The sequence below is a fragment of the Salsipaludibacter albus genome (assembly GCF_019798055.1).
Classification (GTDB): Bacteria; Actinomycetota; Nitriliruptoria; order Nitriliruptorales; family Nitriliruptoraceae; genus Salsipaludibacter; species Salsipaludibacter albus.
This window is the reverse complement of the sequence record NZ_JAHOPH010000001.1, coordinates 57,672-113,883: the sequence shown is the minus strand read 5'-3', so window position 1 is coordinate 113,883 and position 56,212 is coordinate 57,672. Positions and strand designations below refer to the sequence as shown.

The following is a 56,212-nucleotide window of genomic DNA, read 5'->3' as shown; positions in this document are numbered from 1 at the left end:
GCTTCCGCAACGAGGGGATGAGCCCCCGGCACAACCCCGAGTTCACGATGCTGGAGTCCTACCAGGCCTACGGCGACCACGAGGACGGGATGGAGCTGGCCGAGGGCCTGGTCCGGCGTGCTGCCGAGGCAGTGGGGACCCTGGCGATCACCTACCCCGACCGGTTCGCGGACCCGGTGGTGGTCGAGGAATCCGACGCGGCCACCGACGAGCAGTCCCCGCTCCGCGACGTGTCGTTGGAGCGTCCCTTCGCCCGCGTGACGATGCTCGACCTGGTGCGCACCGCGACCGGGCTGGACGTGTCCTACGACGACGTCGAGGAGCTGCGGGGTGTGTGCAACCTCAACGAGGTCGCCTGGGAACCCGACTGGGGGGCGGGCCGGCTCGTCAACGGGCTGTTCGAGGAACTGGTGGAGGAGACCCTGTGGGATCCGGTCTTCGTCACCGAGTACCCGGTCGAGATCTCGCCGCTGGCACGTCGCCACCGCAGCAAGGACCACGTGACCGAGCGCTTCGAGCTGTTCGTGGTCGGTCGCGAGTTCGCCAACGGGTTCTCCGAGCTGACCGACCCCGACGACCAGCGAGACCGCTTCGAGGCCCAGGCCGCGGCGCGCGAGGCCGGGGACGACGAGGCGATGTTCGTCGACGAGCCGTACCTGCGTGCCATGGAGCACGGCATGCCCCCGACGGTCGGACTGGGCCTGGGCGTCGACCGCCTGGTCATGCTCCTGACCGGTGCCACGTCCATCCGCGACGTCATCCTCTTCCCCACCCTCCGCCCGGAGACCCCCACCTCCTGACCTGCCCGGGCGATCCGTGGGGTGGGGAGGTGGGCGGTCGGGAGTAGGTTCGGTGCGCGGGGCACGACGACCGACAGGAATGGACCATGGCCGAGCTTCCGGCGGACTACGACGACCTGACCGCGATGTACGTCAACTGCACGCTGACCCGCTCCCCGGGGACGTCGCACACCCAGACGTTGATGGACAAGTCCATCGCGATCATGGAGGCCGCAGGGGTCACCGTCGACCAGTTCCGGGCGGTCGACGAGGACATCCCGCCGGGTGTCCAGCCGGACATGACCGAGCAGGGCTTCGCCAGCGACGCATGGCCCGACCTGCTCGACCGTGTCCTGGCGGCCGACATCCTGGTGCTGGGGACGCCGATCTGGCTGGGCGAGCGGTCCTCGATCGCGACCCGGGTGGTCGAGCGGCTCTACAGCGCTTCCGGGCAGACCAACGACGCGGGCCAGTACGTCTACTACGGCCGCGCTGGCGGGGTGCTGGTCACCGGCAACGAGGACGGGGTCAAGCACGTGTCGATGGGGCTGCTGTACGCGTTGCAGCACCTGGGCTACACCATCCCGCCCCAGGCCGACGCGGGGTGGATCGGCGAGGTCGGGCCGGGTCCGAGCTACGGCGACGACCCCGAGGAGGGTGACGTGCCGATCGGGTTCGACAACGACTTCACCAATCGCAACCTGACCTTCATGACCTGGAACCTGCTCCACACCGCCCGGATGCTGGTGGACAACGGTGGCATCCCGGCGTTCGGCAACGTGGGCGAGGACTGGGACGCCGGGACGGTGCCCCACGCCCCGAACCCGGAGTACCGATGAGCGACCCGGTGGCGGACCCCGGCGTGGTGGCCGCCGGCCTGGCCACGACCGCCACCGCCGCCGACGGCGACCCCGTCGTGGCCGTGTTCGCGTCGTCGGCTGCCGACGTGGATCCGCACTACCGCGAGCTGGCCGACGAGCTGGGCACGCGCATCGGGACCGGGGGCTGGACCCTGGTGTACGGCGGCACCCTCACCGGGATGATGCGGTCGCTGGCGGACTCCTGCCGTGCGGCCGGAGGGCGGGTCGTCGCGGTCACCCTGCAGCAGTTCGTCGACGTGGGCATCCACGACGTGGACGCCGACGAACTGGTCGTCACGTCCGACCTGGCGGAGCGCAAGGCCGTCCTGTTGGGCAGCGCCGACGCCTTCGTGGTGTTGCCGGGCGGCTTCGGGACCCTCGACGAGGCCATCGAGGTGCTGGCCTGGCGCCGGGTCGCCGGGCTGGAGCGGCCGCTGGTCTTCCTCGACCACGGGGGCTTCTGGTCACCGTTCCTGGGACAGGTCGAGGTCATGGCCCGCGAGGGCATGCTCGCCCGCGGCGACGCCCGCGCACCCTCCCATCTCGGCTACGAGGTCGCCGCCGACCCCGCCGCCGTCACCACCTTCCTCCGCCACCACTTCGCCGGAGAGTGACTTCTAGGCTCCCGCAAGTTCGCTGGTCGCCGGGGGGGTGGCGGCGAGCTTGCGCTGGGCGCGGGCCATGTGGGCGTCGATGCGTTCCAGCGCCTCCTCGCGACGACCGGCCTCGATCGCGGCGTACATCGCCCGGTGCTCGTCGACGATGTCGTGCGGCCGGGGGTAGGCCGGCTCCAGCGCCGCGAGGCACATCCGGGTCTCGGCCATCAGCGTGTGGAACATCCGGCCCAGTCGGATGCTGTGCGAGGCCATCACGATCGTCTCGTGGAAGCGCAGGTCGAGGTCCGACAGCCGGCCCCAGTCCTTGGCGTCGGCTGCCTGCTCCATCCGGTCCAGCAGCGTCGCGAGGGTGTCCAGCGCCTCCTGGTCGTGGCGCTGCATCAACGCCTCGGCCGCGGCCCGCTCGAGGAAGCTTCGCGCCGAGTAGATGTCGGCGATGTCGTCCGGACCGAGCTCGATGACGAACACCCCGCGGTGCCGGATGTTCTCCAGCAGGCCCTCCTGGATGAGTCGCTGCATGGCCTCGCGGATGGGTCCGCGGCTGACCTCCATGCTCCGGGCCAGGGCCGCCTCGCCCAGCTGGGTCCCGGGTTCGAGCGTCCCGTCGAGGATGCGCTCGCGCAGCTGGTCCGCGATGATCTCCGGCGTGGATCGACGGGCGACCGGCTCGAACTCCGACATCGGGCTTCCTTCATCCAGCCGACCCCCACAGGAGAGCACCTCTTTGTAGGATCGTCAACAAACTGGAGGAAAGCACATGACATCCACTCCCGACACCGTCCGTCGGATCACCTACGGTACGGCGCCCGACCAGGTCGCGGACCTGCGCCTGCCGACCGGCGTCCAGGGTCTGGCCCCGGTCGCGATCGTGGTGCACGGGGGCTTCTGGCGGGCCCACCGGACCCTGGAGATGGTGGCGCCCCTGGCCGAGGACCTCACCGCGCGGGGCTGGGCGACGTGGAACCTCGAGTACGGCCGCGTCGGCGGTCGTGGTGGCTGGCCGACCACGCTGACCGACGTCGCCGCGGGCGTGGACGCGCTGGCCGAGGTGGCCGCCGAGGAACCGCTCGACCTGGACCGGGTGGTGGCCATCGGCCACTCCGCCGGCGGCCACCTCGCGCTGTGGACGGCCGCGCGACCCCACCTGCCGGACGGCGCCCCGGGTGCGCGGCCCACGGTCGTGCCGGCCGCGGTCGTCAGCCTCGCCGGCGTGGCGGACCTGCGTGCGGCCGCCGACGACAGCCTGGGGGAGGGGGCGGCCGTGGAGTTCCTCGGTGGCACCCCCGACGAGGTGGGCGACCGCTACGACGTCGCGTCGCCGGCCGAGCACCTGCCACTGGGGGTCCCGCAACTGCTCGCGCACGGGGACGCCGACCAGCACGTCCCCCTGCGCCACGCCCGCGCCCACCGGGACGCGGCCCGCGCCGCCGGCGACGACGTCACCCTCCTGGAGTTCTCCGGCGCCGACCACTTTCCCGTCATCGAGCCCGATTCGGCCGTCTGGCAGGACATCGTCGCCCAGTTCCCCGAGGTGTGAACGCCGCCACGTGGTGGTGATCTCGACGAAACTTGGTCGAAACCCTTGACAGGGTCCGCGTTCTTTCTATGATTGTCGACAATCTTCCGGTCGAAGGCCGGGAGCCAGCCTTCTAGAACGAGGAGACGCCATGGACCGCGTGCTCGTCCTCACCGGGGACGCCTGCGAAGACCTCGACGCGATGTACCCGATCTACCGGCTCCGCGAAGCGGGCTACCAGGTCGACGTCGCCGCGCCCACCCGCAAGATCGTCAAGTTGGTCGTGCACGACTTCGAGGAGGGCTGGGACGCCTACACCGAGCGCCCCGGCCGTCACCTGCCCGTGGACCTGGCCTTCTCCGAGGTCGAGGAGGGCGACTACCTCGGCCTGGTCATCCCCGGTGGTCGTGCCCCGGAGTACATCCGCATGGATCCCGACGTCGGCCGGATCACGACCCACTTCTTCGAGCAGGACCTGCCGGTCGGGCTGATCTGCCACGGCACCCAGGTGCCCGCCGCTCTCGGGCTGCTCGACGGTCGCACCGTGTCGGGCTTCCCGCCCCTGGAGATGGACTTCGTCAACGCCGGCGCGACCTTCGACGCGGGCAAGGACGTCGTCGACGGCAACGTCGTGTCCTGCACCGGCTGGCCGGACCTGCCCGAGTGGTCGCGCGCCTTCATGGACGTCCTCGCCAAGGCAGGCAACGCCTGATGACGGGTCGGTTGGAGGGCAAGGTCGCGATCATCACGGGGTCCGGCGCCGGGTTCGGCGCCGGGGCGGCCCGGTTGTTCGCGGAGCAGGGCGCCACCGTCGTGGTGGCCGACATCGACGGCGACAGCGCCAAGGCCGTCGCGGACGAGATCACCGGTGTGGGTGGACGGGCGCGACCCGAGATCGTCGACGTCACGCGCACCGCGGACCTCGAGGCGATGGTGGCACGCACCGTCGACGAGTACGGCCAGCTGGACATCATGTTCAACAACGCCGGCATCCCCATGTCGCCGACGCCGATCGAGGAAACGACCGACGAGCTGTACGAGCGGATCGCCCGCATCAACATGTACGGCGTGTTCGCCGGCTGCCGCGCCGTCGTGCCCGCGATGAAGCGCCAGGGCGGCGGGGTGATCCTCAACACGGCGTCGACCGCCGCGGTCCGGCCACGTCCCGGACTGGGCATCTACAACGCCTCCAAGAGCTTCGCACTCAACCTCACCAAGACCCTCGCACTCGAACTCGCGCCCCACAACATCCGCGTGAACGCCATCAATCCCGTGATGGGTGACACCGGCATGCTGGGCGCCTTCTCCGGGGACCGCGACCCCGTGGAGGCGCGCAAGGCCTTCGAGGCGACCATCCCCCTCGGACGACTCTCCACCCCCCAGGACATCGCCTGGGCGGCGGTCTACCTGGCCTCTGACGAGGCCGCCATGGTCACGGGAATCGGCCTCGATGTCGATGGAGGCCGGGACGTCTGACCGCGCCTGCGCTCGCACATGCGAGCTCGGGGGAGCCAAGAAACGACAGAGCTCGCAGGAGCTGACCACACAAGGAGCACGGGTATGCGCAGGACACCAACACTACGGCGATGGGGGGTCGTGTTGACGGCCATGCTCGTCGTGCTCGCCGGATGCAGTTCCGGCGACGACGACGCCAGCGGCGATCCCACCAGCGGCGACGCGACCGGGACCGAGGCCGAGACCACGGCCGGCACGGACGACGCCACGGAACCGGCCGACGAGGGCACCGGTGAGACCGAGACCGCCGCCGCCGGCGACGGTGAGCCGGTCGAGCTGAGCGTCGTCTGGTTCGAGTGGGCGCCCGCCCAGCTGCTGGAGGACTTCGCCAACCAGGAGTACTCGAAGGTCAACCCGAACGTGACCATCTCGATGGACGCGGTTCCCAACCCCCAGTGGCACGACGCGATCTTCACCCAGTTCGCGGCACGCCAGACCGACTTCGACATCGCGATCCTGGACTCGCAGTGGATCGGTGAGGCGGTCGAGGGCGGCCACGTGCTCGACCTGACCGAGTTCGCGGCCGAGTCGATCAACCCCGACGACTACCCGCAGAACCTGCTGTCCGCCTACGGCCAGTACCCGCGTGCCGAGGACGGCCTGTACGACCCGGCCGGCAACCTGTACGGACTTCCGGCGCTGGCCGACTCCTACGTGCTGGTCTACCGCAAGGACCTGATCGGCGAGCCGCCCGCCACGTGGGACGAGATGATCGACAAGGCCGCGGCGTGCCAGGAGGAGAACGAGGGCATGTACGGCCTCGCCTTCCACGGCTCCGGTGGCTCCGACGAGGCTGCGGTCATGCTCAACACGCAGCTGTGGACCCACGGCGGCGAGATCTGGGACCCCCAGGAGCTCCAGGTCGAGGGGATCCTCAACTCCCCCGAGAACATCGAGGCGGCCACGCAGCTGACCGACGAGATGCTCCCGCTGACCCCGCCCGGGTTCGTCGGCACCGCGTTCATCTCCGAGGTCAACGCCGCGATGGCCCAGGGCCAGACCTGCATGGGCTTCAACTGGGTCGCCGGTCTCGAGGGTCTCCAGACCCCCGAGGTGTCGGGTGCGCTCGGTGAGACCGAGGAGGAGATCCTCGAGAAGCTCGGCTTCGCCCGCGTCCCGACCGACGAGACCGAGATCGTCTCGCTGGGCGGCATGGGCATGTCGGTCTCGGCCTACACCGAGAACGAGCAGGAGGTCCTCGACTTCCTGGCCTGGTTCCAGCAGCCGGAGGTCCAGGTGGCCTGGGGTGCCTTCGGTGGCGTTCCTGCCCAGACCGCGGCCCTGGAGTCCGACGAGTTCCTCAGCGCACGTCCCTGGAACCCGGCGTTCGTCGAGTCGGTCGAGGATCTGAAGGACTTCTGGAACATGCCCGAGTACTTCCGCCTCCTCGACATCCACAACAGCGAGGCCAACGCCATGCTGTCCGGGACGCAGTCCGCCGAGGACACGCTCAACAACATCGCCTCCCAGCAACAAGAGGTGATGGACGAGATCCGCGAGGGTGGCCTGTAGCTGCCGGGCCCACCGGGGTCGTGTCCGTCCACGGGCGGACACGACCCCTCCCCCCGACGAGGCCTCCGCTGTCCGGTGATCCGGGCAGCGGGCGCCGTTGCACCCCCCTTCCCGAGTTCCACCGCCGGAGTCCCCGAACCCCCCAGGAGTCGACGAACGCATGGCACAGACCACCTCGGTGGCCACGTCGGCCGAGCCCTCTGACGAGGGCCCCGACTTCGAGCCCCCGCCCGTCGCCCGCCGCTCGGGCCGCCTGACCGACCGGTGGATCGCCCGCCTGTCGGTGGCACCCGCCATGCTCTTCCTGGTCGGGCTGTTCCTGTTCCCGTTGCTGTGGGCCGTGGTGCTGTCGTTCTCGACGTACTCGGCCACCCGCAACCAGCCGATCGAGTGGGTCTGGTTCGGCAACTACGTCGACGTGCTGACCTCCGACCAGGTCTGGGAGCGCGCGATCACCACCCTGATCTTCGTGGTCGCGGCGGTCGGACTGCAGACCCTGGTCGGGTTCGGCATCGCCTGGCTGCTGTCACGCCAGCAGCGTGGCCGAGGTGCCCTGACCGTGCTCCTGCTGCTGCCGATGATGTTGTCGCCGGTCGTCGTCGGGGCCTTCTGGAAGCTGATGCTCGACTCGCAGTTCGGGGTCGTGAATCGCTTCCTCGAGGCGGTCGGGGTCGGCCAGGTGCTGTGGCTGACCCAGCCACGCCTCGCGTTGTTCTCCCTGGTCGTGGTCGACTCGTGGCAGTGGACGCCGTTCATCATGGTGATCGCGCTCGCGGGGCTGACCGCGGTGCCCGACTACCTGTTCGAGGCCGCCGAGATCGACCGGGCCTCGGAGTGGTTCAAGTTCCGCCACATCACCCTGCCACTCGTGTGGCCCCTGCTGTTGATCGCGATCATGTTCCGCGCGATCGACGCGTTCCGACTGTTCGACATCGTCTACGTGGTCACCGGCGGCGGGCCGGGATCGTCCACCGAGACGTTGTCCTACCACCTGTACAAGATCGCGTTCCAGAACTCCGACACCGCGGTCGCATCCGCCTACGGAATCCTCATGGTGATCGTCGTGACCATCGCGACCCAGTTCTACGTCAAGTACCTGACCCGGGTGCAGGCCAAGTGAGGCCGGCCCGCGCGCTCCGAGGTGGCCTGCTCCTGCTGGCCGTCGTCCTCATGCTGTTCCCGGCGGTGTGGATGCTCATCACGTCGCTCAAGGACATCCAGGACGTCTACGCCGCCACCGTCTTCGACTTCACGCCGACCCTGGACAACTACCGGGACGTGTTCGTCTCGACGTCGGCCGCCGGTGGTGCCTCCGACCTGGTCACCAACTTCTCCAACTCGGTGATCATCACCGCCCTGGCGACCCTGCTGGCGACCCTGATCGGCGTCCCCGCGGCATGGGGGTTCTCGCGCTTCGACCTCAAGGGCGCCAAGGACCAGCTGTTCTTCATCCTGTCGACCCGCTTCATGCCGCCCGTCGTGGTCGTCATCCCGCTGTTCGTGATGTACCGGTGGGCCGGGCTGTACGACACCCGGACCGGGCTGGTCCTGCTCTACACGGCCTTCAACCTGCCGTTCACCATCTGGATGATGAAGGGCTTCGTCGACGAGATCCCGGGCGAGTACGAGGACGCCCTCATGATGGACGGCTACTCGCGCCTGCAGGCCTTCCGCCAGGGGTCGCTGCCGCTGCTCGTGCCGGGCATCCTGGCCACGGCGGTGTTCAGCATGATCTTCACCTGGAACGAGTTCACGTTCGCGGTGTTCCTGACCGGCTCGACGGCACGTACCGTGCCCCCGGCGATCGCCGGGTTGCTCGGCGGCCAGTCGACACCGTGGGGCCTGGTGGCGGCCGCCGCCATGGTCTTCGCCCTGCCGGTGCTGGCCTTCGGGTTCCTGGTCCGCAAGCACCTCGTCGCCGGCATGACCTTCGGCGCCGTGCGCCGCTAGAGGAGATCCCGCATGGCAGGCATCCACATCGAGGGGCTGCGCAAGCAGTTCCCGGACGGCACGGTCGCCGTCGAGCATCTCGACCTCGAGATCGCCGACGGTGAGTTGTTCGTGCTGCTCGGCCCCTCCGGGTGCGGCAAGACCACGACGCTGCGCTGCATCGCCGGGCTGGAGCACCAGACCAGCGGCGACATCCGCATCGGCGACCAGCTGGTCAACGGCCGTCGCGCCGGCGAGAGGGACATCGCGATGGTGTTCCAGTTCTACGCGCTGTACCCCCACCTCTCGGCGCGCGACAACATCGCCTTCCCGCTCCGGGCCCAGAGCGTCGCCGCCAGCGAGGTGGAGCGCCGCGTGGCCGCGTCGGCCGAGATGCTCAAGATCACCGACCTGCTCGACCGCAAGCCCTCGCGTCTGTCCGGAGGTGAGCAGCAGCGCATCGCCCTGGCGCGGGCGCTGGTGCGGGCCCCGCAGGCCTTCCTGATGGACGAGCCACTGACCAACCTCGACGCCGAGCTGCGCATCGACATGCGCACCGAGATCAAGCACCTGCAGGCCGAGCTGGGCACCACGATGGTCTACGTCACCCACGACCAGGTCGAGGCGATGAGCCTGGGTGACCGGATCGGGATCGTCAACAACGGCCGGCTCGAGCAGGTCGGTGCACCACTGGACGTCTATCGCAACCCGGCCACGCTGTTCGCGGCCGGCTTCATCGGGACGCCCCCGATGAACCTGTTCGACGTCCGGGTCGACGGCCAGGCCCTGGTGGGTCCGGCCGGACTGCGCCTGCCCCGTCCCGCCGCCGCGACCGGCACAGGGCTGGTCGCCGGGGTGCGGGCCGAGTGGCTCGGACTGGTCGGCCCGGACGACGACGGCGCGCCGGGCCAGGTGGTCGCGACCGAGTCGCTGGGCGACGAGACGATCTACGTCGTGGACGTCGAGGGCGAGCTGCTGTCGGTGCGCGAACCCCCCACCGCACCGTGGCGTGACGGCGACGCGGTCACCGTGCACCACCATGCCCGCTTCGAGCCGCGGGTGTACGACAGCGAGAGTGGGCGGGCCCTGGGAACCGAGCCGCCCGAGGATCCGGCCGAGGCGTCGACGCCAGACGCCACCGACCGGTCCGTCAGCACCGACCCGGCGCACTCCGGCGCCGACGCGGGGACGCCATGAGTGCCATCGACCTCGACGCCGTGTCCAAGGCCTTCGGTGACACCCAGGCCGTCGACGACCTGTCACTGCACGTGGAGGACGGCGCGTTCTTCGTCCTGCTCGGGCCGTCGGGTGCCGGCAAGACCACGACCCTGCGGCTGATCGCCGGGCTCGAGACGCCCGACGAGGGGTCGGTCTCGTTCGACGGTCAGCCGGCCCAGGGCGCCGCGCCGTCCGCGCGCGACCTCGCGATGGTGTTCCAGAGCTACGCCCTGTACCCCAAGCAGACCGCGCGCGAGAACATCGCCTCGCCGCTGCGTGCCCGGCGGATCGACGCCGACACCGCGGACAGCCGGATCCGGGAAGTCGCCTCGCTGCTCCACATCGACCACCTGCTGGACCGCCAGCCCCAGCAGCTGTCCGGCGGCGAGCAGCAGCGGGTCGCCCTCGGCCGGGCCCTGGTGCGCGAGCCCAGGGCGTTCCTGATGGACGAGCCGCTGACCAACCTCGACGTGAAGCTGCGGGTCGAGATGCGCGCCGAGCTGACGCGCCTGCACCGCACGCTGGGCGCGACCTTCCTCTACGTGACCAACGACCAGGCCGAGGCCATGAGCATGGCCGACCAGGTCGCGGTCATCGACCACGGTCGCCTGCAGCAGGTCGGGACCCCGGCCGACATCTACGACCGACCGGCGAACCGCTTCGTGGCGACCTTCATCGGTGCCCAGAGGATGAACCTGGTCGACTGCACGCTGGAGGACGGGGTGCTGCGCGGCGAGACCGGATGGCAGGTGCCGGCACCGCCGACCGCGCCCGCCGGCTCCGGGCGCTTCCAGCTGGGCGTGCGGCCGGAGGACATGTCGCTGACCGCCGAGCACGGTGACGCCACCCTGGCCGGCACGGTCTACGCGGTCGAGCCGCTGGGTGACCGCTGCCTGGTCGACGTCCAGGTGGGCGACGACCTGGTGCGCGTGAAGGCGGCCCCGGACGCCGACCCGGCGCTGGACTCGGCCGTGCGACTGGCCGTCGACGTGGACCGCGTCCACCTGTTCGACCACGACTCCGGCCTGGCCGTCCGCGACCAGGAGCACGCCCCCGTCACCACCTGACCCCGCTCTGGGATCACGCTGGACGTTCCGAGCGGAGCGAGGAACTCCAACCTGGCCGGACGTCGTGTCCACCGCAGGTGTGCGGTTCTGACGGTCAGGCAGCCCCAACCGAGGAGGCGGCGTCGGGGAGGTCCCACGCCACGCCGGTGAGGTGCTCGGACAGCTCCCACAACCGCCGTCCGTCCGCGCGGTCGCGTGCGGCCGGGACGACGTCGACCTCGGTCGGGGTGCCGCGCTGCTCGAAGGCGCCGTCGGGGCCGTAGTAGTGGCCGGACGCGGCCGTCGGGGCCGTCCCGGCGAACAACTGGGGCAGCGCCCCCATGTCGGCGTTCTGTGCGAACAGCGCGTTACCGGCCCGCATGAGCGGAGTGGTCAACCGGGCACGAACGCCCCCACGCATCCTCGGACCGCGCTCCTGCAGGTCGGTCGCCGCGAACCCCGGGTGGGCGGCCAGCGACGCGATCGGGGAGCGGGCGGCCCGCAGCCGACGGTGCAGCTCGAGGGCGAACAGCTGGTTGGCCAGCTTGGACTGTGCGTAGGCCGGCCAGGACCAGTAGCGCCCGGACTCCCAGTTGGGATCGTCCCATCGGATCCGACCGATCCGGGCGGCGCCCGACGACACGGTCACGACCCGCGGGTCTGCCGCATCGGCCAGCAGGTCGACGACCAGGCCGGTCAGGGCGAAGTGGCCGAGGTGGTTGACGCCGAACTGCAACTCGAAGCCGTCGGCGGTCCGCTGCAGGGGCGTGTTCATGACGCCGGCGTTGTTGACGAGCAGGTCGAGACGTTCGAACCGGTCGTGGAGGTCGTCCGCGGCGGTCCGGACGGACGACAGGTCGGCGAGGTCGAGGTGGACGTGGTGGAGGTCGGCACGGCGGATCCCGGCGCGCACCTCGGCCATGACCGACGCGGTCTTGTCGGGGTCGCGGGTGGCCAGCACGACGGTGGCCCCGGCCCGGGCGAGTGCGACCACGGTGGAGCGGCCGAGTCCCGACGTGGCACCGGTGACGACGGCCGTCCGCCCACGCTGCGCCGGCATGTCGCCGGTCGTCCAGCCCATCTCGGCCTCCTCGGAAGTCACCCCTGCATGCCGCCTGCACGACGGTCGACCCGATCGCGACGTCCCCCACGGCGGCCGGACCGGCATGCTCGTACCGTACGGCCGGCCGCGACAGGGCGGGTGGTGGCGGCCCGGACGTTCGGATGGTGGACGCCGGCGGATCCGTGGCCCTGCGCGGCGGGCCACCAGGTCACCTGCGCGCCTGCGGCGCAGGCGGCTGGCGGTGCGGAATGGGCAGTCCGTACGGTCCGTTGAACCGAATGACTGACAGGGGCAGCGCCGCCCTCCCACTCGGCGTCGCCCCCGCGACGTGCCGCCATCGGCATCCCCCGTTCGGTGACCGGATGGGACAGGTGCCGCCACCGCCGTTTACGATGCACGTGGGTCCACCGATCGACCGGGTCTGCGAGGCAGGAGCATGGACATGTTCGAGCGTTTCACCGACCGCGCCCGACGGGTGGTCGTCCTCGCCCAGGAAGAGGCGCGGATGCTCAACCACAACTACATCGGGACCGAGCACATCCTGCTGGGCCTGATCCACGAGGGTGAGGGGGTCGCCGCGAAGGCGCTCGAGTCCCTCAACATCTCGCTCGAGGACGTGCGTGAGCAGGTCAGCGAGATCATCGGGAAGGGCCAGACCTCCCCGGCCGGCCACATCCCGTTCACCCCGCGTGCCAAGAAGGTGCTCGAGCTGTCCCTGCGCGAGGCGCTGCAGCTCGGCCACAACTACATCGGCACCGAGCACATCCTGCTCGGGCTGATCCGCGAGGGCGAGGGCGTCGCTGCCCAGGTCCTGCAGAAGCTCGGCGCCGACCTCAACCGCGTGCGCCAGCAGACGATCCAGCTGTTGTCCGGCGGGGCCAGCGAGGGTGGCGACAAGGCGGGTGCGGGTGTCGGTCCGTCGTCCGGGGCCTCCAAGGAGGGCTCGACCGTCCTCGACCAGTTCGGCCGCAACCTGACCCAGGCCGCGCGTGATGGTGAGCTGGACCCGTTGATCGGGCGCCACCGCGAGATCGAGCGGGTCATGCAGGTCCTCTCGCGTCGCACCAAGAACAACCCGGTGCTGATCGGCGAGCCCGGCGTCGGCAAGACCGCGATCGTCGAGGGGCTGGCCCAGTTCGTGGCCGCCGACGACGTCCCCGACACGTTGGCCGACAAGCACCTGTACACGCTCGACCTCGGTGCCCTCGTGGCCGGCAGCCGCTACCGCGGTGACTTCGAGGAGCGTCTCAAGAAGGTGCTCAAGGAGATCACCTCCCGAGGCGACATCATCCTGTTCATCGACGAGATCCACACGCTGGTCGGTGCCGGCGCCGCCGAGGGCGCGATCGACGCCGCGTCGATCCTCAAGCCCATGCTGGCCCGTGGCGAGCTGCAGACCATCGGGGCCACCACCCTCGACGAGTACCGCAAGCACCTCGAGAAGGACGCGGCCCTGGAGCGGCGCTTCCAGCCGGTCAAGGTCGAGGAACCCTCGATGGAGCACACCATCCAGATCCTCAAGGGCCTGCGTGACCGCTACGAGGCCCACCACCGCGTCACCATCACCGACGAGGCGCTGGTCGCCGCCGCCGAGTACGCCGATCGCTACATCTCCGACCGGTTCCTGCCCGACAAGGCGATCGACCTGATCGACGAGGCCGGTTCGCGTCTGCGCATCAAGAAGATGACCAAGTCCCCGGACCTGGTCGAGCTCGACGCCGAGATCGAGGCCGCACGCGTGGCCAAGGAGGAGGCGATCGACGACCAGGACTTCGAGAAGGCCGCCTCCCTGCGCGACGAGGAGAAGACGCTCACCGAGCGCAAGGCCATGCGCGAGTCCGAGTGGCGCTCCGAGGGCATGGACACCGTCCTGACCGTCGAGGAGGAGACCATCGCCGAGGTGCTCTCGGTGTGGACTGGCATCCCGGTGGTCAAGCTGACCCAGGAGGAGACCGAGAAGCTGCGCAACATGGAGGACGAGCTCCACAAGCGCGTGATCGGCCAGGAGCAGGCGATCGAGGCGGTCTCCAAGGCGATCCGGCGCACCCGCGCCGGCCTGAAGGACCCCAAGCGCCCGGGTGGCTCGTTCATCTTCCTCGGCCCGTCCGGGGTCGGCAAGACCGAGACCGCCAAGACGCTGGCCGAGTTCCTGTTCGGCGAGGAGGACTCGCTGATCCACCTCGACATGTCCGAGTACATGGAGAAGCACACGGTCAGCCGCCTGATCGGCTCGCCGCCCGGCTACGTCGGCTACGACGAGGGCGGCCAGCTGACCGAGGCCGTGCGACGCAAGCCGTTCTCGGTCGTGCTGTTCGACGAGGTCGAGAAGGCCCACCCGGACGTGTTCAACACGTTGCTGCAGATCCTCGAGGACGGTCGCCTGACCGATGCCCAGGGTCGCACGGTGGACTTCAAGAACACCATCCTGATCATGACCTCGAACCTCGGCACCAAGAACCTCACGTCGCCGTCCGTGGGCTTCGCGGCCAACAACGACGACTCGATGTTCGAGAAGATGAAGCGCCAGGTCGACGACGAGCTGAAGAAGCACTTCCGGCCCGAGTTCATCAACCGCATCGACGAGGTCATCACCTTCCACCCGCTGTCGCGGGCCGAGGTCAAGTCGATCGTCGACCTGATGATCCGCCGGGTCAAGACCCAGCTCGCCGCCAAGGGGCTGGACCTGGAGCTGACCGACAACCTGAAGGGGTGGCTGGCCGACAAGGGCTTCGACCCGCAGCTGGGTGCCCGGCCCCTGCGTCGCACGATCCAGCGCGAGCTGGAGGACAAGCTGTCCGAGCAGATCCTGTTCGGCGACTTCACGCCGGGCGAGCTGATCGTGGCCGACGTCGACCCCGACACCGACAGCGTGACCTTCCGCTCGGTGGAGGCCGTCGAGGCGCCCGACGTCCCCCCGGTCGAGCTGGCCGGCGGTGGCGGCGACGACTCGGACAGTGGCGAGGAAGCCGTCTAGCAGTTCCTGACCACCACACCACGACCCCGGCCCCCATGGCCGGGGTCGTCGCGTGCCTGGTCGGTCGATGGGGTCGCCGTTGTCGAAGTGGCGATACACCTTGGGGAAACGACGCGAAGGAGTGACCGATGGCACGCATCGCCGTGGTGGGGGATGGCCCCGCCGGACTGAGCGCCGCCCTGTTCCTGGCCAAGAACGGCCACGACACGACCGTGTACGGCGACGACGACTCCCTGGTGGAGTTCGCCGAGCTGCACAACTACCTCGGCCGACCGGACGCCGACGGCACGGCGTTCATGGACACGGCCCGCCAGCAGGCCACGGACGCCGGCGCCACGCTGGTGTCGTCGACGGTGGTCGCCGTGGACGAGGACGACGAGGGCTTCGCCGTCACCCCCGACGAGGACGCCGCGCCGGTCCAGGTGGACTACGTCGTCATCGCCGGTGGCAAGGAGAGCCAGTCGCTGGCCGCCCGTGCCGGTGCCGAGGTCGCCGACGGGGCGGTCGTGGTGGACGGCGACGCGCAGACCACGGTCGACGGGCTCTACGCCGCCGGCCACCTGGTCCGCCCCGAGCGCAGCCAGGCGATCATCTCCGCGGGGTGGGGTGCCGCCGCCGCGATCGACATCATCTCGCGCGAGGCGGGCCGCGACGTCCACGACTGGGACAGCCCATCGGACTGAGCGGGGCGAGTTGGCACGACCGGGGAGCCGAGACTAAGGTTAGGCCAACCTAACTTACCCACGCCAGCCCCGGAGTCTCCACGATGTCGTCCACGCGCCACCTGACCCTGCTCGTCGGAGTCCTCGCGACCACCCTGGTCCTCGCCGGCTGTGGAGGTGAGGCCGAGGTCACCTCGCTCGGATCCGAAGGTTCGGTCTCCGGGTCGGGGTCGGGCAGTGGGTCCGGCTCGGGTTCGGGCAGCGGATCCGGCTCGGCGGTGGCCGCCGCCGAGCAGGAGTGCGCACCGGTGGGCGAGGACCTCGAGGGCGAGGCCGACGAGACCGTCGAGGTCTCCCTGGCCGACTACGCCTTCGACCCGTCCGACCTCGAGGTCGAGGCCGGGATCGTGACCTTCGCCACGAGCAACGACGGGGGCGAGGCCCACGAGTTCGCCGTGCTCCCGGGTGGCGGCGACGTGCCGCTGACCGACGACGGCGCGCCCGACGAGGACGCCCTGGCCGCGGCTGGTGCCTTCGAACTGGAGGCCTACGGCCCTGGCCGGACGTGCAACGCGACCTGGGAGCTCGAGGAGGGCGACTACACGCTGTTCTGCATCGTCGAGGCCGCCGACGGCGAGACCCACGCCGCCAAGGGGATGCTCGGCACGCTCACCGTGGACTGAGCCGCGGCTCGCCCGCCATGCGGTGGGCGGACACCAGCGACCCTCGCGGCAGCACCGGGGCCGGTCGGGCGTTGCACGATTACGCTCGACCCAGGCACCGGCGACCGGGAGTGGTGATGTCCGAGGGACTCATCGATTCACAGGAGATGTACCTGCGGACCGTCCTCGAACTGGAGGAGGAGGGCATCCCGGCCCTGCGCGCCCGACTCGTCGAGCGGCTGGGGCTGAGCGCCCCGAGCGTCTCCGAGGGGGTGCGCCGGATGATCGACGAGGGCCAACTGACCATGGAGGACGATCGCACCGTCGGGCTGACCGACGAGGGACGCGACCTCGCCATGCGGGTCATGCGCAAGCACCGACTGGCGGAGCGCCTGCTGGTCGACGTCCTGGGCGTCGAGCACGAGCACGTCCACGAGGAGGCGTGTCGCTGGGAGCACGTGATCTCGGATCGGGTCGAGGCCCGGTTGGTCGAGTTCCTCGGCAACCCGACGACCTCGCCGTACGGCAATCCCATCCCGGGTGGGCCGGCCGACGACTACACGGTCCTCCCGTTGTCGAAGTCGGACGCGCCGCGAGTCCGACTCGAGCGGATCTCCGAGCGCATCCAGTCCGAGCACGGCCTGATGGCGGCGCTGGCCGACGCGATGATCGCCCCGGGCACCGAGGTCGACGTGCGGCGCGACGCCGAGGTGGTGCTGGTGGGCCCGGAGGGCGAGGTGGAGATCTTCGACGAGTCCGCCCCCTTCCTCTACGTGACCGAGATCGGGTAGCGGGGTGGTGGCGTTCGTCGACGCCGTCCTCGCCCTGTCGGAGGACCTGCGGGACTTCCCGTGGCGCCGGACCCGTGACGGGTGGGCCGTGCTGGTCAGCGAGACGATGCTCCAGCAGACCCAGACCACCCGGGTCGTGCCCCGCTTCCACCAGTTCCTCGCACGGTTCCCGACGCCGGCCGACTGTGCCGACGCCTCGGTCGGTGAGGTCATCGCCCTGTGGCAGGGCCTGGGCTACAACCGCCGGGCCGTCAACCTGCACCGTGCCGCCACCGCGATCGTGGCCGACCACGACGGCGAGGTCCCCGACGACCTCGACGACCTGCTGGCGCTGCCGGGCGTCGGGCCGTACACGGCCCGGGCGGTGGCGGTCTTCGCCCACGAGCAGCACCACGGGGTCGTGGACACCAACGTCGCACGCGTGCTCGCGCGCGCCGTGGCCGGGCGCTCGCTCGGGGCACGCGAGGTCCAGGCGCTGGCCGACGACCTGGTGCCCGACGGCCGGTCGTGGGCCTACAACCAGGCGGTCATGGAGCACGGTGCGACGACCTGCACGAAGCGGTCGCCCGACTGCGGCTCCTGCCGGGTCGCGGTGACGTGCGCCTGGCGGGAACGGGGCGGACCGGACCCGGTGACCGGGACGGCCTTCACCACCACGCCACAGTCGACCTTCGAGGGCTCGGACCGCCAGGGGCGTGGCCGGCTGGTCGCTGCGCTCGCCTCCGGCCCCGTGGCACGCGAGGCGGTCGCGGACGTGGTCGACTGGGACGATCCCGACCGCGTGGCGGCCATGCTGGCCGGTGTCGTGGCGGACGGCCTGGCCGTGGTCGACGACGACCTGGTCCGCCTGCCCGGCTGATCCCTGCCGGGTCGTCTCGGGGTCGTCTCGGGGTGGCAGGCGGGAGATCCCGTGGGCCGTCCCCGGGACGCGATCGCTACCGTCCGCCCGGACGGTGATCGACCCCGCCACCCCGCTCGACCACCCGCACCGACTCGCCACCGACCCGACGAGTGTCGCCATGTCGCAGACCGAGATCGCCCAACCGGACCCCGAGACCGCCGGGTACGCCGCGCGCGCCTACGACCTCACCAAGGTCTACGGCACGGGCGACAGCGCGGTGACGGCCGTCGACGACGTGACGATCGGGCTCGAGCGTGGCGTGTTCACCGCCATCATGGGACCGTCCGGGTCGGGCAAGTCCACCCTGATGCACTGCATCGCGGGCCTCGACACCCCGACCACCGGTCGCGTGTTCATCGGCGACGTCGAGATCACCGGGCTGGCGGACAAGGCCCTCACGCGGCTGCGTCGTGACCGGCTGGGGTTCGTCTTCCAGGCGTTCAACCTCGTCCCCGTGCTGACCGCCCGGGAGAACCTGGTCCTGCCGGCCCGGCTGGCCGGGACCGAGCCGGACCAGGCCTGGGTCGACGAGCTGGTCGACGTCCTGGGCATGGGGGACCGGCTCGACCACCGACCGACCGAGCTGTCGGGTGGACAGCAGCAGCGGGTCGCCGTCGGGCGAGCACTGATGACCCGGCCCGACCTCGTCCTGGCCGACGAGCCGACCGGCAACCTGGACTCGGCCTCGTCCGAGTCGATCATGGGCTTCCTGTCCGACGCGGTCAGTCGCCTCGGACAGTCGGTGGCGATGGTCACCCACGATCCGTGGGCCGCCTCGTACGCGTCCCGGGTGGTCTTCCTGCGCGACGGTGCGGTCGTCGGCGAGCTGGCCGACCCGACCACCGAGACGGTCCTGGACCGGATGAAGCAGCTGGGGGCGGGCTGATGACGCTGGCCACGATCGCCTGGCGGACCGTCCGGGCCAACCCGGCGCGGTTCCTGGGGACCCTGCTCGCAGTGGTCGTCGCGACCACCTTCCTGTCCTCGGCGCTGGTCCTGCGGGACTCGTTGGCCAACGCCCTGACCAGCAACGCCGTCGCGGCGCTGGGGGACGTGGACGTCGCGGTCGAGCCCGCCGTGGACCCCGACGACCCATCCGCCGAGTTCGGACTCGAGGCGAGCTCGGGGCTGGACCTCGGGATCGTCGACGAGATCGCGGCCGTGGACGGGATCAGCTCGGCCATCGGCGAGTCGTCGTCCAGTGTCGAGCTGTCGGTGCCAGACGTGGACGATCCGATCGGGGGCACGGCCTGGGTGGTCGTCGATGACCCCCTCACCCCGTGGGACCTCGAGTCGGGACGCCTGCCGACCGCGGCGGGCGAGATCGCCTTGGACGTCGACACGGCTGCCGCCGTCGGCATCGACGTGGGCGACGCCACCACCGTGACGTCGCGCACCGGCCCGGCCGAGGTGACGGTGGTCGGCCTGTCCACGTTCGGCCAGCAGTCCGCCCGCGGCGAGGCCGACGTGCTGGTCTCCCGGGCTGACGGCCAGCGCTTCACCGGGCTCGAGGACCGGGGTTGGTCGACCGTGCTGGGCGGCATCGAGGAAGGGGCGGACCCGGCCGTGGTCCGCAGCGCGGTCGCCGACGTCGCCGGACCGGAGGCACAGGTGCTGTCGGGCGACGACCTGCGCGATCGCGAGGCCGGTGCCGCCGCCGGGATCGCCGACGCCCTGGGCATCGGACTGCAGGCGTTCGCCTACCTGGCGCTGGTGGTCGGGGCACTGATCATCTTCAACACCTTCACCACGATCGTCGCCCAGCGCACCCGCGAGTTCGCCCTGCTGCGGGCACTGGGCACCTCGTCGCGGCAGGTCCGACGCGCCGTGCGGGTCGAGGCGCTCGTGGTGTCCCTGGTCGCATCGCTGGCCGGGGCCCTCCTGGGCGTGGTGCTGGTCGGCCTGGCGATCCTGCTGATCCCGGCGCTGGCAGGGTTGGCCACGCTGACGGTGCGACCCCTGGCGATGCTGCAGGTCGTCCTGTCCGGCGTCGTGGTGACCGTGGTCAGCGCGTTCATCCCCGCCTGGCGGGCGTCGCGCACCCGGCCGGTCGAGGCGATGCGCGACGCCGACCCCACCATCAAGCCGATCTCGCTGGGACGCTCGATCACCGGTGTGGCGCTGCTGGCGCTGGGCGTGGTCGCCCTGGTCGCGGGCTCGATCGGCTCGATCGCCCTGCTGCTGGGCGGTGGTGCCACGCTGCTGCTCGTCGGCGTCATCGTGGGCGGCCCGACCGTCGTGTCGTGGGTGGCCCGACGCCTGCGCGGCCCGCTGGGACGCCTGTCGGCGGCCGACGAGATCGCCGTGGCCGAGGTCGACCGCAACGCCCGTCGCACGGCGGCCACGGCCAACGCCCTGGTCATCGGCGTGTTCCTGGTCGTGTTCGTCACCGCGGCCGGTGGCGCGATCCGCGACTTCGCCATCGGCCAGCTCGAGCAGCTGTCGGGCGCCGACGTGTCGGTCAGCTCGGGCAGCGAGCAGGGCCTGCCACCGGAGTTCCTCGCCGACCTCCGGGCGGTCGACGGCGTCGACGAGGTCGCCGAGGTCAACACGATCGTGGGCAGCCTCGAGCTCGAGATGGGCGGACCCCAGTTCGGGGGTGGCGGCCTGCCGGTCGCCGCCGCCGACGTGTCGCAGCTGACCGACGTGCTGGGCCTCGAGGTCACCCAGGGCGAGGTCGACCCGGACGGGATGGTGCTGGCCGGCGAGATCGCGACGGCGGCCGGGGTGGGGATCGGCGACGAGGTGGCGGTGGTGCTGGTCGACGGGACCCCGCTGGACGTCGAGGTCACCGCCCTGTCGGGCTTCAGCTTCGAGATCCCGCCGGCCGTGCTGTCACGCACGGTCGTGGAGGACACCATCGGCCCACAGCCGGTCCTGTCCGCCTCGGTCCGCTACGACGACGGCGCCAACATCGAGACCGCCCGGACCGGCGTCGAGGCCGTGGCCGACGACTATGCCGGGGTCGACGTCATCGACGCCAACCAGATCGTCTCGGTGGTCCGGACCTTCTTCAACTTCCTGCTGTCCGCGGTCGGCGCGCTGCTGGGCGTCGCCGTGGTGATCGCCCTGTTCGGGATCCTCAACACGCTGGTGCTGGCGATCGCCGAGCGGACCCGCGAGCTGGGGCTGATGCGTTCGGTCGGCATGACGCGGTCCCAGCTGCGCCGCATGATCCGCACCGAGGCGTTGCTGACATCGATCGTGGGGACCGTGACGGGTGCGGTCCTGGGGGTCGGCGTGGCGTTCGCGGTCGCACGCGTCGTGCTCGAGGGCGCGTTCACGTGGCCGTGGTGGCAACTGGGCGTGACCCTGGTCCTCGGGGTCGTGGTCGGCGTGCTCGCGTCGGTCTACCCCGCACGCCGCGCCGCCCGGCTGGACCCGCTCGAGGCGATCCGCACCGGCTAGGGCCGGCCTGCCGACGGGCGGTCGCGCGATGTACCGTGGCCGGCCGGTCACGACCGCCTCGCCGGGGAGCCTGCATGCCCGCCACGCCCGTCACCACGACGTTGGACAACGGCCTGCGGGTCGTCGTCGCACCGGATCACCTGGTCCCGGCCGTGGCGGTCGAGCTCTGGTACGACGTGGGGTCGCGCCACGAGGAGTCCGGGCGGACCGGCTTCGCCCACCTGTTCGAGCACCTGATGTTCCAGGGCTCGCGCAACGTCGACGCCACCGGCCACTTCGCCGCCATCCAGTCCGTCGGCGGCACCCTCAACGGGACCACGTCGTTCGACCGCACCAACTACTACGAGACCGTGCCGACCCGGGCCTTCGACCTGGCCCTGTGGCTGGAGGCCGACCGCATGGGCACGCTGCTCGACGCCCTCGACCAGGCCAACCTCGACAACCAGCGCGACGTCGTCAAGAACGAGCGTCGCCAGCGCTACGACAACCAGCCCTACGGGACCGCCTGGGAGGAACTGTTCGTGATCCTCTTCCCGGAGGGCCATCCCTACCACCACCTGCCGATCGGGTCGATGGCCGACCTCGACGCCGCCGACCTGGACGACGTCCACCGGTTCTTCCTGGCGCACTACTCGCCCCACAACGCGGTGCTGTCCATCGCGGGCGACGTCGCCGTGGACGCGGCGACCGAGGCGGCCGGCCGCTGGTTCGGCGGGATCACCGGCAACCCCCGGCCACCCGCGGCCCCGGACGGTGCGATCGGCCCGCGCGACGGCACCGAGGTCCGCCACAGCGACGAGGCCGTGCCCGCGGCGACCCGGTACGTGACCTGGCGCGTCCCGCCCGACGGTGACCCGGTCCACGACGCCGTCGTCGTGGCGTTCGAGGTGCTGACCGGCGGCGGGGCCAGTCGACTGGTTCGCCGCGCCGTCCGCGAGGAGGAACTGGCCGAGACCGTGTCGGGTGGCACGTTCGAGATGGTGGGTGGGGTCGACGTCGCCACGGTCGTGGCACGCGCGCGCTCGGGCAGCGACCTCGACGACCTGGCCGCCGTGATGGAGGAGGAGGTGGCGCTCCTGGCAGAGGACGAACCGACCGAGGACGAGCTGGTCCGCGCGGTCGAGCGGCTCCGCCGCGACCGGCTGGACACCCGGGCGACCCTGCTGGGTCGGGCCGACGACCACGCCCGTGGGGTCGCCCTGTTCGGTGACGCCACCTGGGGGGACCGGGCCGACGACCGGCTGGCCGCGGTCACGCCTGCCGCGGTCCGCGACGCCGCCGCGACCTGGCTGCGGCCCGACGCCCGCGCCATCCTCGACTACAGGAACGTCGCATGAGCCCCCAGCCCCCCCGTGTCGACCGCCCCGACGTCACGACGGCTCCCCGCCCGGACGTCTCGCCGCCGCAACCGTGGGCCCTGCCCCCGATCCAGACCCAGGCCGCCCCGTCCGGCCCGACCGTCCACCTGCTGGACCTGCCCGGTCGCGAGCTGGTCGCGGTCGCCGTGCTGGTCGACGCCCCGGTCACGGCCGAGGAACTGGCGAAGGCCGGCGTCGGCACGATCGCTGCCCGTGCACTCGACGAGGGCACCGAGAACCACGACGGGGACAGCTTCGCCGCGGCGCTGGACCGCATCGGCGCCGACTGGTCCCCCCGGGTCTCCTTCGGGGGCACCCGCGTGACCGTGACGGTGCCGACCGAGCACCTCGAAGCCGGCCTGGACCTGCTCCGGGAGGCGCTGCTGACCCCGACCTTCCCGGCACGCGACGTCGCCCGCCTGGTCGGCCAGCGTCGCGACCGTCTCGCCCAGGAACTGGCGACGCCGGCCGGCAAGGCCAACCTGGCGCTGCGGCGGGCCGCCGTGGCGCCCGACCACCGCGCCTCGCTGCCCGGTGCCGGTGACGACGCGACGATGGCCGCGCTCACCCGTGACGACGTCGTGGCCCACCACCGCGATGTGGTCGTGGGGGCGCCCGTCGACGTGGTCGTGGCGGGCGACCTGTCCGGCGTGGACGTCGTCGCGCTGGTCGAGCGTCACCTGGGCGAACTGGGGCCGGCCACCCTGCCCCCGACCCGGCCCGACCCGTTGCGGCTGCAGTCCGGTCCCCGCATCGTGGTGGTCGACCAGCCCGGCGCGGTCCAGACCGAGCTGCGGGTCGTTCGGGCCGGCCCCGACACCCACGCGGACGACCGCGCACCCACCCGGTTGCTGGCCCACGTGCTGGGTGGCCCGCTGACCTCCCGCCTGGACGGGGTCCTGCGCGAGGAGCGGGGCTTCACCTACGGGGTGCGATCCAGCCTGCAGACGTTCCGCCGTGGCGGGCTGTTCGTCCTGGCGAGTGGCTCGTTCGACACGCCGACGACCGCCGAGTCCCTGCGGATCATCCGCGACGTCGCCAGCACGCTGGGTGCGCAGGGACCGACCGACGCCGAGGTCGCCGGGGCGGCCGACTACCTCGCCGGGGTGATCCCCCTGTCCCTGGAGACACCCCAGGCGCTGGCCGCCACGGTGGCTGGGAACCTCGGCGACGACCTGCCACCCGGGCACACCACCGAGCACCTCGCACGGTTGCGCAGCGCCACCCCCGACGAGGTCCGAGCCGCTGCCCACGACCACCTCCTGACCGACGACGTGGTCGTGGTCGCGGTCGGCGACGCCGCCGCCATCGCCGACGACCTGGCGGCCCTGGACTGGGGCGAGGTCGACCTGCAGCCGGCCACGTAGGTCGTGGCCCGCCGCGGACCCGGCTTCGTCTGCACCGCGTGCGGCCGACCGGCCACCACGTGGGTGGGCCGATGCGCGGGCTGCGGCGCGTGGGGCACCGTCGAGGAGGCCGGCACGGGTTCCGACCCGTCCGACGACGACACCGATGGCCCCGGCGATGCTCCCGACGGCACCACCACGTCGTCGGGGGCCGGGCCGCTCGGGCCGCTGGACGGCCTGTCGCTGCGTCCGTGGCAGGTCGATGCCTTCGCGGCATGGGCGACGGCCGGGTGCCGCGGCGTGGTGGAGGCCATCACCGGTGCGGGCAAGACCCGGTTGGCGATGGCGGCCGTCCGGGTGGTCGTCGACCGTGGTGGCGTGGCCCTCGTGCTGGTCCCGACGCTCGAGCTGCTCGCGCAGTGGGTGGACGAGTTGCGCGCCCACGCGCCGACCGCACGGGTCGGCCGCCTGGGCGGGGGCAACGCGGACGACTTCGGCGCCCACGACGTCCTGGTGGCGACGCCGGCGTCGGCGTCGGACGTCCCGGTCGTGCCGGCCGAGGGCCAACTGGGTCTGTTGGTCGCCGACGAGGCACACCGCTACGGCGCACCGACCTGGTCGCGGGCGCTCCGGGACGACTATGCCATGCGACTGGCCCTGACCGCAACCTACGAGCGCGCCGACGATGGCGTGGTGGACGTGCTCGGCCCGTACTTCGGCCCCGTCGTGTCCGACTACGGCTACGCCCGGGCCGCCGCCGACGGCGTGATCGCGCCCTTCGCCATCGCCCTGGTGGGCACCCGGCTGGACGACCACGAGCAGGCCACGTGGGACACCGCCGACCGTGCGGCGCGCCGCGCCCGGCGGGTGCTGCTGTCCGAGCACGGCCTCCCACGCCACCCCCGGGACACCCTGCGCGCGGCGGTGGAGGTGATGGGCGAGGCCGACAGCGGGGCCCGTCGGCGGGACGACCCGGTGGTGGCGGTCGCGCGCGACTGGCTGGTCCAGTTGCGCGCCCGGCGCGACGCGGCCGCCCAGGCGGCCGGCAAGCTCACGGTGGCGGCCGCGGTCGCACCGACCCTCCACGAACGCAAGACCCTGGTGTTCTGCGACACGGTCGACCAGGCCGAGCAGGTCGCGACGGTGATGCGGGCCGCCGGGCCGCTGGCCGAGACCATCCACGGTGGCCTGTCGTCGGAACGGCGGCGCATCCGGATGGCCCAGTTCCGCAACGGCAACCTGCCGGTCGTGGTCGCCCCCCGGGTCCTGGACGAGGGCGTGGACGTCCCCGACGCCGACGTCGCCATCGTGCTGGCCGCGTTCCGGTCCCGTCGCCAGATGGTCCAGCGGCTCGGTCGGGTCCTGCGGCGGACGCCCGACGACCGCGTGGCGAGGCTGCTGATCGTCCATGCCGTGGGCACCCACGAGGACCCCTCGAAGGGCGCCCACGAGGAGTTCCTGGACGAGGTCCTGCCGGTGGCGGTGCGGGTCGACGAGGTCGATGCAGACGAACCCGGGGCGGTCGAGTCCTGGATGGCACTGCCACTGGACGCGTCGTCCCCCTGACCGGCGGGGCAGGCGGCCGGGGACGGCACCGACGGCGCGGTTATGCTGGCCGCACGCCATGCCGGGGGCGGCCGGGCGACAACGCGTGGGTTGCATTCCGGACCATCCGGTCCGCGACCACGGGTGTCGCCGGACCCCGGCCAGCCGACCGACGCGAGGATCCGACGGGTGGACAACGACCACGACGAGGAACTCAGCAGCATCCTTGCCCGGCTCGCCCCGGGCACGGTCATCCGGGACGGCATCGAGCGGGTGATCGGCGCCGGCCGAGGCGCGCTGATCGTGCTGGGCTACAACGACGACATCGAGCAGATGATCTCGGGCGGCTTCGTGATCGACACGCCCGCGACCGAGCAGCGGATCGCCGAGCTGGCGAAGATGGACGGTGCGCTGATCCTCGACGACGCCGGTGCGAGGATCGTGCGGGCCAACGTGCACCTGGTCCCCGAGTCCTCCATCACCACCTCCGAGACGGGCACGCGCCATCGCTCCGCCGAGCGGGCGGCCAAGCAGGCCAACGCGCCGGTGATCTCGGTGTCGGAGTCGATGAGCCGCGTCACCCTGTACTGGGGGGAGCGCCGCCGGGTCGTCGAGCCGGTCTCCAACCTGCTCTTCCGAGCCAACCAGGCGCTGTCCACCCTGGAGCGCTACCGCGCCCGCCTCGACGAGGTCACCAACAACCTGTCGACCCGCGAGGTCGAGGACGCAGTCGTCCTCCGGGACGTGATCCTGGCACTGCAGCGCTCCGAGATGGTCCGCCGCATCGCCCAGGAGATCCAGTACCAGATCGTCGAGCTCGGCACGGAGGGTCGCCTGATCAAGCTCCAGCTCGACGAGCTGATGTCGTCGGTCGAGGACGAGCGCCAGCTGATCGTCCAGGACTACCTCGGCGACAACCGGCGCTCGATCGACAGTGTCGGCGACCAGCTGGACGGCTACACCACCGACGAGCTGCTGACCGCCGACAACGTGGCCGCGGCGCTGGCCTACGACGTCGAGTTCATCGACCGTCCGGTGCAGCCGCGTGGCTACCGCCTGCTGGCGCAGGTGCCGCGCCTGCCGAGCCACATCATCAGCCGCCTGGTCAAGACCTTCGGCAGCCTCGGGGCGATCATCGAGTCGTCGGTCGACGAGCTGGTGGCGGTCGAGGGGGTCGGCGAGACCCGGGCCCGCCGGATCCGCGATTCACTCCACCGCCGCGCCGAAGTCACGCTGGTCAACCACTACGAGTAGGGCCTCCGACGCCGCCCGATCGATTGTGCGGTCTCGGTGGGTGGGGTACCATGCGCCAGCATTCACCCGAATTCCGGGGTTTGAGGGCCGTGACGAGGAGTTCCTCCGTGGTGACCTGAGCACCGTGGCAGCCGGCGGGAACGCTTCCAGCCACCGTGATCGGGATGCATCGCACCACGTTCCCGGTGGAGTGGGGACCGATCCGACCGTCTGCCCCGCGGCACCGTCGACGTCGTCCCCGACCGGGACCTCGCGTACGGATGCCTGCCGGCGACCACGACGGACCGACGCCCGTCATCGTTCCACCCCGCGCACGCCCCATCCTCACAGGAGCTGCCTGCATGGCCTACAGCGTCGGTGACACCGTCGTCTACCCCCACCACGGTGCGGCGGTCGTCGAGTCCCTCCAACAGCGCGAACTCAAGGGCGAGACCAAGGACTACCTCGTCCTGCGGATGACCTACGGGGACCTCACCCTCATGGTCCCGACCGACTCGTGTGACTCGGTGGGCATCCGCGAGGTCGTCAGCGACGCACAGGTCGCGGAGGTGTTCGCGATCCTGGAGTCCCCCGAGACCAAGGCCGCCAAGAACTGGTCACGCCGGTTCAAGGCCAACCAGGAGAAGCTGCGCTCGGGCGACATCTTCCAGGTCGCCGAGGTGGTGCGCAACCTCGCCACCCGCGAGCTCGGCAAGGGCCTGTCGGCCGGTGAGCGTCGGATGCTGTCCAAGGCCAAGCAGATCCTTCTCTCGGAGCTGTCGGTCGCCCTCGGCACCGACGAGGAGTCCGCCGAGGAGCAGATCAACACCGTGCTGGCGGACGCCCACGGCCTGGCCGAGGCAGGCTGATCGCCGTCGGTTCCCCTGCGCTGCTCCCATCCCTGCGACTCGGACCCCTGGAGGTCGACCCTCCCGTGGTGCTGGCGCCCATGGCCGGCGTCACCAACGTCGCGTACCGAGCGCTGTGCCGGCGCTACGGCGGGGGCCTGTTCGTGTCCGAGATGGTCGGGGCACGTGGGCTGGTCGAGGGCAGCGACAAGGCCGAGCTCAAGGCCGCCTTCGGACCGGACGAGTCCCCACGCTCCATCCAGCTGTACGGGGTCGAGCCGGGCGAGATCCGCGACGCGGTCGCGCTGCTGGTCGACCGGGGCACGGACGGCGGACGGGTCGACCACGTCGACCTGAACTTCGGCTGCCCGGCTCCCAAGGTGACGCGCCACGGTGGCGGCGCAGCACTTCCCTGGCACCTCGGTCGCTACGCCGCGATCGTGTCGGCGGCCGTGTCGGCTGCCGGGGACGTGCCGGTCACCGTCAAGACCCGCATGGGCATCGATGCCGACCACCTCACCCACGTCGACGCAGCCCGCATCGCCCAGGAGCTGGGCGTGGCCGCGATCGCGCTGCACGGCCGGACCGCGGCCCAGCGCTACGGCGGCCGGGCCGACTGGTCGGCCATCGCCGAGCTGGTCGAGGCCGTCGACATCCCGGTCCTGGGCAACGGGGACATCTGGGAGGCCCGTGACGCCGTCGCCATGGTCGACCAGACCGGGTGTGCCGGGGTCGTGGTCGGTCGGGGCTGCCTGGGGCGGCCGTGGCTGTTCCGCGACCTCGAGGCCGTCTTCCGTGGACGTCCCGTCCCCCCGCCACCCGACCTGGGCGAGATCGTCGACATGCTGGTGGACCACCTCCACGGGCTGGTCGACCTGGTCGGCGAGGAGGTCGCCGTCCGCGAGATCCGCAAGCACACCGGCTGGTACCTCCAGGGCTTCCCGGTCGGGGGCGAGTTGCGCCGTCGGCTCAACCAGGTCGGCTCGCGGGACGAGTTCGACACGTTGCTGGCCACCGTCGACCGGTCACTGCCGTTCCCCGACGAGGTGCGCCGGGCCAAGCGTGGCCACACCACCACCGCGCGCAAGGTCCACCTGCCCCACGGCTGGCTCGAGGACCGTGACGAGCTGGCGGGTGCCGTGCCCGCCGCAGCCGCCGCGTTGGTCGTCTCCGGTGGGTGACCCCGACCCGGTGAACCCCCGACTGGTGCTGGCGTCGGGCTCGCCCCGTCGTCGTGACCTGCTCGCCCGCGTCGGACTGTTCCCGGAGGTCGACCCGGCCGACGTCGACGAGACCCCGCGCCGGGGTGAGGACCCGGTGGCGCTGGTCCGGCGGCTGGCCGTCGACAAGGCCCGGGTCGTCGCCTCCCGCCACCCGGTCGACACCGTGGTGCTGGCGGGCGACACCGTCGTCGCGGTCGACGATCGCGTGCTCGGCAAGCCGATCGATGCCACCGACGCCCGGGTCATGCTGCGGGCGTTGTCGGGCCGACGGCACGTGGTCCGGTCCGGGGTCGCCGTGGCCGTCGCAGGTCCGGATGGCGTGCCCGGGTCGGTGCGGTCCGACGTCGCCACGACGATCGTGGAGTTCCGACCCCTGACGGGGGTCGACCTGGACTGGTACCTCGCGACCGGTGAATGGGACGGCAAGGCCGGGGGGTACGCCGTGCAGGGTGCGGCCGGGGTGTTCGTCACCGCGATGGAGGGGCTGCACTCGACCGTGGTCGGCCTCCCCCTGTCGACGGCGGTCGACCTGTTGGCGTCGGTCGGGTTGGATGTGCGACGAGTGCCGACGGCAGGGACGGACGCATGACACCCGAGGACGACGTGGACCGTGGCGGTGCGGCCGGTGGGGCCGGTGCGGCCGTGGCGGGCGTCGTCGTGGCCGGGGGCAGTGGCGAGCGTCTCGGCGCCGAGGTGCCCAAGGCCTTCGTGGAGGTGGAGGGCGCGACCCTGTTGGTGCGGGCCGTCGCGGCGCTGCGTGCCGGCGGGGTCGAGCGGATCGTCGCCGTCGTACCGGTGGGGTGGGAGGACCGGGCGGTCGAGGACCTCGCCGACGACGTCGTGGTGGTCGCCGGTGGGCGCACGCGGACCGCGTCCGTCGCCGCCGGCCTGGCCGCGCTCCCACCGGACGTCACCGTCGTCGCCGTCCACGACGCCGCCCGCGCGTTCGTGCCCGCGTCGACCGTGTCCGGGGCCGTCGCCGCCGTCGCCCGTGCCGTCCCGGATGTCGGGGACGAGCGTGGCGCCGCCGGTGCAGCCGGCGTCGTGGTGGCGGCCGCCCCGGGACTGGCGGTGGGCGACACGCTCAAGCGCGTCGACGGTGGTCGCGTGGTCGGGACCGTCGAGCGGGCCGACCTGGTCGCCGTGCAGACGCCGCAGGTGTTCCACCGCACCGTCCTGCAGCAGGCCCACGACCGGGCCGCCCGTGACGGGGCCGCCGCGACCGACGACCTCGCCCTGGTCGAGGGCCTGGTCGCCGACGGCCTGGTGCCCGGTCGGGTCCTCGTGACGACCGGATCGCCGCTGGCGATGAAGATCACCCGTCCCGACGACCTGGTGGTGGCGTCGGCGCTGGCCTTCGTCACTGACGACGGGGACGCGACATGACGGTGCGGATCGGCAGTGGCCTGGACGTCCATCCGTTCTCGTCCGAGCCCCGCCCGCTGCTGTTGGCGGGCCACGAGGTGTCGGCCACGGACGGGCTGGCGGGCCACTCCGACGCCGATGTCCTGGCCCACGCCGTGACGGATGCGTTGCTGGGCGCGCTGGCGCTGGGTGACCTGGGATCGTTCTTCGGGGTGGACACGCCGGAGCTGGCGGGGGCGGACTCGATGACGCTGCTGGCGTCGGCCCTGGCTGCCGTGTCGGATCGTGGGTGGCGGGTGGGCAACGTCGACGCCACGGTCGTCGCCCAGCAGCCGCGACTGGCCGATCACCTGCCCGCCGTGCGAGCCGCCCTGGCGGCCGGGCTGTTGGTGGAGGACGACGCCGTGTCGGTCAAGGCGACCACGACGGACCGGCTCGGGGCGATCGGGCGGGTCGAGGGCATCGCCTGCTGGGCCACGGTCCTGGTCGTCGAGCGCTGACCCTGCACTGATCGTGCTCGGGCTGTCTGGCCGGTGGTCGGGTCGGACCGTCGGCTTCGGGGTGGGCCGGGGGCCGGGCCGCCCGTGCGTCCGGGTTGGCGCCGGCCCTGGGGCTCTTGGCAGCGGGCGTCAAGCCGGTGGTCGGGCCGCACCGTCGGGCCGGGGCTCCGCTTGGTGGGTGGGCTGTGGGCCGGTGGTCGGGCCGCACCGTCGGCCCGGGGCTCCGCTTGGTGCTCGCGCGCCCGCCGGCAGCGAAGGTCTTCGCCACGGACCATGTTCGGGCGCACTGCGCTCCGCTTGAGTCGCCCCGGTCCGTCGGAACGGTCCCTCCCTCCGGCAGGAGGCTCGGGGACGTGAGGGCCGGCCACGGACGTGCCAGAGACTGGCACGTGTCGGGGTGCGGTCGGCCTGTCCCAGCCATCGGATCGAGCGCGGATCGAGGTTCTCCACAGGGGCGAATTCGGGTGGTCGGGATGTCGCAGCAGGGGCGTACGGTGCATCACATGACCTCGAACGACGCCCCGGCTCCCGACTCTCGACCCGCCGGTCGGGCGCGGACCGTCGTTCCGGTGGCGGAGGGGGTGGCGCCGGCGCCGTCGGCAGCGCGGGAGGTCGACTGGTCCGGCAGCAGGCAGGCCGCCACGGTGGGTCGGTTGGTGGAGGTCATGGGGGCCTTCGACCGGGTCGCTGCGCAGGCGGTCGAGACGTTGATCCGCGCGATCGAGGACGACGCCTGCGAGACCACATTGGGGGTGCCGGTCGAAATCGTGTTGGCGCAGACGTGTCGGCAGGTCGGGTTCGAACGCAACACGCTGCTGCGGGTCGCGACCACGCTCGCGGCCATGCCCGCGGTCCGGTCGGCGTTCGTGCAGGGACAGGTGTCGTGGAGCCAGGTCCGCGGGATCGTCACTGCGGCGCGGACCGTGGACGTGGCGGGGCGTGACCGCATCGACGCACTCGTCGCCGAACGGGCCGTGTCGCATGCCGATGTGGAGGCCGATCACCTGGTGTGGGAGGTCGACTGGCTCGCCGACCAGCTCGTCGGGCAACGCCAGGAGGAGCGTGACCGCACGCCGGTCGCAGCGAACCGCACACGGATCATGCCTCGTGTGGACGGGTCCGGATCGTTCAGCGGCGACTGGGACCCGACCCACTTCACCCCTTGGGTCGAGGCCATCGACCACATGGCCGCCACCCTCGCCCCCGATGCTGGCGAAGGTGTCGGCGACGACCCGCTGGACGTCGTGAAGGCATCGGACGACTCCGACACGCCCGAGGGCCACGACGGCTCGTCGGTGCACGACGATCGTGCTCTCACGGAGGCGCACCGGCATGCCGCTGCGCTCGAAGCGGCACGGAGCCGTCGGCGGGCCGATGCGTTGTTCGCACTGGTCACCGGCAAGCAGGCCGGCACCCTGGAACCGCTCGACCCCGACGACACCGGCGGTCGCAGTCGCCGGGTGCCGTTGGTGACGTTGACGTGCCATGTCGACACGCTGATCGATGGGTCCACGCCGGCGTGGGTGCTGACGAAGCTGGCCGGGCGGATGAAGGTCACGTCCGACGTGGCTCGCCGGTGGGTGGCCGATGGGGCGGCGACCCGCCTGGTCGCGGTCGACGACGTCGGGCAGGTGGTCGGGGTCGGACGCCGCACGAAGGTGCCGCCGGGGTGGCTGCGTGACGCCGTGATCGCGCGCGACCTCCACGACACCGCACCGGCCTCCACGACCGCGGCGCGGCTGTGCGACGTCGACCACGTCGTCCCGTGGCCGGACGGTCCGACCGACGTCGACAACCTCGGGCTCCTCTCGCGACGGGCCCACACCCGCAAGACCCGCAGACAGTGGCGGCTGGACCGCCACCCCGACGGGTCGCGGACCTGGACCGTGCCGATGTCCGGCTACCAGGTCCACCAGCCCCCGCCTTTCCACCTCCCATCTCCACCACGCTCCGGCAAGGACCCGCCCGAAGCCCGTGCCCCCTGATGTTCGAGGCCATCAGCCCACCGTCGCCGCGTGGCTTCGCCCTCGGATGACACGCTCCGCCACCACCGACGCCTCCCGTGCGCTCGACCCTGGACCGGCCCCGGACGGGCTCTCCTGAACAGTTCACCGTGCTCGACCCTCACCGGGTTCCCCCCGGCCTCGTCCGCGCCTGCCCCTGTGGCATGCGCGGATCGAGGCATGCGGCGTCGACGGACGTCCACGTCCTCCACGTACCCGTGGCCCGGGCCGACGCTGGTCCGGGTCTCGGTGAGGACCTAGGGTCGGACCGGGCGGACGGAGCGGACATGGGCAGGCGCGGGGAGCTGGCGGACTGGTGGAGGGCGACTTTCCGTCGTCGGCGGGTGCCTGGTCGACGTCCCAGGACCATCCCGTTCGGCACGCGCCAGATCGACGAGCGACTGGTCAACGAGCACGACGACTACGGCTGGAGCCTGCCCAGGACCAGCGCCCAGAAGTAGCGACACGCAGCCTGTTCGGGAGGGTCGCGCATGGCCGAGTCCGTGGTGTTCGACCGGGTGGCCGACGTCTACGACCGGACCCGTGCGCTGCCTGACGAGCTCGAGCGTGCCCAGCGTGACCTGCTGGTGGACCACCTGGCCGGCAGACGCACCCTGGAGGTCGGGGTCGGGACGGGGCGGGTCGCCCGACCCCTCGCCGCGGCCGGAATCGAGGTCGTGGGCATCGACCTGTCGATCGAGATGTTGCGCAACTGTGTGGGGGAGGTGCCGGTCGCGGTGGCCGACGGCACCCGGCTTCCGATCGGCACCGGTGCGGTCGAGGCCGTCGTCGCCTGCCACGTCCTGCACCTCGTGCCCGACTGGCAGGCCGTGCTCGACGAGGCGGCTCGGGTGCTGGCCCCGGACGGGATCGTCCTGGCGGTCCGGGGAGGATGGGGTGAGCACCGACGCAGGATCGTGGGCTGGTTCTGGGACCACGTGGGAGCCCGCCGGAGTGCAGTCGGCGCCGACACCATCGACCAGGTCGTCGACCACGTCCGGGCAGCGGGCTGGCGGACCGACGCGCTGCCGGTGCTGTCGACCTCCCGCGAACTCGACGTCGCCCGGTACGTGGGCGGTCTCGCCGACGGCGTCTACTCGGCGACCTGGTCGCTGGACGAGTCCACCCGGCGTGCCGCGGCCGCTGCAGCCGGGGAACGCGCGGCCGACGCGTGGCCCGACGGCGTCGTCACGGACGTCCAGGAGGTGCGGTGGTGGCGACTCCAGCCGCCGTGATCCGGGGCGGTGGGCGGCGGGACGTCCAGATCGCCACCGTCGTCGCACCCACCAGGTTCGCGACCAGGTCGCGGGCCGTGTTGTCGTAGCCGCCCACGTCGGTGTCCGGGATCGTCAGGGTCATCACCCACTCGATGATCTCGTTGAACGCACCGAAGGCGCAGCCGGCCAGCAGCACCAGCCACACGGTCACGACCGGGTCGTCGCCTGCCGGTCCGAGCCGGGGACGCAGCACCTCCCAGGTCGCGCGTCCGACGAACCCGAACCCGACGGCGTGCTGGATGTTGTCGTAGCGGACGATCGGCTCGACGATCCACACCGCGTAGAGCACGCCGTCCCCGACCGGCACCATGCCCCCGGCGACGTGTCCGACGGCGAAGACGGCCAGTCCGATGCGGGTCGCGAGCGACAACGGGTGACGTCGATGGACGGCGACGACCACGACCAGTCCGACCAGGACGACCCCGAGGTAGACCGGCCAGTTGGGCCGCCCGGTCGCCGCCCCGAGGACCAGCAGGCCTCCGACGATCCCGAGGGCCACGCCCGCGATGACGCCGTCCTGGGCGGTGACGCGGCGGGGTTGGGGATCGTCGGGGGTGCTGCGGTCGGGGCGTCGGTCTCCGGGCGCCGACGCGTGGCCGACTCCTCGGTCGTCAGGGGGCACTCGTCTCCGCCTGCGCGTCGCCGGTCTCGGTCGTGCCCTCGTAGAGGCCGAGGTGGTTGCCGTCGGGATCACGGAAGATGGCCCACCAGCTCGTCTCGCTGATCGGCGACTTCTCCATCGTGACCTCGCCGCCGTTCGCGACGACCTGCGCGAGGGTGTCGTCGATCGAGTCGACCTCGACGTAGGACCGGGGCTGGGTGAACCCGTCCTCCCGTGGTGCCAGCCCGCCGCCGCTGACCTGGTTGGGCGCCTGCCACATGGGGTAGCCCTCGTATCCGGGCAGCTCGGCGATCTCCCACCCGAACAGGGTCGAGTAGAACGTCCCGGCCGCCGCCATGTCGGTCACCGGGATGTCGATGTGGGTGATGTCTCCGTGTGCCACGAGGGCCTCCGCGTCCGTCGGTTCGGCAGCACCTGCCGAGGACCGGAGTATTCGTCGCCGAGGGTGCAGCCTGCAAGCGTCGCCCACCGGTCGTCAGGGCCCGCCGATGTCGTGCGTGCGGTGGCACGGCGGGCGGCGACGGTCGCATTACCCTTGCCGTGGTCCGCGTCCCCGCATCCAGGAACGTCATTGGCGCTGCAGTTGTACGACTCCCTGCGTCGGGAGCAGGTCGACTTCGAGCCCCGCGATCCGGGCAAGGCGTCGCTGTACGTGTGCGGACCCACCGTCCAGGACAAGCCCCACGTCGGGCACGGTCGTGCCAGTGTCGTCTTCGACGTGCTGCGGCGTTGGCTCACCTGGTCGGGCTACGAGGTCACCCACGTGACCAACGTCACCGATGTCGACGACAAGATCATCCTGAAGGCCCAGTTGACCGGCACGACCCCGGCGATGGTCGCGACCGAGAACCTCCGGGCGTTCAACCAGGCCTCCGACGCCCTCGGGTTGCTCCCGGTCCACGTGCAGCCGATGGCGACCGGCCACCTGTTCGAGATGCAGGACATGATCAGCCGGCTGATCGACAAGGAGATGGCCTACGAGCGGGACGGCAACGTCCTGTTCCGGGTCCGCACCCTGGAGGACTACGGCAAGCTGTCGCGTCGCGACGTCGACGACATGCGTGGCAGCGAGGACATCATCGGCGCGGAGTCCAAGGACGACCCGATCGACTTCGCCATGTGGAAGGCCGCCAAGCCAGGGGAGCCGTCGTGGCCCTCGCCGTGGGGTGACGGCCGACCCGGGTGGCACATCGAGTGCGCGGCGATGGCCGGCAAGCACCTGGGTCCCGGGTTCGACATCCACGGCGGCGGCCTCGACCTGGTCTTCCCCCACCACGAGAACGAGATCGCCCAGTTCGAGGCGGCCGAGGACGCCCCCTTCGCCCGGTACTGGGTGCACAACGGCATGTTGCGGATGGGCGAGGACAAGATGTCCAAGTCGATCGGCAACGTGATCGGCATCGTGGACGCCGTCGAGACGTGGGGCCGTGGGCCACTGCGCCTGTGGTACCTGTCGGCGCACCACCGTTCGCCGCTGACCTACGACACCGACCGCCTGGTCGAGGCGTCGGCCGCGTTCGACCGGCTCGCCACGCTCGTGCGCACGGTGCGGACCCTGGGCGTCGACCCCGTTCCGCTCGACCGCGACGACGTGCCCGCGGTCGCCGCCCCGCACGTCGACCGGTTCACCGTGGCGATGGACGACGACCTCAACGCGACCGCGGCCGTCTCGGTCCTGCACGACGCGGTCACCGTGGCCCACGAGCACGTCCGGGCCGCCGAGACCGGCGACGACGAGGCGCGCACCGCCGCGGCTGTGCTGGCCGGCATGGTCGTCACCCTGGCCGACGACGTACTCGGGCTGGGGCTGGGCGCCGCGGTCGAGCGTGACGACGCCGTGGGTGATCGCTTCGGTGCCCTGGTCGAGCACCTCATCGGCGAGCGCACCGCCGCCCGGGACGACCGGGACTTCGCCCGGGCCGACGCCATCCGCGACCAGCTCGCCGCTGCCGGCGTCGTCGTCGAGGACCGGCCCAACGGCAGCCGCTGGTACCTGTCGGACCCCGCCGCCCCGGTCGCGGAGGACACGTGAGCGACCGCGACGACCGGGTCGTCGTCGGGATCCACCCGGTCCGTGAGCTGTTGCGGGCCGGGCGCGCGGTCCGGGAGGTGCTCGTCGCCGACCGGTCGTCCTCCGAGGCGCTGGACGAGATCCGCACGCGGGCGGCTGGCGCCGGGGTGCCGATCCGGCCGCTCGACGACGACCGCGCCGAGGCCCTGGCCCCCGGCCAGGTCCACCAGGGCGTCGTCGCACTCGCCCCGGCCTTCCCGTTCCAGTCGCTCGACCAGGTCCTCGCCCGTGGCGGGGGCGACCAACCACTCCTGCTCGTCGCCTTCGACCAGGTCACGGATCCCCACAACGTCGGCTCCGTGGCGCGCACGGCCGAGGCGCTCGGCGCCCACGCACTGGTCCTGCCCGAGCGACGCACCGCCTCGATCACGCCGACCGTCGAGAAGGCCGCCGCCGGCGCGCTGGCGCACCTGCCGGTCGTCTCCCCGGTCAACCTCGCCAAGTCGCTGGAGAAGTGTCGGGACGCCGGGCTGTGGCTGGTCGGGCTCGAGGCCGGCACCGGCACGGCCGTCGCGGACTGCAACCTGCTGACCGAGCCGCTCGTGCTGGTGGTCGGGGCCGAGGGCACGGGCCTGCGACCACTGACCCGCACCCGGTGCGACGTGCTGGTCGAGCTGCCGCTGCACGGCCACGTCGACTCCTACAACGCCTCGGTGGCCGCGGCGATGGCCCTCTACGCGATCGACCGCGCCCGTCGGTCCGGGGGCGGGACGTGAACCCGCTCGGCGAGGTCCTCGTCGGCGTCGTGATGGTGGTGGGACTGGTCGGCGTCGTGGTGCCGGTCCTGCCCGGACTGCTGCTGATCGCGGTCGCGGCCGTCGTGTGGGGTTTCGAGGTCGGCACCGGCTCGGCGTGGGGCGTAGTGGCCATCATGCTCGCCCTGCTGGCGGCGGGCACCGTCGGCAAGTACCTCGTCCCCGGCCAGGAGCTCGCGGAGCAGGACACCCAGCCGAGGACGTGGCTGCTGGCGACCGCGGGTGCGGTCGTCGGCTTCTTCGTGGTGCCCGTGGTCGGGCTGGTGCTGGGGTTCCTGCTGGGCGTGTGGATCGGCAAGCGGCTCGAGACGGGTGACAGCGCTGCGGCCAGCCGCCAGACCCGGCGGTTGCTCGCCGGGATCGGGCGCGGCATCGTCGTCGAGCTGAGTGCCGGGTTCGTCGCCGTCGCGTGCTGGGTCGTCGCGGTCCTGTTCGTCCTTCCCTGACGAGCCCGCCGATAGCATTCGCGGCACCTCCCGCCGAGATAGCTCAGCCAGGCCAGAGCAGCGCTCTTGTAAAGCGAAGGTCGCGGGTTCGAATCCCGCTCTCGGCTCGGTTCCACTCGGCCACCGAGGAGTCGCCATGGCCACCACGGGCGCCGAGACCGGCTCGGGCCGAGACCCCGCGACCACCGCGAACACCGATCGGACCCGCGCCCGCCTCGCCTCCGGACTCGTCGTCGGCGCGTACACGCTGTCGGCCGCCTACACGCTGTGGCGTGCCTGGTACGGGCCCACCCCCGAGGCGGACGGGCTCGACCTCCTGACGATCGCCGGCTACGTCGTCGCGATCGCCGGGGGCCTGGCCCTGCTCACCGACCACGTCCGGGCCTGGTGGACGGTGACCGTGTTGCTGGTGGCCCAGTTCGTGTTCGCGATCGTTGCGTACTACCCGATGACGGCCGCGGCGCGACCGCTCGACGTGCTCGACGGCATCGAGGGAACGGTGTTCGTGGGGTTGCTGGCTGCCGCACTCGTGCTGTGCCTCCAGCGACTGGCGGACCTGCGGTGAGTGAACGCCGCTCGGCCTCGACGCGGCGTGCCCGACCCGTCACCCGGTCGGTGGCGCCAGCCCGACGGCGTCGGCCAGCAGCTCCAGGCTCGTGATCCGGTCGTCGTAGTCGACCACCGTGTTGGTCACCATCACCTCGTCGGCGCCGGTGCGCGTGACCAGCGCGTCGATGCCGGCGGCCACCTGCTCGGCGTCCCCGACCAGGGCCTCGGTCGGGACGGCCAGTGCGGCCTCCAGGTCCGGGTGCTCACGGGCTTCCTCCACCGACAGCAGTCGCACGTCCCGTCCGCTGCGCAGCCACAGCCGGAACAGCCGCCCCGGCAGCGACAGGTCGCGGGCCCGCTCCTCGGTGTCGGCCACGACGACACTGGCCGAGACGATGGCATGCGGGTGCTCCAGCGGCCCGGCCGGCGTGAAGCTCTGCCGGTACAGCCGGAGCGACTCGTCGGTGCCGCCGAGGTCGAAGTGGTGTGCCTGGACGAACGCCAACCCCAGCATCCCGGCCAGCTGCGCGCTGTAGCCGGACGATCCGAGCAGGAACACCGGGGGATGGGTCGTCGCCACCGGGGTGGCGCTGAAGCGGCCGTGCAACCGCGATCCCTCGCGCACGTCCCCGAGCAGCCCGAGCAGGTCCACGAGGTGCTGGGGGAACTCGCGGGCGTCCAGGGCGTCGGTCGTGCGTCGCAGGGCGGCCGCGGTCGCCTGGTCGGTGCCGGGCGCGCGGCCGATCCCGAGGTCGATGCGTCCCGGATGCAGGGCCTCGAGCATCGCGACCTGCTCGGCCACGACCAGGGGAGGATGGTTGGGCAGCATCACGCCGCCGGACCCGACCCGGATGTGGGTGGTGCTCGCTGCGAGGTGGGCCATCAGCGTCGTCGGGGACGTCGAGGCGACGATCGGCATGTTGTGGTGCTCGGCCACCCAGAAGCGGTGGTAGCCCAGGTCGTCGGCCCGACGGGCCAACCGGGTGGCGCCCAGCAGGGCGTCACGCGAGGTCGCGCCCCGTGGCACGGACCCGAGGTCGAGGACGGACAGGGTGGGGATGGTGGTCATGGTGCTGGGCTCCGTGCTCGTCGGTGTCCACCAACGTCGCCGGTCGCGGGAACCATCCGGACTCGCGACATGCGTCGGGGCCCGGACGGATCCGGGCCCCGAGTGGTCGCGGTGGCGTGGCGCGTGCCGTCGTGGGTCAGCTCGCCGCGACGGTCAGCTCGTTGTCGACCCGGGTGACACCCTCGACGTCGGCCACGGCGGCGAGCAGCTCCTGCTCGCTGTCGGCCGACCGGACGGTGCCCTTGAGGGTGACCTCTCCGGGCTGCCCGATGGTCAGGACGACGTCCTGGACGTCGTCGCGGTGACCGAAGACCTGGCTCTTGATGCGCTGCTGGAGCACCTGTGGGTCGTTCGGCACGTCCTCGGGGAGGACGTCTCGGCCGGCCTCGGCCACTGCGCCCTTGGCACGGTTGACGGCCTGCCCGGCCTGTGAGCGGGCCTGGTCACCGAGGTCGCGGGCCTGGCTGCCGACCTGGTCGGCCAGCTGGTTGCGCCGGGCCTTGCCGCGGTCGGGGTCCGACAGCCACGTCGCGGCGGCTGCGGCGGCTCCGCCCAGCACCATCCAGAACAGCTTGCGCGGGAAGGTGGTGCGCTTCGACGCGCTGTGGAGCTCGTCGGTCAGCGTGGCCTGCTGCCGGCCGAGCGCGGTCAGCTGGTCCGACAGGCGCTCCTCGACGTCGTCGAGACGGTGCCGGACGCGGCCGAGTTCGCGGAAGGCGGGCGACTCCTCGCTGGACAGCGCGCCCGCGGTGCGGTCGCGCAGGTCGTCGAAGCGGGCGGCGACGCGGTCGCCGATGGCGTCGTCGTGGTCGGTGGTCGTGGCTGCCATGTGCAGGTCCTCTGACGGGGTCGGCTCCCATCTTGCGCGACGACACGTGTCGTTGTCATCCTCGATTCGTGGCCGAACGGGGGGGAATCGCATCGTGTGCGGCCGTTCGGCCATGGTCGAACACCCCCCACGTCGTCCGCGTGCGTCGGTTCGGCCCCCGAGCGTGGCGGGCCCACGGCGGCGGGAGGCACGCCCGGAGGGACGGGGTGGATCCTTGCAGGTGGCGGGTCGGTGGGGCACGCTGCAGCCCCACGGGGTTCGTGGCCGCACGCCCTCCGGGGGTCACCCGGCCCCTGCACCGCGCCCCGCGCCCGCCCCGCCACCGAGGCCACCAGATGTCGTTCGACTCCAACCCCGACCCGGGGCGCACGCTCGGCCAGTTCGGCATCGCCGTGCTCGCCCTCGTGGTCGGCGCCGCATTGCTGTTCCTGGCGATCGACCGCTTCAGTGACGACCCCGTCGCGAGCCCGCAGCCGTCGCCCAGCGTGACCGCGTCGACGGCGCCCACCGACACCCCGACGGCCGCGGCGACCGAGACGCCCGCGGAGTCCCCGCCGGCGTCGGAGACCCCGTCCGCGTCCGAGACCGACACCGACACCGAGACCCCGTCGGCCGAGCCCTCGCCCGCCGCTACGTCCGAGTCGTCCACCCAGGAGCCGTCGCCGTCCGAGGAACCGACCGAGGACGAGACCGACGACTCCGACGGTGACCGGATCGACCCGGGCGAGATCTCCATCCAGGTCCTCGACGCCATCAAGGACGGGGCCGGACAGGCCCGCGACATCGCCGACGAGATGGAGGCCGACGGGTACCGCGTCGTGGCCTACAACCCGTCGTCGATCATCTACGACGAGACGACCGTCTTCTACACCGAGGGCTACGAGGACGAGGCCAACCAGGTCGCCGACGACTACGGCTGGGACGAGGTCGTCTTCAACGACATCCTGAGCGAGGACGTCAACGTGCACGTCGTGGTGGGGCTCGACGAACAGTGACCCGCCGGCCGGGCGGGGGTGGGCCGGACCGCTCGGCTCGACGGCCTGCGGGCCGGGGGCCGGGGGTGAGCACCGCGTCCGGGCCCAGCCCTCGACTGCTGCGACGGCTCGCCGGGGTCTGGCTGGTCGTCGGCATCGTCGTCCTGCTGTGGTTCCTGGTCACCTTCCTCAGCCGACCGTTCCGGCTCCTGATCACGCCCGTCCTGCTGGCCGGCGTGCTCGTCTACCTGCTGTCCCCGGTCGTGGAGTGGCTGGCCCGCCGGCTGCCCCGCGTAGTGGCGACCGTGTTGACGTACGTGTTGGTCATCGGCCTCCTGGCCCTGGGCGGCTGGCTGCTGTTGCCCGTCCTGAACGCCCAGCTCCAGGCCCTGGTCGAGGGCCTGCCGGCGATCCTCGACAGCACCCAGACGTCGCTGGTGGCCGTGCTCGACCCGATCGGGCTGGCTGGCATCGTCCCGGTCGCGCCGGCCGGTGGCGAGGGCGGCGAGTGGTTGGCCGGGTTCTTCGACGGCGAGGGCCAGGTCGTGGGCGTGCTCGCCGTGGCCCGCTCCCTGCTGGGCTCGGTCGTGGCCGGCGTCGTGTCCCTGGTCCTGGCCCCGGTCCTTGCCTTCTACACCCTGGCGGACCTGCCGCGGTTGTCGACCGGGCTCCAGCGACTGCTGCCGCCCGACGTGCGCGACGAGGTCACCGACGTCGGCAACCGGATCGTGTCCGCGGTCGGCGCGTACTTCCGCGGTCAGCTGCTCGTCGCGACCTTCGTCGGCGTGGCCACCGCCATCGGCCTGGCGCTGGTCGGGCTGCCGTTCTGGGCGATCGTCGGTGGGCTGGCCGGACTGTTCAACCTCATCCCGCTGGTGGGGCCGTTCGTCGGAGGCACGCTGGGCGTCATCGTCGCCCTGACGACCGGTGGTGGGATCAGCCAGGCCGTGGTCGTGGTCGTGGTGATGGTGCTGGTCCAGCAGGTGGACAACCACGTCATCACGCCCCAGGTGATCGGCAGGACCGTCCACGTCCACCCGATCACCATCATCCTCGCCCTGGCGGTCGCCGCCTCGGCCATGGGCGTCATCGGGATGCTGGTGGCCATCCCGATCGTCGCCGCGATCAAGCTGGTCACCCTCTACGTGCTGGCCACCCGGGTGCCGTCGATGCGCCACCTGTCCGATCCCGACCGCTTCCTCGACGACAGTTCGCTGCCTCCGGCCGAGGAGGGGAGCCTCGGCGCGCTCAGCCAGCAGCTGCGACGGGCGTGGGAGAGTCGCCGGTTCGGCGGTGGGTCCCGGAGCGGTGACGACGACACCCCTCCCCGCGACTGAGCGGTCCGAGTTGGCCGTCGGCCGAGCGGGCTGGCATACTGGACCCACTGGTGCTCATCCAGAGAGGTCGAGGGCTCGGGCCCGCGGACACCTCGGCAACCTCCCGTCGAACCGACGGGGTTGGTGCCAAACCCGGACCGTCGGGACCACGACACGCGTGGCCCAAGGTCGATGAGCCGGACATCCGTCCACCTCAGCGGCCTCCCCGGCGGGAGGCCGTTTCGCATTCGGGCTCCCGCCGCATCCGACGTCGATGCGAAGGAGCCAGCACATGCCGACCGCGACCGCCCCCCCGTTCGTCCCGGCCCGCGAGGCCGCGGACCTCGTGCCCAACCTGACCGGTCTCGCCTGTCGCGAGTGCGGCGAGGTGGAGGAGGTCGGGCTCAGCCACGTCTGCGGGTTCTGCTTCGGGCCCCTGGAGGTGGTCTACGACACCGACGCGATCAGCGCGGTGGTCTCGCGGGAGCGGATCGAGGCCGGACCACCCTCGCTGTGGCGCTACGGCGACCTCCTGCCGACCCTGTCGTCCGATCCGTCCCACCGCGTCGACCTGCAGACCGGGCTGACGCCGCTGCGACCGGCGCCACGCCTGGCGGAACGGCTCGGGCTGTCCGAGCTGTGGCTCAAGGACGACACCGTCAACCCCTCCGGGTCGTTCAAGGACCGGGTCGTGACCGTGGCGCTGTCGGCCGGTCGGGCACTGGGGATCGAGACCTTCGCCTGCGCCTCCACGGGCAACCTCGGCAACTCGGTGTCGGCACACGCGGCCGCGATCGGTGCGCCCGCGTACGTGTTCATCCCGGCCGACCTCGAAACCGGCAAGGTGCTGGGATCGGCCGTGCACGGGCCGAACCTCGTGACGGTGCGCGGCAACTACGACGACGTCAACCGGCTGTGCGCCGAGGTCGCCGACGACACCGGCTGGGGCTTCGTCAACGTCAACCTGCGGACCTACTATGCCGAGGGCTCCAAGACGATCGGGTTCGAGATCGCCGAGCAGCTGGGCTGGCGCTTCCCGGACCACGTGGTCGCCCCGATCGCGTCGGGCGCGATGATGGTCAAGATCGACAAGGCCTTCCGCGAGCTGGCGTCGTATGGCCTGGTCGACGGTGACCTCCCCCGGGTGTCCGGGGGCCAGGCGACCGGGTGCTCGCCCGTCGCCGAGGCGTTCGCGCGGGGCTCGTTCGACGTCCGACCCCAGAAGCCCGACACGATCGCGCGGTCGCTGGCGATCGGCAACCCCGCCGACGGCTACTACGCCCTGAAGGTCGCCGATCGCACCGGTGGTGCCATCGGCCACGTGCCCGACGACGAGATCATCGCGGGCATCCGCCTGCTCGCCGAGACCGAGGGCGTCTTCGCCGAGACGGCCGGCGGTGTCACCGTCGCCAACCTCAAGCGCATGGTCGAGGCCGGCACGATCGGTCGCGACGAGCGCACCGTCGCCGTGATCTCCGGCAACGGCTACAAGACCGTCGAGGCGATCGCCGACGACGTCGGCCCGAGCTTCGAGGTCTCCCCGAGCCTCGACGACTTCCTCGCCCAGCTGTCCTGACGCGCCCCCGCGACCCATTCGCTCTCCAACCACGCCAAGGAACGATCGCCATGCCCACCGTTCGCATCCCCACCCCCCTCCGCAAGCTCACCGACGGCGAGTCCCAGGTCGCCGTGGCCGGCTCCGACCTCCGCACGGTGGTCGGCAACCTCGGCGACGCCCACCCGGGCCTGCGCGAGCGCATCCTCGACGACTCCGGCGAGCTGCGCCGGTTCGTCAACGTGTTCGTGCGTGACGAGGACATCCGCTTCCAAGACGGCCTCGACACCCCGGTCGCCGAGGACGACACCGTCTCGATCGTCCCGGCCGTCGCCGGCGGCGCGTGACACCAGTCGAGTGAGCCGATCCCGGTCGCCCGCGGCCGCGATCCGCACACTCGACGTTGATCCGTGGCTTCCCGAGCAGGTCGGGGCCGCCGCTCGTGCCGTCGGTTGGACTGGACTCCGGGGTGTGCGATGATGGAGGAGGAGACACGGGTGGAGGTCGAGGGGCATGGGGGTGGAGGCGGTCGCGGGCGCGGAGCGGCGAGTCTGGGAGGAGGTGGGTGCCACGCCGGTCGAGCATCGGCTCGACCTGGCGAGCGTCGGGACGACGGTGCGGGTGCAGGAGGTCGGGTCCGGCCCGCCCGCGGTGTTCCTCCACGGGACCAGCGTGGCCGGGACCTCCTGGGCCGACCTCGCGGCGGCCCTGCCCGACGTCCGGTGCATCCTCGTCGACCGCCCGGGTTGCGGTGGCAGCGACCCGCTGCCCGGCGAGGTCGATCTCGACCGGTTGCTGGCGGTCGGTGACCACCTGGTCGCGGACGTGCTGGACGAACTGGGCCTGGCGACCGCTGCGGTCGTCGCGACCTCGCGGGGCGGGCTGGAAGCGCTGCGTGGCGCCGCAGCCCACCCGGACCGGGTCGAGCGCCTGCTGCTGTTCGGGTGGTGCCTGGGCACGCCCGGAACCCGAGCCCCGTGGTGGATCCGGGCCGGAGCCTTGCCCGGCGCCGGGCGCATGATGGCGGCCGTCCCGATGTCCCGACGGAACGTGGACATGACGCTGCGGCGGTTCGGCCTGGACCGGGCACTGGACGAGGGCGGCATGTCCGCCGCCGCCCTGGACTGGCTGGTGACGCTGTACGGGGACACCGAGACCCTGCGCCACGAGTCGGCCGCGTCGGCGGCGTTGCTGACACTCCGGGACGGGTGGCGGGACGTCGTGCCACGGGACCGGCTCGCGGCCGTCCGGGCGCCGACGCGGGTCGTGTGGGGTGACGAGGACCCCTTCGGCGACGAAGCCACCGCCCGTCGCCTGGCGGACGCCCTGCCCGACGCCGACCTGCACGTCCTCGAGCGCGCAGGCCACGCGCCGTGGCTGGACCGGCTGGCGACCTGCACGGAGCTGGCCCGGACGTTCTTGGTCGACCACGAGCCGGAGGACTGAACCATGCGCCCCGGACTGCGTGTCCTCGCCCGACTCGACCGGCTGCGGGGGCGTCCGGACGAATGGGACGACCGGCGGCGCGACCTGCTGCGAGGCGGCCGGGTCCCGCCGGGCCCGGTGGGCGACCTGCTGGTGCGACCCTGGGTCGAGGCGGTGTTCGGCACGCCCCACCGGGACGCCCGTGTCGAGGAGGTCGAGGTGCCGGGCGCCGCCGGCCCGATCCCAGCACGGGTGCACCGGCCGGACGTCCTGCCCGAGGACGCGCCACTCGTCGTGCACCTCCACGGGGGCGGATGGACCTTCTCCGGCGCCGTCCAGTACGACTGGTGGTGCTCGCAGGTGGCAGTGGGGCTCGGGGCCGTGGTCGTGTCGGTGGACCATCGCCAGGCGCCCGAGCACCCCGCCCCGGCCGCCGTGGACGACGCCGTCGCCGCCACGACATGGCTGCTCGACCACGCCAGCGAGGGGTTCGGGGCGACCGGGCTGGCCGCCGTGACCGGAGACTCCGCGGGAGCGAACCTGGCCACGCTGGTGGCGCTGGATCGCCGCGACGCCGGCGACGACCGGCTCCGGGCCCAGTGGCTGGTGTGCCCGATCGTCGACCTGGCCTGCTCGGCACCGTCCTTCGACACGCTGGTCGACGCGCTGTTCCTCGACCGTGCTGAGCTCGACGCGACGATCGCCGGGTACCTCGACGGGCTGCCGGCCGACGACCCGCGGGTGTCGCCGTGGCACGTCGACGACCTGTCCGGCGTGGCCCCGACGCTCGTGCAGGTGGCCGAGCACGACCTGCTGGTCGACGACGGCGTCCGCTGGGCGGCGCGGCTGGCCGAGGCCGGTGTGGCGGTCGAGCTGACCCGCTGGGTCGACCAGCCCCACGTGTTCACGCTGGTGCCGGGAGTCGCCCCGGCCGCCCGGGCCGCGCTCGCCGAGGGCGTGGCCTTCCTCGCCGCGTGGCTCGACGCGGACGCCACGGGACCGCCGACACGCGTGCCCGAGGGTCGACGCGACGACGAGCGCCACAGGGTGGGACGGATCAGTCGCTCTCGCCACCCCGACGTACCCGACGAGTGGATCCACGGCGACGTCCAGGACGGGTTCGGCCCCGTCGCCGACGTCTTCGTCCGCAACTTCGCGGACCGTGACGAGGTCGGGGCCGCCCTTCACGTCGTGCAGGATGGACGGGTGGTCGTGGACCTCTGGGGCGGACACGCCGATCCGGAACGGACCCGGCCGTGGCGACCGGACACCATGGTGCCGGTGTGGTCGACCACCAAGGGCATGGCGATGATGACCCTGGCAGTCGCCCACAGCCGCGGGTGGCTCGACTTCGACGAGACGGTTGCCACCTCCTGGCCCGAGTTCGCGGCCGAGGGCAAGGACCGGGTCACCGTCCGTGAGTTGCTCGGCCACCGCGCCGGCCTCGCCGTCCTCGACGAACCGCTCGACTGGGAGGTCCTGGCCGACCCCGACGACCTCGCGGCACGGCTCGGGGCCCAGGCACCGCTGTGGGAGCCGGGCACGCGGCAGGGCTACCACGCCGTCACGCTCGGCTTCTACGAGGGCGAACTGCTGCGCCGGGTCGACCCGGCCGGTCGCTCGGTCGGGACGTTCTTCGCCGAGGAGATCGCGGCACCCCTCGGTGGCCTCGACTTCCTGATCGGGGTCCCGGACGACCTGCCCGACGACCGTCTCGCGACCTTCCTGGATGCCCCGATCGCGCGCGGGCTGTTCCACCTCCGGGACATGGAGTGGCGACTGCTGGCCGGACTGATGCGACCGGGCAGCCTGACGGCCCAGGCCTTCCTGGTCATGCCCTTCAGCATGCAGGAGATGGGTCGCGTCATCAACGATCGTGACATCCTCCGGCTCGAACTGCCGGCGTTCGGTGGCGTGGGCAGCGCCCGCGCCCTCGGGACGGCCTACGGGGAGTTCGCGACCGGGGGTGCCCGGCTGGGGCTGGAGCCGGCCACGTTGGAGGCGATCGCGGAACCGGTCACGGACTCGGTGCCCGGCGGCAAGGACATCGTGCTCGGGTTCGACCTGTCGTTCGCGTTGGGATTCGGGCGGCCGTCGTCGTCGTTCGTGCTGGGCTCGTCGGACCGCAGCTACGGCTTCGCCGGGGCGGGGGGCTCATTCGGGTTCGCCGACCCGGATCTCGGCCTGGGATATGGCTACGTCATGAACCAGATGGGCTTCGGCAATCCCACCGACCCACGCGAGGTCGCGCTGCGCAACGCCCTGTACGGCTGCCTCGGCGAACGACCCCAGACCTGAGACACGACGGGCCGGCTCCGTGGAGCCGGCCCGTCGCGCGTCGTCGGGGGTGGTCAGTCCAGCGCGATGACCTCGGCGCCGCTCAGGGCGTGCTGCGTGACCCATGCGGTGCCGGCCTTGTCGAACGCCACGGAGGTGTGCTCCGGCACGCCGGTGGCGACCTCGGTGCAGTCACCCGTGGCGGGGTCGCAGGCGTTGAGGGTGCCGCCGACGGCCTCGCTCGGGAAGATCTCCACGGCTGCCCACGACTTCTCGTCGAACTCCGAGACGTACAGCATCCCGTCGGGGCCGACGGTCAGGTCCACGATGGAGGTGAAGCCGTCCAGCACCTTGACGCATTCGGGGTCGACACCGCACTCGACGTCGGTCGCACCCGCCTCGATCCGCCACACGCCGGACTGGCCGGTCGGTGCCGGGAAGCCCTTGAGCTCACCGACCCAGTAGTTGCCGTCCGGTCCGACGACCACGCTGGTCGGGACCGACTGGCCCGGGATGTGCGTCGCGCCATCGGTGGCGCAGTACGGGGCCACCGGCGGGCAGCCGGCGAGCTGGTTGAAGTTGTCGGTGGACAGCAGCTCGACGGGGAAGGTCGCCACCAGTTCGGCGTTGCCGTCGCTGTCGATCTTGTGCAGGCTGTTGCCCCCCGCGTCGACGACCAGCGCGGCGTCCCCGCCGCCCAGCGCCGCGACGTCATAGGGGTTGGAGTCGGCGTCCCCGGAGCCGTCCGGATCGGCCGACTCGAGCTCGAACATGTTGGCGATCATCCTGGCCTTGCCGTTGGAGACCCGCCACAGGGCCTGGCCGCTGTCGCTCAGCGTGTCCTGGCCACCGGTGACGACCCAGAACGACTTGGACCCGATCGCGGCGACCGAAGCTGCACCCGGTGCGGGCAGGGTCTTGTCGAGCTCCCCGTCGTCGAGGATGGCGACCCCGGCGCCGGCGTCGGCCGCCAGGATGTCGCCGTTCGGTGCCGAGTCCAACTTGAAGACCGGCCCGGCGAAGTGTCCGGCCGCGGATGCCGCGACCGGCACCGCCAGCAGTGCCGCGGCGGCCGCAGCCACCACGATGCGCGTTGCCCTGATGTTCATGTGTACGCCCCTTCGGCGAGTTCGGACAGGCGTCGTCGCCCGTCACCCGGCGGGGATGCACGCGTGAGCCACGCTCGACGGCGTCCGTCCGATCGGCGCACGCCTCGTCACACGGTGATGCCGTGTGACCCCCTTGCTTCCCCGTTCCGGACGGAACGCTACGGCCCGCCCCGGACCCCGTCAAGACCTACAACCCATCGACCCAGCGCAGGACCAGGCTGGTGCCGGCGGCGCGGAGGAACAGGTCGGCCTCGCGGGCCCGGGTGCGCAGGGCGTCGGTGTCGACGTGCGACAGGTCGACCAGCCCGGCGTCGATCCACCGCTCGAGCACGTCGGCGTCGATCTCGGGGTGCAACTGGGTGCCAAGCGACCCGCGGAGGCGCCACAGGGTCGGTCCGTCCGAGCCGAGCAGCAACTGTTCGGCCTCGTCGGGGAGGCGCACCACCTCGTCGGAGTGGTGCGCGATGGCGGGGGCACCGTCGGGCCAGCCAGCGGTGACGGGGTGGTCCCGGCCGGGTGCGGTGCGGTGGACGGCCACGATCGCGGCCTCCGGCTCCTCGCGGGTCGCGACCGCTCCGCCGTGGGCCAGCGCGAGCAGTTGCGATCCCAGGCAGATGCCGAACACCGGGACGTCGGCATCGTCGGCCGCCCGCAGGAAGTCCAGCTCGCGCTCGCCCCACTCCTCGAGCGGACCGGCGACACTCATCCGGCCACCGAGCACGAGGATGCCGTCGTGCGCACCGGGGTCGCTGAGGTCATCGGTGGTGGCGTCGACGTGGACCAGGTCGAGGTCCCGGGCGGCGAGCGGTTCGGCGAGCCGACCGAGGCCGACCGCCTCGTCGTGGTGGACGACCAGCAACCCCATGCACGCACTCCCGGTGACGGCCGAACGGACGCAGCGGATGCTAGCCGTGGGCGCCCGGCACCTAGGCTGGCGGGCCGGAGGTGGCCGATGGCAGGCGTGGCGGAACTGGTGCACCGGGGCGACCTCGACGAACTCGTCCGGGCCGTCGACGTCGCCGCGTCGCGTCGGGACTTCGACGAGGTGCTGGCACTGCGTCGGGCGTGCCTCGACGCGGTCGAGTTCTCCGGGCGCCAACTGTGGGGGCCGGCGGCCTACGCGGCCTACCGGCTGGTGCTGGAGGCACCCGTCGAGCTGGCGGTGGACACCCTGCTGGTCGCACAGGACCGCCACACGCTGGGCCCGCTGACCGAGGTCGTGGCCCAGCACCATGCGTGGACGGACCTGGCGGGGATGCTCCCGCCGGGCCCGGTGTCCGGGACGGTGGCCGTGGAGCGGGTCCTGCGTGGCGACGACCTCGGGGACGATCCCCGCGCGGAGACGCACCACCTGGACGTCCCGCCCCGACGGGTCCCCTGGGAGGGTCCGGCACCGGTCGTCGAGTACCGCGCCCGGGACGTGCTGTCCCCGGCCCCGGTTCCCGTCCCGGTCGGGCCGGCGGTGGATCCGGGACCTCCCGGACCGCCGATCGACGATCCGGAGTTGGTGCAGGCCTGGGAGGTGCTGGTGGCGCCGTGGGCGACCTCTCCCGACGGCCGGGTCGACGTGGCCGTGGCCGACGGGCCTGCACCGGCCGCCGTCGCCCACCTGGCGCCGGGCGTCCGGCTGCGCCCGGTGGCCCTGCCCGACGTGGTGGCGCTGGTGACCTGGGCGGCCTCGTCGGGCGGGGCGCTGCAGCGTCGACGTGGCGGTGCGGCGGGTCGGTCGGCGACCTGGTGGGCGCTGCGCGTCCTGGTCGGCCACGAGCCGTGGAGCCCCCCGGACGAGCTCCACGACGACCTGTCCGACTGGTCCTGGTACGTCTTCGACGGTCCGTCGCCGGCCCCTCGCACCGACGGCGACGAGTCGGCGGCGCAGGGCGGCTGGAGCCTGCGGCTCGCGGGTCAGCATCCCGACGGGTGGAGCCTGGCGATCGACGCCCACGACCCACCTCCGGACGACCTGGTCCTGCCCGTGGCGGAGGACGACGACCCTGTCGCGTCGGTGTCGGCGACGGACGACGAGGACGACCTCGACCCGTGGGCGGCCCTGGATCGGGCGATCCGTGACGTCGCCGAGCACGACGACGAGCCCGCGTCCGGGCCGCGGCAACGACAGGACGATCCGTGAGCACCGACCTGCACCCCACTCCGTCGCCGGACCACGGGGACCTGCTCGGCCCGTTGGCCGACTGGGTCGGGACCTGGCGGGGGACGGGGCACGGCGACTACCCGACCATCGCCGGCTTCGACTACACCGAGGAGGTCGTCCTGGGCGTGACCGGCAAGCCCGTGCTGTCCTACGTCCAGCGGACCCGCGGGTCCGATGGTCGACCGTTGCACGCCGAGTCGGGCTGGATCCGCCTGGTCGCGGCCGACGCGGACGAGCCGGGGCACGCCGGGCCGGTCGTCGTCGAGTGGGTCGTGGCGCAGCCGACCGGGCTGGTCGAGGCGGCCGCCGGAACGCTGCACGACGGTGTCCTGGACGTCGTCGCGGTGCCGCAGCGGACCCCCTCGGCCGTCGAGGTCGTCGACGTCCGACGTCGCTTCCACCTCGCCGACGACCGGCTGACCTACGACCTGTGGATGACCACGGCGGAGGTGACGACCCGGACCCACCACCTGGCCGCGTCGCTGGAGCGGGTGGCGGGCTGACCCGACGTGCGGGACCGGCAGGCCGCGGATGCTGCCCGTACCGTTCCGCGGACCACCTGCACCGACCCGGAGACCTTGCCGATGGAGCCCACCGAACTCGACGACCAGCTCGACGACGTGTTCGTCCTGGACGTCCGCGAGGACCAGGAGTGGGACGCGGGCAGGATCGCGCAGGCGGTCCACATCCCGATGGGTCAGCTCAACGCCCGCATCGACGAGATCCCGAAGGACACCCCGATCGTGTGCGTGTGCCGTTCGGGCAGCCGGTCGCGGGCCGTGACCGACGCGCTCAACCGCGCCGACTTCCAGGCCCACAACCTCGAAGGTGGCATGCACGCCTGGGAAGACGCCGACCTCCCCATCGTCGACGATGACGGAGACGGCGGCTGGGTCGCCTGAGAGCCCGTCAGCGGCGCATGGAGGAGGAGCGGCCCATGCGGCTCATGCCGGTGAGCGGGGGCCGGTCGCTGGTCCATGGTGCGCTCGGCGCCTCGATCATCTCGGCCAGTGCCAGCAGTGGGGTGTCGTAGTTGACGCGCCAGCCGGCGAAGTCGCGCCAGGCCTGCTCGCGCTCGACGAGGTCCAGCCCGGCCTCGGCCAGCCGGTCGTAGACCTCGTCGTACTCGGCGCGGGTGATCGCGATCGGGTCATCGGGTGCGGGGTCGGGGTCGTAGGGCAGGGCCCACTCGTCGGCGATCGCGCGCAGGGCGAGGAAGCCGGACCGGATGCACAGCGCAGCCGGCGCCCTCGGGCCGTCCTCGACGGTGGAGTGCAGCAGTGACGCCGCGTCCAGCACGGCCCCGGCCGCCGTGATCCACGACTGCGCCGGATCGCTCGAGCGGAACAGTGGGAGGGTGGTCAGCGTGGTGTGGGTCTCGGACAGCTGGGCGAACCACTCCTCCCACTCGAGCATCGCCCCGCCGAGCTCGTGCTCGTTGCCGATCCGCTTGTAGCGCCACAGCATCTCGTCGGCCCGCGGCGGCGTGCCGGCGCGCACCGCCAGCAGGGCGACCTGGGTCTCGCGTTCGGAGAACGCGGTGTACATGGTGGGCAGGTAGGCGATCAGCAGCGTGACGATGCCCAGTCCCAGGGTCGCCTCGCTGAAGATCAGCAGGTGGACGACGATCCCGTCGGCGGTGGCGAAGCCCAGGGTGAGCAGGGACGACCCGGACAGCACGAGGGCGTCCCAGACGTCGCCGACCCCGGCGGCCACGTACAGGGCGGCGTAGGCCAGCCAGACCTGCAGCAGCCAGGCGATCGGCATCAGCAGCAACGCGATCGGCGCCAACAACGCCAGCGCACGCTCGCGGCGTCGAGGTCGGGTGCGTCGGGCGGTCGCGGTCAGGGCGGCGCGGGTCAGCCTGGTGGCGAGGTGGGCCGTCCGGGTGTTTCCGCCACGCGGCAGCACGAGGGTGATGACCGCCGACTCCAGCGCGAGCACCACCACGACCAGGCCCACGATCCCAGCGACGATCCGCACGGCGACCTCACCGCTCACCGATGCCTCTCCCACGCGACGCTCGGGCGCGTCACGAGAACCACCAGGCGACGGTGAACAGGGCGGCGGTCGCGGCGGACACCCCGAAGATGCCGGCGACGGGCCACCCCCAGCGCCGACTCCACGGCCACACCGGTGCGGCGGCCACGGCCACCGACAGCAGGACCAGCGTGGGCACCAGCACCCACCACGCGAAGCCCGGAGGATCGGTCTGGGCGGCGACGAGGACGAGGGGGATCGACGTGCTCACGAGGTCGGCTCCGGGCTGGGCGACGTCGGGGGCGCCGACGGCAACGGGATGGCTCCGGGGCTGGCGCCCGCACCGGGGGTGGTGCTCGGGGTCGTGTCAGGCGCGGTGGACGGACCCGTCGCGGGCGTGGCGTCCGCCCCGGGGGAGGGCTCCGGGCTGGCGCCGCCCGTCGCGCCCAGCCCGACCAGCTCGCCCTCGATGCGTCGCATGACCGTGCGGGCGAGTTCGACCTCGCCGTCGGTGTCCTCGGCGAGCACGACGATCCCGAGGTCGTCGACCACCATCATCGCCCACGCGTGCACGGTGGTGTCCCCGGTGACCGGTGCCGTCCCGACGATCACCCCGACGTCGCGGGACGAGACGGTGGCGCCGGACCCGTCGACGGCGGCCTGCCGCATCACGTCGACGATCGGGGTCGTGTCGATGGGGATCCGCTCGGGCTCGCCGGCCTCGCCGACCACCAGCCACGGGGCGATGCGTTGCCCCGAAAGGCTGGAGGCGGCGACCGACGCGAGCTGCAGCACCGAGGTCTCGACCCGGGCCTGCCCGAGGGCTGCCCGGACCAGCTCGGTCTCGTCGACCGGCTCCGGGAAGGTCGGCGTCGCCGCGGCCAGGGGCAGTGCTGGCTCGGCACCCCAGCCGAACCGTGCCGCCATGTCCACCAGGTCGGGTGGGGCCAGGTCGACGGCGGCCGTGGCGATGGTGGTGTCACAGCCCGCGGCGAGCGCGGTGCCCAGCTGGACCTGCCCCTCGAAGGGCGCCGGGGCCACCGCGTCGGCCCCCGACACGGTCACCTCGGGCGGGCACTCCACCGGGGTGGCCATGTCGACGCCCGAGCGCACCATCGTGGCGGCCGTGATCGGCATGAAGACGTCGCCGGGGGGATAGCGGCCCTCCCAGGCCCGGTTGTAGCCGCTCAGCGGACGGGACGCCGAGGCTGCGATGCCGCCGTCCGCCCGGACCGCGACCACCCCGATCGGGTCCTCGATCCCCAGCAGGGCCGACTCGACGGCGGCCTGCACGTCGGCGTCCAGGGAGGTCGACAGTGGCGAGGACGGGTCGACCTGTGCGTCACCCAGCTCGTCCAGGACCTCGCCGGACTCGCTGACCAGCTCGACCCGGACGGTGTCGGAGCCGACCAGCTGGGTCTCGTACGCCCGCTCCAAACCGGTGACGCCGACCGTCGTGCCGGCCTCGACGCCCAGCTCGGTGGCGCGTTCCTCGTCGGCCGGGCCGACGCTGCCGACCACGTGGCTCGCGGTGGTGCGGCTCGTGGGTGCCGAGACCTCGTCGGCGGAACGGCGGATCACCCCGGCCAGCGTGCGCAGCCTGCTCCACGCCGCCTCCAGTTCGCTGCTCGGCAGGGACACCACCGGGTAGAACCAGTCGGGCTCCAGGTCGTCACGGGCCAGCACGTCCTCCAGGAGCGGCACCGACTGGGGGAGCACCTCGGCCCAGCGCTGGACCAGGACCTCGCGGTCACGGATCTGTCCCGGCGAGATCCCCAGCGTCTCCAGGTCGCCATGGATCGTCAGCGGGGTCCCGTCCACGGCCAGGATCGACGCGCGGGGGGTGTCGACCTCGCGGCGCTCGAAGCGGGTGCTGCCGGCCAGCTGCGGGTGCAGGCTGGCGCGGTCGGGTCGCACGAACCAACCGCTGCGTCGCTGGATCGCCTCGAGCGAGGACAACCACCCGATGGTGCCGACGTCGCCGGCGTCGGCCTCGCCGCCCGGGAGGTCGGCCAGGGTGACGGTCACCGACGTGCTCGTCACCGCGCGGTCGTCGGTCTCGTCGACCTCGTCGATCGACATGCTCACCGCGGCGAGGTCCAGGCTCGTGCGCATCTCGTCCGTGGCCGACAGGAACCCGTCCAGGCCCACCCGGTCGTCGGGATGCACCAGGTCCTCCATGGCGGTCGTGTCGTCGGTCGACCACGCCGTGGCGAAGGCGCCCAGGACCTCCTCGGCGCCGGGACCGGACTCCTGGGGCTCCGTGCGGGTCGACAGCTCGGTCCAGCCGAACCACACGACCGCACCCACGGCCGCGATCGCGACCAGTGCGGCGATGACGTTGCGCATGGGCCCCTCCCGGTGTGCGCAGCCTACGGGCTGGCACCGTGTGATCGCCCGGTGGCGACCCCGCCCGGACCCCACCCGCGGTGGTGTCCACGTGGCCCACCAGAGGGCGTCGTGGACCGGCGACCCCGCGGGCGGGGACGTATCCTCGAACACACGCATCTTCGGTGTACAGGCCCCCATCCATGTCCAGCCCGCATTCCCAGTCCGAGCTCAATTCCTGGCTCGTCGAGGAGATGTACGAGCAGTTCCGCGACGATCCGAGCGAGCTCACCGAGAGCTGGCAGGACTTCTTCGCCGACTATCGACCGACGGCGACCACCAACGGCGACCAGCCCGCGTCGGGCGGCGCCCCGCCCGAGGTCGACCAGCCCGTGCCGCTGCCGGCGGGGATCGACGTCGACGACGTCACCCGCCTGCGTGGTGCGGGGGCACGCATCGTCGAGAACATGGAGCAGTCGCTGACGATCCCGACCGCGACGTCGGTGCGCGACGTCCCGGCCAAGCTGCTCGAGATCAACCGGACCATCCTCAACAACTACCTCGGCCGGACCCGTGGCGGCAAGGTGTCGTTCACCCACCTGAT

55 protein-coding genes, 1 tRNA gene and 1 riboswitch (2 of these 57 only partly in view) are annotated in these 56,212 nt (G+C 72.1%); of the genes, 44 read left to right on the top strand and 12 right to left on the bottom strand.

What is annotated here, in order from left to right:
* The 3 genes from lysS to KR546_RS00525 form a co-directional block, all read left to right on the top strand.
* Positions 1 to 800 carry the 3' portion of a lysine--tRNA ligase gene (lysS, locus tag KR546_RS00535; RefSeq protein ID WP_238442981.1) on the top strand. The gene continues 736 nt to the left of window position 1, outside the view, so 800 of the gene's 1,536 nt are visible here — the last part of the coding sequence; its start codon lies beyond the left edge, outside the window; the stop codon is at positions 798 to 800.
* 86 nt (positions 801 to 886) lie between these two features.
* Positions 887 to 1,618: a flavodoxin family protein gene (locus KR546_RS00530; protein ID WP_238442742.1), complete on the top strand. Its 732-nt coding sequence runs from the start codon at positions 887 to 889 to the stop codon at positions 1,616 to 1,618.
* On the top strand, positions 1,615 to 2,253 hold the full coding sequence (locus KR546_RS00525) for an LOG family protein (protein ID WP_238442741.1): 639 nt from the start codon (positions 1,615 to 1,617) through the stop codon (positions 2,251 to 2,253). The genes KR546_RS00530 and KR546_RS00525 overlap by 4 nt, the downstream gene beginning before the upstream one ends.
* Before the next feature lie 3 nt (positions 2,254 to 2,256).
* Here the strand turns inward: KR546_RS00525 and KR546_RS00520 are convergent, their stop codons facing one another.
* Positions 2,257 to 2,937: a GntR family transcriptional regulator gene (locus KR546_RS00520; RefSeq protein ID WP_238442740.1), complete on the bottom strand. Its 681-nt coding sequence runs from the start codon at positions 2,935 to 2,937 to the stop codon at positions 2,257 to 2,259.
* A 76-nt stretch (positions 2,938 to 3,013) separates the two neighbouring features.
* Between KR546_RS00520 and KR546_RS00515 the strand changes: the two genes are divergently transcribed.
* The 8 genes from KR546_RS00515 (at position 3,014) to KR546_RS00480 (ending at position 11,013) form a co-directional block, all read left to right on the top strand.
* Entirely contained in the window at positions 3,014 to 3,793 is a 780-nt protein-coding gene (locus KR546_RS00515) for an alpha/beta hydrolase family protein (RefSeq protein ID WP_238442739.1), read from the top strand.
* A gap of 130 nt (positions 3,794 to 3,923) precedes the next feature.
* Complete coding sequence (locus KR546_RS00510; protein ID WP_238442738.1) at positions 3,924 to 4,484, top strand: DJ-1/PfpI family protein; 561 nt, start codon at positions 3,924 to 3,926, stop codon at positions 4,482 to 4,484.
* Positions 4,484 to 5,248 carry a glucose 1-dehydrogenase gene (locus tag KR546_RS00505; protein WP_238442737.1) on the top strand — a complete coding sequence of 255 codons (765 nt, stop codon included), beginning with the start codon at positions 4,484 to 4,486 and terminating at the stop codon, positions 5,246 to 5,248. The genes KR546_RS00510 and KR546_RS00505 overlap by 1 nt, the downstream gene beginning before the upstream one ends.
* A gap of 132 nt (positions 5,249 to 5,380) precedes the next feature.
* Positions 5,381 to 6,799, top strand: coding sequence for an extracellular solute-binding protein (locus KR546_RS00500; protein ID WP_238442980.1), 1,419 nt, complete (start codon positions 5,381 to 5,383; stop codon positions 6,797 to 6,799).
* Between the two features lie 160 nt (positions 6,800 to 6,959).
* Positions 6,960 to 7,919, top strand: a complete 960-nt coding sequence (locus tag KR546_RS00495; RefSeq protein ID WP_238442736.1) for a carbohydrate ABC transporter permease — start codon at positions 6,960 to 6,962, stop codon at positions 7,917 to 7,919.
* Positions 7,916 to 8,749, top strand: coding sequence for a carbohydrate ABC transporter permease (locus KR546_RS00490; protein ID WP_238442735.1), 834 nt, complete (start codon positions 7,916 to 7,918; stop codon positions 8,747 to 8,749). Before KR546_RS00495 ends, KR546_RS00490 begins: the two co-directional genes overlap by 4 nt.
* A 12-nt stretch (positions 8,750 to 8,761) precedes the next feature.
* A complete protein-coding gene (locus KR546_RS00485) occupies positions 8,762 to 9,925 on the top strand; it encodes an ABC transporter ATP-binding protein (RefSeq protein WP_238442734.1) in 1,164 nt (387 codons plus the stop codon).
* Positions 9,922 to 11,013, top strand: coding sequence for an ABC transporter ATP-binding protein (locus KR546_RS00480; protein WP_238442733.1), 1,092 nt, complete (start codon positions 9,922 to 9,924; stop codon positions 11,011 to 11,013). Before KR546_RS00485 ends, KR546_RS00480 begins: the two co-directional genes overlap by 4 nt.
* A 94-nt stretch (positions 11,014 to 11,107) precedes the next feature.
* Here the strand turns inward: KR546_RS00480 and KR546_RS00475 are convergent, their stop codons facing one another.
* Complete coding sequence (locus KR546_RS00475) at positions 11,108 to 12,073, bottom strand: oxidoreductase (RefSeq protein ID WP_238442732.1); 966 nt, start codon at positions 12,071 to 12,073, stop codon at positions 11,108 to 11,110.
* 424 nt (positions 12,074 to 12,497) lie between these two features.
* Here KR546_RS00475 and KR546_RS00470 point away from each other — a divergent pair, with 424 nt between their 5' ends.
* The 16 genes from KR546_RS00470 to ispF all read left to right on the top strand — a co-directional run bounded on the left by KR546_RS00470 (position 12,498) and on the right by ispF (position 30,871).
* The gene (locus KR546_RS00470; RefSeq protein WP_238442731.1) at positions 12,498 to 15,029 is read left to right on the top strand and encodes an ATP-dependent Clp protease ATP-binding subunit; all 2,532 of its coding nucleotides are present in this window, start codon (positions 12,498 to 12,500) and stop codon (positions 15,027 to 15,029) included.
* A 128-nt stretch (positions 15,030 to 15,157) separates the two neighbouring features.
* Complete coding sequence (locus KR546_RS00465; protein ID WP_238442730.1) at positions 15,158 to 15,712, top strand: FAD-dependent oxidoreductase; 555 nt, start codon at positions 15,158 to 15,160, stop codon at positions 15,710 to 15,712.
* Positions 15,713 to 15,795: 83 nt separating this feature from the next.
* On the top strand, positions 15,796 to 16,374 hold the full coding sequence (locus KR546_RS00460) for a cupredoxin domain-containing protein (RefSeq protein ID WP_238442729.1): 579 nt from the start codon (positions 15,796 to 15,798) through the stop codon (positions 16,372 to 16,374).
* A gap of 116 nt (positions 16,375 to 16,490) precedes the next feature.
* Positions 16,491 to 17,144: a metal-dependent transcriptional regulator gene (locus tag KR546_RS00455; protein WP_238442728.1), complete on the top strand. Its 654-nt coding sequence runs from the start codon at positions 16,491 to 16,493 to the stop codon at positions 17,142 to 17,144.
* A gap of 7 nt (positions 17,145 to 17,151) precedes the next feature.
* Positions 17,152 to 18,003, top strand: a complete 852-nt coding sequence (locus tag KR546_RS00450; RefSeq protein WP_238442727.1) for an HhH-GPD family protein — start codon at positions 17,152 to 17,154, stop codon at positions 18,001 to 18,003.
* Between the two features lie 160 nt (positions 18,004 to 18,163).
* Positions 18,164 to 18,931 carry an ABC transporter ATP-binding protein gene (locus tag KR546_RS00445; RefSeq protein WP_238442726.1) on the top strand — a complete coding sequence of 256 codons (768 nt, stop codon included), beginning with the start codon at positions 18,164 to 18,166 and terminating at the stop codon, positions 18,929 to 18,931.
* Positions 18,931 to 21,453, top strand: coding sequence for an ABC transporter permease (locus KR546_RS00440; RefSeq protein WP_238442725.1), 2,523 nt, complete (start codon positions 18,931 to 18,933; stop codon positions 21,451 to 21,453). Before KR546_RS00445 ends, KR546_RS00440 begins: the two co-directional genes overlap by 1 nt.
* Positions 21,454 to 21,527: 74 nt before the next feature.
* Entirely contained in the window at positions 21,528 to 22,790 is a 1,263-nt protein-coding gene (locus KR546_RS00435; RefSeq protein WP_238442724.1) for a M16 family metallopeptidase, read from the top strand.
* Positions 22,787 to 24,178 (top strand): M16 family metallopeptidase, encoded by a 1,392-nt coding sequence (locus KR546_RS00430; protein ID WP_238442723.1) that lies wholly within the window; start codon positions 22,787 to 22,789, stop codon positions 24,176 to 24,178. Before KR546_RS00435 ends, KR546_RS00430 begins: the two co-directional genes overlap by 4 nt.
* Positions 24,179 to 24,181: 3 nt before the next feature.
* Entirely contained in the window at positions 24,182 to 25,723 is a 1,542-nt protein-coding gene (locus KR546_RS19500; RefSeq protein WP_338019055.1) for a DEAD/DEAH box helicase, read from the top strand.
* 168 nt (positions 25,724 to 25,891) lie between these two features.
* The gene (gene disA, locus KR546_RS00420) at positions 25,892 to 26,956 is read left to right on the top strand and encodes a DNA integrity scanning diadenylate cyclase DisA (protein ID WP_238442721.1); all 1,065 of its coding nucleotides are present in this window, start codon (positions 25,892 to 25,894) and stop codon (positions 26,954 to 26,956) included.
* A gap of 341 nt (positions 26,957 to 27,297) precedes the next feature.
* Positions 27,298 to 27,804: a CarD family transcriptional regulator gene (locus KR546_RS00415; protein ID WP_238442720.1), complete on the top strand. Its 507-nt coding sequence runs from the start codon at positions 27,298 to 27,300 to the stop codon at positions 27,802 to 27,804.
* Positions 27,801 to 28,964 (top strand): tRNA dihydrouridine synthase DusB, encoded by a 1,164-nt coding sequence (gene dusB / locus KR546_RS00410; protein ID WP_338019067.1) that lies wholly within the window; start codon positions 27,801 to 27,803, stop codon positions 28,962 to 28,964. The genes KR546_RS00415 and dusB overlap by 4 nt, the downstream gene beginning before the upstream one ends.
* Complete coding sequence (locus KR546_RS00405) at positions 28,957 to 29,595, top strand: Maf family protein (protein WP_238442719.1); 639 nt, start codon at positions 28,957 to 28,959, stop codon at positions 29,593 to 29,595. Before dusB ends, KR546_RS00405 begins: the two co-directional genes overlap by 8 nt.
* Positions 29,592 to 30,392, top strand: coding sequence for an IspD/TarI family cytidylyltransferase (locus KR546_RS00400; RefSeq protein ID WP_238442718.1), 801 nt, complete (start codon positions 29,592 to 29,594; stop codon positions 30,390 to 30,392). Before KR546_RS00405 ends, KR546_RS00400 begins: the two co-directional genes overlap by 4 nt.
* Positions 30,389 to 30,871: a 2-C-methyl-D-erythritol 2,4-cyclodiphosphate synthase gene (gene ispF / locus KR546_RS00395; RefSeq protein WP_238442717.1), complete on the top strand. Its 483-nt coding sequence runs from the start codon at positions 30,389 to 30,391 to the stop codon at positions 30,869 to 30,871. Before KR546_RS00400 ends, ispF begins: the two co-directional genes overlap by 4 nt.
* 499 nt (positions 30,872 to 31,370) lie before the next feature.
* Here the strand turns inward: ispF and KR546_RS00390 are convergent, their stop codons facing one another.
* Positions 31,371 to 31,538 carry a hypothetical protein gene (locus KR546_RS00390; protein WP_238442716.1) on the bottom strand — a complete coding sequence of 56 codons (168 nt, stop codon included), beginning with the start codon at positions 31,536 to 31,538 and terminating at the stop codon, positions 31,371 to 31,373.
* On the opposite strand from KR546_RS00390, the gene KR546_RS00385 reads away from it, so the two are divergent.
* Both KR546_RS00385 and KR546_RS00380 read left to right on the top strand, forming a co-directional pair.
* Positions 31,537 to 32,856 carry an HNH endonuclease signature motif containing protein gene (locus KR546_RS00385; RefSeq protein ID WP_238442715.1) on the top strand — a complete coding sequence of 440 codons (1,320 nt, stop codon included), beginning with the start codon at positions 31,537 to 31,539 and terminating at the stop codon, positions 32,854 to 32,856. The genes KR546_RS00390 and KR546_RS00385 overlap by 2 nt on opposite strands.
* A 509-nt stretch (positions 32,857 to 33,365) precedes the next feature.
* Positions 33,366 to 34,109, top strand: a complete 744-nt coding sequence (locus tag KR546_RS00380) for a class I SAM-dependent methyltransferase (protein ID WP_238442714.1) — start codon at positions 33,366 to 33,368, stop codon at positions 34,107 to 34,109.
* Here the strand turns inward: KR546_RS00380 and KR546_RS00375 are convergent.
* Together KR546_RS00375 and KR546_RS00370 are read right to left on the bottom strand one after the other, a co-directional pair.
* Positions 34,063 to 34,773: a DUF2238 domain-containing protein gene (locus KR546_RS00375; RefSeq protein ID WP_238442713.1), complete on the bottom strand. Its 711-nt coding sequence runs from the start codon at positions 34,771 to 34,773 to the stop codon at positions 34,063 to 34,065. The two genes, KR546_RS00380 and KR546_RS00375, sit on opposite strands and share 47 nt — an antisense overlap.
* Positions 34,763 to 35,155 (bottom strand): VOC family protein, encoded by a 393-nt coding sequence (locus tag KR546_RS00370; protein WP_238442712.1) that lies wholly within the window; start codon positions 35,153 to 35,155, stop codon positions 34,763 to 34,765. The genes KR546_RS00375 and KR546_RS00370 overlap by 11 nt, the downstream gene beginning before the upstream one ends.
* Positions 35,156 to 35,344: 189 nt before the next feature.
* Here KR546_RS00370 and cysS point away from each other — a divergent pair, with 189 nt between their 5' ends.
* From cysS to KR546_RS00345, 5 genes are all read left to right on the top strand, one after another.
* The gene (gene cysS, locus KR546_RS00365) at positions 35,345 to 36,805 is read left to right on the top strand and encodes a cysteine--tRNA ligase (RefSeq protein ID WP_238442711.1); all 1,461 of its coding nucleotides are present in this window, start codon (positions 35,345 to 35,347) and stop codon (positions 36,803 to 36,805) included.
* Entirely contained in the window at positions 36,802 to 37,560 is a 759-nt protein-coding gene (gene rlmB / locus KR546_RS00360) for a 23S rRNA (guanosine(2251)-2'-O)-methyltransferase RlmB (RefSeq protein WP_238442710.1), read from the top strand. The genes cysS and rlmB overlap by 4 nt, the downstream gene beginning before the upstream one ends.
* Positions 37,557 to 38,045 (top strand): DUF456 family protein, encoded by a 489-nt coding sequence (locus KR546_RS00355; protein WP_238442709.1) that lies wholly within the window; start codon positions 37,557 to 37,559, stop codon positions 38,043 to 38,045. The genes rlmB and KR546_RS00355 overlap by 4 nt, the downstream gene beginning before the upstream one ends.
* Positions 38,046 to 38,077: 32 nt before the next feature.
* Positions 38,078 to 38,152 (top strand) — tRNA-Thr (locus KR546_RS00350).
* Positions 38,153 to 38,181: 29 nt separating this feature from the next.
* On the top strand, positions 38,182 to 38,610 hold the full coding sequence (locus KR546_RS00345) for a hypothetical protein (protein WP_238442708.1): 429 nt from the start codon (positions 38,182 to 38,184) through the stop codon (positions 38,608 to 38,610).
* A gap of 39 nt (positions 38,611 to 38,649) precedes the next feature.
* On the opposite strand, the gene KR546_RS00340 is transcribed toward KR546_RS00345, so the two are convergent.
* The gene (locus KR546_RS00340; protein ID WP_238442707.1) at positions 38,650 to 39,663 is read right to left on the bottom strand and encodes an LLM class flavin-dependent oxidoreductase; all 1,014 of its coding nucleotides are present in this window, start codon (positions 39,661 to 39,663) and stop codon (positions 38,650 to 38,652) included.
* Positions 39,664 to 39,799: 136 nt separating this feature from the next.
* Positions 39,800 to 40,492 (bottom strand): BON domain-containing protein, encoded by a 693-nt coding sequence (locus KR546_RS00335; protein ID WP_238442706.1) that lies wholly within the window; start codon positions 40,490 to 40,492, stop codon positions 39,800 to 39,802.
* Positions 40,493 to 40,827: 335 nt separating this feature from the next.
* Here KR546_RS00335 and KR546_RS00330 point away from each other — a divergent pair, with 335 nt between their 5' ends.
* From KR546_RS00330 to KR546_RS00305, 6 genes are all read left to right on the top strand, one after another.
* Positions 40,828 to 41,487 (top strand): LytR C-terminal domain-containing protein, encoded by a 660-nt coding sequence (locus KR546_RS00330; RefSeq protein WP_238442705.1) that lies wholly within the window; start codon positions 40,828 to 40,830, stop codon positions 41,485 to 41,487.
* A gap of 65 nt (positions 41,488 to 41,552) precedes the next feature.
* Positions 41,553 to 42,803: an AI-2E family transporter gene (locus tag KR546_RS00325; protein ID WP_238442704.1), complete on the top strand. Its 1,251-nt coding sequence runs from the start codon at positions 41,553 to 41,555 to the stop codon at positions 42,801 to 42,803.
* Between the two features lie 51 nt (positions 42,804 to 42,854).
* Positions 42,855 to 42,981, top strand: a riboswitch (SAM riboswitch).
* A gap of 93 nt (positions 42,982 to 43,074) precedes the next feature.
* Positions 43,075 to 44,358, top strand: a complete 1,284-nt coding sequence (thrC, locus tag KR546_RS00320) for a threonine synthase (protein WP_238442703.1) — start codon at positions 43,075 to 43,077, stop codon at positions 44,356 to 44,358.
* A gap of 50 nt (positions 44,359 to 44,408) precedes the next feature.
* The gene (locus KR546_RS00315; protein WP_238442702.1) at positions 44,409 to 44,684 is read left to right on the top strand and encodes a ubiquitin-like small modifier protein 1; all 276 of its coding nucleotides are present in this window, start codon (positions 44,409 to 44,411) and stop codon (positions 44,682 to 44,684) included.
* A gap of 166 nt (positions 44,685 to 44,850) precedes the next feature.
* On the top strand, positions 44,851 to 45,783 hold the full coding sequence (locus KR546_RS00310; protein WP_238442701.1) for an alpha/beta fold hydrolase: 933 nt from the start codon (positions 44,851 to 44,853) through the stop codon (positions 45,781 to 45,783).
* Positions 45,784 to 45,786: 3 nt separating this feature from the next.
* Positions 45,787 to 48,060: an alpha/beta hydrolase fold domain-containing protein gene (locus tag KR546_RS00305; protein WP_274387385.1), complete on the top strand. Its 2,274-nt coding sequence runs from the start codon at positions 45,787 to 45,789 to the stop codon at positions 48,058 to 48,060.
* A gap of 53 nt (positions 48,061 to 48,113) precedes the next feature.
* Here KR546_RS00305 and KR546_RS00300 read toward each other — a convergent pair whose 3' ends face one another.
* Complete coding sequence (locus KR546_RS00300; protein ID WP_238442700.1) at positions 48,114 to 49,148, bottom strand: ScyD/ScyE family protein; 1,035 nt, start codon at positions 49,146 to 49,148, stop codon at positions 48,114 to 48,116.
* 187 nt (positions 49,149 to 49,335) lie between these two features.
* Positions 49,336 to 50,013, bottom strand: coding sequence for a type 1 glutamine amidotransferase (locus KR546_RS00295; protein WP_238442699.1), 678 nt, complete (start codon positions 50,011 to 50,013; stop codon positions 49,336 to 49,338).
* Between the two features lie 87 nt (positions 50,014 to 50,100).
* Between KR546_RS00295 and KR546_RS00290 the strand changes: the two genes are divergently transcribed.
* From KR546_RS00290 to KR546_RS00280, 3 genes are all read left to right on the top strand, one after another.
* Entirely contained in the window at positions 50,101 to 51,279 is a 1,179-nt protein-coding gene (locus KR546_RS00290; RefSeq protein ID WP_238442698.1) for a DUF6183 family protein, read from the top strand.
* Complete coding sequence (locus KR546_RS00285; RefSeq protein WP_238442697.1) at positions 51,276 to 51,803, top strand: heme-binding beta-barrel domain-containing protein; 528 nt, start codon at positions 51,276 to 51,278, stop codon at positions 51,801 to 51,803. The genes KR546_RS00290 and KR546_RS00285 overlap by 4 nt, the downstream gene beginning before the upstream one ends.
* Before the next feature lie 81 nt (positions 51,804 to 51,884).
* Complete coding sequence (locus tag KR546_RS00280) at positions 51,885 to 52,202, top strand: rhodanese-like domain-containing protein (RefSeq protein ID WP_238442696.1); 318 nt, start codon at positions 51,885 to 51,887, stop codon at positions 52,200 to 52,202.
* A 7-nt stretch (positions 52,203 to 52,209) separates the two neighbouring features.
* Here the strand turns inward: KR546_RS00280 and KR546_RS00275 are convergent, their stop codons facing one another.
* From KR546_RS00275 to KR546_RS00265, 3 genes are read right to left on the bottom strand one after another with little or no spacing between them, the layout of a single operon-like run.
* A complete protein-coding gene (locus KR546_RS00275; protein WP_238442695.1) occupies positions 52,210 to 53,301 on the bottom strand; it encodes a hypothetical protein in 1,092 nt (363 codons plus the stop codon).
* Between the two features lie 31 nt (positions 53,302 to 53,332).
* Positions 53,333 to 53,551 carry a DUF3309 family protein gene (locus KR546_RS00270; protein WP_238442694.1) on the bottom strand — a complete coding sequence of 73 codons (219 nt, stop codon included), beginning with the start codon at positions 53,549 to 53,551 and terminating at the stop codon, positions 53,333 to 53,335.
* On the bottom strand, positions 53,548 to 55,629 hold the full coding sequence (locus KR546_RS00265) for a penicillin-binding transpeptidase domain-containing protein (protein WP_238442693.1): 2,082 nt from the start codon (positions 55,627 to 55,629) through the stop codon (positions 53,548 to 53,550). Before KR546_RS00265 ends, KR546_RS00270 begins: the two co-directional genes overlap by 4 nt.
* A gap of 182 nt (positions 55,630 to 55,811) precedes the next feature.
* Between KR546_RS00265 and KR546_RS00260 the strand changes: the two genes are divergently transcribed.
* Positions 55,812 to 56,212: the start of a multifunctional oxoglutarate decarboxylase/oxoglutarate dehydrogenase thiamine pyrophosphate-binding subunit/dihydrolipoyllysine-residue succinyltransferase subunit gene (locus KR546_RS00260; RefSeq protein ID WP_238442692.1), read on the top strand. The gene runs 3,223 nt beyond the window's last position; the window shows 401 of its 3,624 coding nt (coding positions 1–401); the start codon lies at positions 55,812 to 55,814; its stop codon lies beyond the right edge, outside the window.

Coding starts and splice junctions, on each gene's coding strand:
- KR546_RS00530 (WP_238442742.1), top strand. CDS start 887: ATGGCCGAGCTTCCGGCGGACTACGACGACCTGACCGCGATGTACGTC.
- KR546_RS00525 (WP_238442741.1), top strand. CDS start 1,615: ATGAGCGACCCGGTGGCGGACCCCGGCGTGGTGGCCGCCGGCCTGGCC.
- KR546_RS00520 (WP_238442740.1), bottom strand. CDS start 2,937: ATGTCGGAGTTCGAGCCGGTCGCCCGTCGATCCACGCCGGAGATCATC.
- KR546_RS00515 (WP_238442739.1), top strand. CDS start 3,014: ATGACATCCACTCCCGACACCGTCCGTCGGATCACCTACGGTACGGCG.
- KR546_RS00510 (WP_238442738.1), top strand. CDS start 3,924: ATGGACCGCGTGCTCGTCCTCACCGGGGACGCCTGCGAAGACCTCGAC.
- KR546_RS00505 (WP_238442737.1), top strand. CDS start 4,484: ATGACGGGTCGGTTGGAGGGCAAGGTCGCGATCATCACGGGGTCCGGC.
- KR546_RS00500 (WP_238442980.1), top strand. CDS start 5,381: ATGCTCGTCGTGCTCGCCGGATGCAGTTCCGGCGACGACGACGCCAGC.
- KR546_RS00495 (WP_238442736.1), top strand. CDS start 6,960: ATGGCACAGACCACCTCGGTGGCCACGTCGGCCGAGCCCTCTGACGAG.
- KR546_RS00485 (WP_238442734.1), top strand. CDS start 8,762: ATGGCAGGCATCCACATCGAGGGGCTGCGCAAGCAGTTCCCGGACGGC.
- KR546_RS00480 (WP_238442733.1), top strand. CDS start 9,922: ATGAGTGCCATCGACCTCGACGCCGTGTCCAAGGCCTTCGGTGACACC.
- KR546_RS00475 (WP_238442732.1), bottom strand. CDS start 12,073: ATGGGCTGGACGACCGGCGACATGCCGGCGCAGCGTGGGCGGACGGCC.
- KR546_RS00470 (WP_238442731.1), top strand. CDS start 12,498: ATGTTCGAGCGTTTCACCGACCGCGCCCGACGGGTGGTCGTCCTCGCC.
- KR546_RS00465 (WP_238442730.1), top strand. CDS start 15,158: ATGGCACGCATCGCCGTGGTGGGGGATGGCCCCGCCGGACTGAGCGCC.
- KR546_RS00460 (WP_238442729.1), top strand. CDS start 15,796: ATGTCGTCCACGCGCCACCTGACCCTGCTCGTCGGAGTCCTCGCGACC.
- KR546_RS00455 (WP_238442728.1), top strand. CDS start 16,491: ATGTCCGAGGGACTCATCGATTCACAGGAGATGTACCTGCGGACCGTC.
- KR546_RS00445 (WP_238442726.1), top strand. CDS start 18,164: ATGTCGCAGACCGAGATCGCCCAACCGGACCCCGAGACCGCCGGGTAC.
- KR546_RS00440 (WP_238442725.1), top strand. CDS start 18,931: ATGACGCTGGCCACGATCGCCTGGCGGACCGTCCGGGCCAACCCGGCG.
- KR546_RS00435 (WP_238442724.1), top strand. CDS start 21,528: ATGCCCGCCACGCCCGTCACCACGACGTTGGACAACGGCCTGCGGGTC.
- KR546_RS00430 (WP_238442723.1), top strand. CDS start 22,787: ATGAGCCCCCAGCCCCCCCGTGTCGACCGCCCCGACGTCACGACGGCT.
- KR546_RS00415 (WP_238442720.1), top strand. CDS start 27,298: ATGGCCTACAGCGTCGGTGACACCGTCGTCTACCCCCACCACGGTGCG.
- KR546_RS00400 (WP_238442718.1), top strand. CDS start 29,592: ATGACACCCGAGGACGACGTGGACCGTGGCGGTGCGGCCGGTGGGGCC.
- ispF (WP_238442717.1), top strand. CDS start 30,389: ATGACGGTGCGGATCGGCAGTGGCCTGGACGTCCATCCGTTCTCGTCC.
- KR546_RS00385 (WP_238442715.1), top strand. CDS start 31,537: ATGGGGGCCTTCGACCGGGTCGCTGCGCAGGCGGTCGAGACGTTGATC.
- KR546_RS00390 (WP_238442716.1), bottom strand. CDS start 31,538: ATGACCTCCACCAACCGACCCACCGTGGCGGCCTGCCTGCTGCCGGAC.
- KR546_RS00380 (WP_238442714.1), top strand. CDS start 33,366: ATGGCCGAGTCCGTGGTGTTCGACCGGGTGGCCGACGTCTACGACCGG.
- KR546_RS00345 (WP_238442708.1), top strand. CDS start 38,182: ATGGCCACCACGGGCGCCGAGACCGGCTCGGGCCGAGACCCCGCGACC.
- KR546_RS00340 (WP_238442707.1), bottom strand. CDS start 39,663: ATGACCACCATCCCCACCCTGTCCGTCCTCGACCTCGGGTCCGTGCCA.
- KR546_RS00335 (WP_238442706.1), bottom strand. CDS start 40,492: ATGGCAGCCACGACCACCGACCACGACGACGCCATCGGCGACCGCGTC.
- KR546_RS00330 (WP_238442705.1), top strand. CDS start 40,828: ATGTCGTTCGACTCCAACCCCGACCCGGGGCGCACGCTCGGCCAGTTC.
- thrC (WP_238442703.1), top strand. CDS start 43,075: ATGCCGACCGCGACCGCCCCCCCGTTCGTCCCGGCCCGCGAGGCCGCG.
- KR546_RS00315 (WP_238442702.1), top strand. CDS start 44,409: ATGCCCACCGTTCGCATCCCCACCCCCCTCCGCAAGCTCACCGACGGC.
- KR546_RS00310 (WP_238442701.1), top strand. CDS start 44,851: ATGGGGGTGGAGGCGGTCGCGGGCGCGGAGCGGCGAGTCTGGGAGGAG.
- KR546_RS00305 (WP_274387385.1), top strand. CDS start 45,787: ATGCGCCCCGGACTGCGTGTCCTCGCCCGACTCGACCGGCTGCGGGGG.
- KR546_RS00300 (WP_238442700.1), bottom strand. CDS start 49,148: ATGAACATCAGGGCAACGCGCATCGTGGTGGCTGCGGCCGCCGCGGCA.
- KR546_RS00295 (WP_238442699.1), bottom strand. CDS start 50,013: ATGGGGTTGCTGGTCGTCCACCACGACGAGGCGGTCGGCCTCGGTCGG.
- KR546_RS00290 (WP_238442698.1), top strand. CDS start 50,101: ATGGCAGGCGTGGCGGAACTGGTGCACCGGGGCGACCTCGACGAACTC.
- KR546_RS00280 (WP_238442696.1), top strand. CDS start 51,885: ATGGAGCCCACCGAACTCGACGACCAGCTCGACGACGTGTTCGTCCTG.
- KR546_RS00265 (WP_238442693.1), bottom strand. CDS start 55,629: ATGCGCAACGTCATCGCCGCACTGGTCGCGATCGCGGCCGTGGGTGCG.